Here is a 57,671-nt window from a genome sequence, read left to right as displayed (position 1 = left end):
TTCTTGTCATAGAGTGAGTTACTCGATAAGGAATGATGGCAATCGTTCCTCCTTTTTTCTTCTTTTCTTCAAACATGGTAAGATAGAGTAGAAGCCAAGGGTAGATGGGACGAATGGCAGTAAGGTGTTAAACTTGGACAACTCTAAGCAAATATGAAAATACATAATCTTATCTAAAAGAAAAGGAGAACGAAAGATGACCAATAAACTTATCCTTATTGACGGCAATAGCATCGCCTATCGGGCTTTTTTTGCCTTGCCGCTATTGAACAATGACAAAGGTGTTTATACCAACGCTATATATGGATTCACCAACATGCTGCTGAAAATACTGGAGACAGAAAAACCGACCCATATGCTGGTCGCTTTTGATGCGGGGAAAACCACCTTTCGTCATAAGACATACAAGGAGTACAAGGGTGGCAGACAAAAAACGCCGCCTGAGCTTTCCGAACAGTTTCCGCTTCTCCGCGACTTGCTGGATGCTTTCAGTATTCCTCATTACCAGTTGGACCAATACGAGGCGGACGATATCATCGGAACCCTCGCAAAACAGGGGGAAGGCAAGGAATGGGAAGTAAATGTGATTTCCGGGGATAAGGACCTTCTTCAGCTCGTTTCAGATAACGTTACGGTTAGCTTGACGAAGAAAGGACTTAGCGATATTGATGCTTATACTCCTTCCTTCATGCTTGAAAAGATGGAAGTGAGACCAGACCAAATCATTGACATGAAAGCCTTGATGGGAGACAGTTCTGACAACATTCCCGGGGTGCCGGGGATCGGTCAAAAAACGGCTGTCAAACTGTTGAAGCAATATGAAACAGTCGATAACCTTTTTAACCATTTGGATGAAGTGAGCGGGAAAAAGTTAAAAGAAAAACTCGAAAACCATAAACAGGATGCTTATATGAGCAAAGAACTGGTGACGATATCTTGTGACGCTCCGTTGAAAATCGGCTTGGAGGATCTTCCATATCCAGGGTATCAAGCACATAAGGTAAGTGCGATATTCAAGGAATTGGGTTTTCAATCCCTATTGAGCAGACTCGATGGGGAGGACGGAGAAGAGACGGAAGCAAAGGAGGAACTGCCGGAGTTGGATGTGACCATCCTCGAAGACATTACCGATGATTTGTTCACAGGTGAAGAAGCTTTGGTGGTAGAAATGTTGCAGGACAATTACCACTCAGCTCCGATAGAAGGATTCGGCATCGTAAATGCCGGACATAACTACTTTATTCCAACCGAAGCAGCTGTGGAGTCTCCTGCTTTCAAACGGTGGGCAGAAGACCCTGCCATGAAAAAGTATGTTTTCGATGCAAAGAAGACTACGGTCGCTTTGTTGAATAAGGGCATAGATGTAAAAGGGATCGATTTTGATTTGTTGCTCGCTTCCTATCTAATCAATCCTTCCGAGAATCATCACGATATCCCTGCAATTTGCCATCGGATGGGAGAAAAAGGGGTTTTGTATGACGAGGAAGTATATGGGAAAGGCGCGAAACTGAAGGTGCCAGGGCAGGAACAACTCGCAGACCATGTAACAAGAAAAACACGACTCATATATCAGCTGAAAAACAAAGTCGAGGAGCAACTGAAACAAAATCAGCAGTTCGAACTGTTTGATGAATTAGAAATGCCGCTTGCCATTATCCTGGGTGAAATGGAACACACCGGGGTGCGGGTAGATATAAACAAACTGGAAGAAATGGGTGCGGAACTGCAGCGCCGTCTAAAGGAAATCGAAGAAGAAGTGTTTAAGCTCGCTGGCGAGGAATTCAACTTGAATTCACCCAAACAGTTGGGGCCGATCTTATTTGAAAAACTCGGATTGCCTGTCATCAAAAAAACGAAAACCGGCTATTCCACTTCAGCGGATATTTTGGAACAGTTACAGGATCAGCATGATATCATCCCGAATTTGTTGTTGTACAGACAGTTAGGGAAACTGCAGTCTACCTATATAGAAGGATTATTAAAGGTGGTTCATCGAGACAACCAAAAAATCCACACACGTTTCAACCAGGCACTTACACAAACCGGCAGGTTGAGTTCGACTGATCCGAACTTGCAAAACATCCCGATTCGCCTGGAAGAAGGAAGGAAAATCAGACAAGCGTTCACAGCCTCCAAAGAGGATTGGATTGTATTCGCGGCCGATTATTCGCAAATCGAGCTGCGTGTCTTAGCACATATCGCCAACGATGAAAAACTGATTGAAGCTTTCAATGAGAACAAAGACATTCATACGCAAACCGCTATGCAGGTTTTTCATGTTGCTGAAGACGAAATAACCCCGAACATGCGAAGGCAGGCAAAAGCAGTCAACTTCGGTATTGTCTATGGAATAAGTGACTATGGTTTGTCGCAAAGTCTTGGGATTACCAGAAAAGAAGCAAAGAAATTTATCGACCGTTATTTGGATACGTATTTGGGTGTAAGAGATTATATGGAGGAAATCATTCAGGAGGCGAAGCAAACAGGCTATGTCTCTACGATGATGAATCGGAGAAGATACCTTCCTGACATCACCAGCCGAAATTTCAATAAACGGAGTTTCGCCGAGCGGACAGCCATGAATACACCGATTCAAGGAAGTGCTGCAGATATAATCAAGCTGGCGATGATAAATCTTCATCAAAAATTGAAGGAAGAACAAGTGGAAGCAAGAATGTTGCTTCAAGTACACGATGAGTTGATTTTGGAAGCGCCTAGCAGTGAAATCGATCAATTGAAAACCATCGTTCCTTCCGCGATGGAAGATGCGATTGAATTGAATGTACCGCTGAAAGTGGACTATGCTTATGGGAAGACTTGGTATGATGCAAAATAGCAGGGAGAGAATAGGTAATGCCAGAATTGCCTGAAGTGGAAACAATTAGAAAAACATTATTGGAGCTTGTACAAAATAAACAAATTGCCGATGTGAAGGTATTTTGGAATAAAATAATTAAACAGCCAACGGATATTCATGTATTTAAACAAATGCTTACCGGACAAAAAATCCTTGATATTGATAGGCGTGGGAAATTTTTACTCTTCGAGCTGGATGACTATACATTGATTTCCCATTTGCGTATGGAGGGAAATTATGGTGTCTATCAACAGGATGAGCCTGTACTGAACCATACACATGTTATTTTCACCTTCACTGATGGCAGCGAGCTTCGTTATAAAGATGTAAGGAAATTCGGTACGATGCATTTGGTGGAAAAGGGAACAGCATACCAGCAAAAACCTTTAAGTCAGCTCGGTCCTGACCCGTTCAGCCCAGCGTTTGATTTCGATGTTTTTTATCAAAAGGTCCATAAAAGCGAACGGACAATCAAGTCCATTTTGCTGGATCAGACGGTGATTGCAGGATTGGGGAACATTTACGTCGATGAGTCGCTGTTCAAAGCAGGCATCCACCCGGAGAGAAAGGGAACCAGTTTGTCTAAGCAAGATGTTTCCATCATCCATCAAAAGGCTGTGGAAACCCTGGAACAGGCGATTGAACAGGGAGGTACTACTATCCGATCGTACGTAAACAGCCAAGGCCAAATCGGCATGTTCCAGCAGGAATTGTTTGTTTATGGACAGGAAAACGAACCATGCAAAAGCTGTGGCGGACCGATAACCAAGATCAAGGTGGGAGGCAGAGGGACACATATTTGCTTAACCTGCCAAAAATAGGTTAAGCACAAGAGGGATGCCTCATCCATATACTAACTCGTAAAAGTATACGGATAAAGGAGTTAAGGATATGGCTGATGTCTCCACCTTTGTGCTGCTTGCTTTTGCTGTCAGCCTGGACAGTTTTATGGTCGGGTTCACCTATGGACTGAGGAAAATGGCGATAAGATCCCGGACTATCCTTCTGATCGCCTTCATAACGGCTGTTGTATTTTATCTTTCCATGCTGATCGGCACGGTGATCGCTTCTTTTCTAGAACCGTCAGTAGCTGAAATGATCGGTGGAACGGTGCTCATATTGATCGGCATTTGGGTCGTTTATCAGTTTTTTCGAACCGATAATACCCAGCGGGAGCAGCCGATCGTCTTGAAATTTGAAATAAAGTCGCTTGGTATTGTAATCGAAATATTAAAAAAACCGATGGCGGCTGACTTTGATAAGTCTGGAAATATAACCGGAATAGAAGCCTTGCTGCTTGGTCTGGCGTTGTCTGTCGATTCTTTTGGTGCGGGGATTGGTGCAGCCATGCTTGGATTCGCTCCATTGCTGGCAGCTGGCGGCATTGGTGCAACAACAGGAATTTTTTTGGCTGGAGGTTTGAAAAGCGGCTATTTATTTTCTTATTGGCGCTGGCTGCAGCGACTGACATTTCTTCCCGGTTTAATTCTCATCGTCATCGGAATCATAAAAATTACCTGAAGGTGTGGTAGACTTGGCACTTGTAATCGGACTTACTGGAGGCATTGCCAGCGGGAAAAGCACTATTGCTGGCTTTCTTGCCGAATGGAATATACCTATTATAGACGCAGACATTATTTCCAGGCAGGTAGTAGAAAAGGGAGAAACTGCATATGAGCGAATTGTGGATGTATTCGGAGAAGAAGTGCTTCTTTCTGATGGGAATTTAGATCGCGGGAAATTGGGAAAGCTAATCTTCAGAGACAAAGAGAAAAGAGAACAACTTAATGATATCGTCCACCCGGCAGTAAGGGAAAAAATGCTGGAACAACGTGATGCGTTTGCAGCCAAAGGGGAAGAGGCTGTCGTGTTGGATATCCCATTACTATATGAAAGCAGCCTTACTCATTTTGTTGATAAAGTACTGGTTGTTTATGTAGATGAAGAAACACAACGTCGGCGGTTGATGAATCGCAATGGGTTTTCTGAAGAAGAAGCAACGGAACGGATGACCGCACAGATGCCTTTAGATAAAAAAGCAAAGATGGCAGATGAAATAATCGATAATAATGGGACGATAGAGTCGTCACGTCAACAGCTTCTAAACATTTTGAAGAAATGGGCAATCCAGGTGTAAACAGGACTTCGGAAAAACTACAGTATTTAAAGATCCCGAATTCGCAAAAAGTAGTTGAATAAAAATTATGGAAGCAACAGCAAAAACCGAACGATATTCGAAACTGCTACGCATTCGGATTCGGTCGGTTTTTTTTGATTCCCCCAAAAAGCATGTTTGTTATGTAGCGACTTTTTCATTTGTTCCCTTTAAAAATGACACACTGTTGAAATAAATGTGCTATACTATTGTAGAAATGATGTTAAAAATGCACTTTAATAGGAGGTCGTTTTAATGACTACTCGTATAGCAATCAATGGATTCGGCCGGATAGGGCGGATGGTGTTCAGAAGGGCAATTGTCGACAAAGATATGGAAATAGTCGCCATCAATGCCAGTTACCCTGCGGAAACGATAGCACATTTGATCAATTATGACAGCGTTCATGGGAGATTTTCGACAGAAGTGAAAGCGCTTTCTGATGGTTTGCTCATTAATGGAAAAAAAGTTTTCCTTGTCTCCAATCGGACACCGAGCGAGCTTCCGTGGAGACAGTTGGGAATAGACCTTGTTATCGAAGCGACTGGAAAATTCAAAACAAAAGAAGCAGCCGGACAGCATTTAGATGCCGGGGCTAAGCAAGTGATCATAACTGCGCCGGGCAAAAATGTCGATGCCACTATTGTCATGGGAGTGAATCAAACGGATTTTCAGCCGGAAAAACATCAGGTGATATCTGCAGCTTCTTGTACAACAAATTGTCTAGCGCCATTGCTTAAAGTTCTTCATCATGAATTCGGTGTAGAACATGGTTTGCTGACCACGGTCCATGCTTTCACAAATGACCAGCAAAGCCTGGATAACCCACATAAAGATCTACGAAGAGCGCGTGGATGTACACAGTCGATTATCCCCACTTCAACAGGGGCGGCGGAAGCAATCAAGGAAGTAATGCCTTCCTTGGAGGGAAAGCTAAAGGGAATGGCTTTGCGTGTACCTACCCCAAATGTTTCGTTGGTCGATTTAACCGTCGAACTGAAAAAACCGGCTACACCAGATAAAGTAAACGAATGCTTTAGAAGAGCCAGCGAAAAAGAAATGAAAGGCATCATTCAATATAGTGATCAACCGCTAGTTTCCATCGATTATACAACTTCTGATTTCTCAGCAGTAGTCGATGGTTTATCCACAATGGTGGTTGCCGATAACAATCTGAAAATCATTGCATGGTATGATAATGAATGGGGATATGCCTGCCGCGTAGTGGATCTTGCCCGGTTTATATCCTACGGCTCGGTTAAACAGGAACAATATCAGTATTCCTGATACGGATAAGTGCCTGCTGATTGCCCAATAATAAGATGGAGGGACGATGCCCCCTTCTTCTCTCCGTGAAAAAAATGGTGAACATGCTTGCAAATCCAGGGTAAACCGTTTATACTTTTTTTGCACATCATCCGTTTCTCGACGGTTGACGTACGCAAGAAAGATTTCTGGTTTAATGCCTCGGCAAGGCGAGGTATACCAAATACTACAACGCTGTTTCAACATAACCGGTTTCCGGTAACTTTCTTCACCATGAGTATGGATATATACTGCTTTAAGGGTTAGGACCTCTTAGGACTAACTTTCCCCCATGGCGGTCCATGCTTTTATTGAGGAGATTTTTTCACTTTTAAAGGGGGATTAATTGAATGGATACAATGGGCAGGCACGTGATTGCAGAATTATGGGAATGTAATATAGATAAACTGAATGATATGGGGTTAATCGAAAAGATATTTGTCAATGCTGCTTTAAAAGCCGGAGCCGAAATTCGCGAGGTTGCTTTTCACAAATTTGCTCCTTATGGCGTGAGCGGTGTAGTGATTATCTCTGAATCCCATTTAACAATCCACAGCTTCCCGGAACATGGATACGCAAGCATTGATGTCTATACTTGCGGGGATATTATCGATCCGAACGTAGCTGCGGAATATATTGCTGAATCACTTGAATCGAATCGAAGCGAAAAAGTGGAAGTGCCGCGGGGGATGGGCCCTGTGGAAGTCAGCCAGTTTAAAGCTTTATAATGAATCGGGAAACCCTTGCCAGAGGAGACGGCAAGGGTTTTTTATGCGACATCCATTTTGTGACCGAAATTCCTGAGTATGGATTGCCGTGAAACAAAGAAAAGACTTTGGTCATCGTTTAATCATTGAAAACGTGTTAAAATAAAAAGAAAAAGACTTTGTCTAAAGTTGTGAGGTGCCTGTCATGAGTTTTCGACAAACAATAACAAAGTATTTCGGCAATCATGCAGAAACAAATGAAAATCATTGGGATGCAAATTTACAGACACATTATTTTAAAACAACAAAAGAAAAAGGTTTACAGGCTGTTGAGGAATACTTTAAACGATCAGATTCCTATGAGATAGTAGCTCAATCGAAAGAACATGGTGAAATCAGTGTCAATTATACCGGCGGAAGGAAAGCTTTTATTATTGCTACGGTCATTATGGTGAAACCATATCGAACTGCAATCGATTTTTCGGTGACGACTGAATCGATTTTGCCGTTTGATTTCGGATTCAGTCATAACTTGATACCCAAGTTGTACAGCCAGCTAAAAAAAGAACTCACTTTTTTGGAAACATCGATGACGAAAAATGCTGATTTATAATGGAAACTGCTATAAAAGTATGGGGTTGATACATAATGAGATGTCCTAACTGCCAATTTAAAAGTACAAAAGTGCTTGATTCGCGACCGATAGAAGAAGGCCGGTCTATCAGAAGAAGAAGAGAATGCGAAGAATGTTCTTTCCGTTTTACAACTTTCGAAAGGCTGGAAGAAGTGCCTTTGATTGTCGTCAAAAAAGAAGGGACAAGAGAGGAATACAGCCGTGAAAAGTTGATGAGAGGGCTGATCAAAGCATGCGAGAAACGGCCTGTGGCATTGGAGCAAATTGAGTCGATTGCTGTAGAGGTAGAGAAAGAACTGCGAAATAGAGGTACTTCCGAGGTACAAAGCAAAGAAATAGGTGAAATGGTCATGGATCGTCTCTCATCGGTTGATGAAGTAGCATATGTCCGGTTTGCTTCTGTGTACAGACAGTTTAAAGACATAAGTGTGTTTTTGGATGAATTGAAGGACTTAATCAGGTCAGACAATAAATAAATGGAGGCTTATTCAGCAAAAGGAAGGAGACAAAATCTTGAATCATCAACATATTGGTAAATTACTCCCGATCGACGGATTTGCTATAAAGACGACAGCGGCCTTATCGATGGAAAGTCTGCAATCTTTGACCCATCTGTATCAGCCGCTTGTCGGCAGCGATGCCATTTCTTTATATCAAACACTTATGAGTGAGTGCCAATTAAGAAATCACCATCAAGAGCTGCAAACCCATCACACTTTGATGAATTACTTGTCTCTGCCGCTTGATAAGTTATATCAGGCACGTCTGAAACTGGAAGGCATCGGGTTGATGAGCACATATAAAACTGAACATGAACAAAAAAATGTTTATACATATCAGTTGAACCCGCCATTTTTGCCAGTCGACTTTTTTAATGATGGAATGCTGTCGCAGCTGCTCTATCACCACTTGGGCGAAAAGAAACATGGGGAATTGGTTCATTTGTTTGACATAGAGGGGCAGGGTCAGTTAAAAGGCGAAGATGTCACCATGGGCTTCGCGGATGTGTTCGATACGCATATCTCCCATTTTGCTGCTCCTGCTTCTCCGGGAGAAGAAAGACAACAGGAAAGCCAGGCAGGCCCTGCTCACCTTGACAAGGAAGTTGACTTCGGCTGGATTGAACAAATGCTGCAAAAAAGAATGATTTCTTCCCGTTCCGTTTTGACAGCAGCTAACAAAAAATTGATTCGGCAAATGATTGTGTTGTACGATTTGCCTGTCCAAGATTTGGAAAGTGCCGTGATTTGGGCTATAAATGAAGATAATCAACTGGACGCAAAGGAATTTAAATCTGCCTGCCACGATTTATTTCAGGCTTCTGCAAGAAAGGCAGATATAAAACTGGTGGAAAAACAGACTGGCCGGGTGAAGGCTGAGAATACAGCAGAAGAACCGGTAAGCAAGGAAGAGCAGTTTGTGAAAATGCTGGAAGAAATTTCTCCCAAACAGCTGTTAGAGGACTTATCCGGTGGTAATCAAGCCTCTGCGCAAGATTTAAAAACAATCAGGGATGTGATGACCCAGCAGGGGCTCTCGCCAGGTGTCATGAATGTTTTGGTCCATTATGTTCTTTTAAAGACAGATATGAAACTTTCCAAAGCTTACTTGGAAAAAATCGCGAGTCACTGGGCCAGAAAAAATGTGAAAACAGTGAAGCAGGCAATGGCTCTTGCCAAATCTGAAAATCAAAAGTATCAACAGTGGGGTTCTGGTACTGCAAAGCAAAGTTATCGCAAACCTGCCAAAAAAGAGGTGATTCCTGACTGGTTTAAGGAAAGAAAAGCACAGCAGAATGGAAAAACAGTAAAAGAGGCAGAGGCTGCCATCGATAAAGAAGAAAACCAGGAAGACCTCGGCGAATTGATAAAAAGTTATTTGAATAATGGCAGCTAGGGCACTGTTTCTGTTTATGGAGCACAGAAGTATAAGAATAAGGATGATCGAAGATGGAACCTATTCAAGCTTCCTTGAAAAAATGGATGAAAGATAATAAGAACTTCCAAGAGAATTTCACTCACTTGCGAAACGCAATTTTAAATGATTCGCAGGTCAAGCAGCTGCTCTTAAGCAATCCGCAGCTGGATACAAATGACATCGACAGGAATTTGATGAAGCTCTATGAATTTATTTCACAATCTAAAAATTGTGCTGACTGTCCGGTTCTGGAAGAATGCCAAAACATCCTTCCAGGCTATACGCCATACTTGCAAGTAGACGGAAAGACTGTTCGTATAAGCTACGAAAAATGCTATAAAAAAATCCAACATGACGAGCAGGAGAAGCATAAAACACTAATTCAAAGCCTGTATATGCCTCGGGAAATACTCCATGCCACTTTTGCAGATTTGGATCACACCGACAAACGGCGTCAAGCCATTACAGAATCGGTTCGTTATCTTCAGTCGGTCGGGACCGATGAACAAGAAGCTAAAGGGATGTACTTTTATGGACCTTTCGGCGTGGGGAAAACCCATTTCTTAGGTGCTATCGCCAATGAACTGGCGAAAAAAAGGATTGCAAGCATGATTATTTATATGCCTGAATTTGTCAGGGAGATAAAGGCGTCCTTGAAGGATGACTCTCTGAATCAGAAAGTGGAACGCTTTAAAACGATTCCGGTACTGATGCTGGACGACATAGGAGCAGAGTCTCAATCAGCCTGGTTCAGAGACGAAATCTTAGGATCCATCCTGCAATACAGAATGATGGAAAAATTACCTGTTTTTTTCACCTCCAATTATAGTCTGGAACAATTGGAAAATCATTTAGCGACTACCACCAGGGGAGATGTTGAAAAAGTCAAAGCTGGAAGGATCATTGAGCGGATCAAACAGGTCAGCAGAGAAGTGCCTTTGTTCGGAACGAACCGCAGGGATTAAGAAGCTGGCTAACTTAGAGAATACTTGTTGAAAAAAAATATAGTGGTAAAAGCAATGGAAACGGACAGTTCGAGCTCGTCCGTTTTTTTGTTATTTTCATTGAAACAGCTGATCGAAGAAAGGGGGTTCTTCCAATTTTGATTATTTCATAAAGAACTATTCCATAATTTTGCCGCTGGTTATCGCTTGTCCTTTGTATGTGTGGGCTTATTCCGGTCGATTTTAAAAACTATCAGGATTCTTCCCATACATCACACATTTTTTGAAGCATTGATCCATATAATGTAACAGTTTGATCGTGATGAGGGTGATGAGTATTGCTTGAGGTTTATTTTGAGACAAAAGCAGAAACCATGACATTTTGTGATCGGATTGTTCAGTATGGCCTCGATGTAGAATTGAACTGGAAAACCAATGACAAGTGGGGAAACCATATCAAAATCCGGGAAAGCCGATCCATGGGGGAACAACTGGCTAACACTGCTGAGGCGATGGCATATGTGTTCACAAGACATAAAGAAAGCATCTGGGTCGCCGATATAATCAAGAATGTCTATTATTATAAAGACAAGGAGGAAGTACATCGAATTTCAGAACTTGCCCATTCTATTTTATCAGGCGATGATTCGGGGGATGTTCCAATACCGGTGGATATCGATTTGCGGAAAACATTGAAAAAATGTTTTCAGGAGAATATCCGTACCGAAGAAGCGGTTCATTTCGATTCATTGGTGAATTTTCGCCTGCAGCCCTACAAAGAGGAACTTATCGAAATCATCGGGATGGCGATCGATGAATTCAAGCGGGAAGAAGATCATCAATCGTTTGTCCAGTCGCTGCGGGAATATGTAGCCAAAAAGAAGTCAAAATTTCAAATTGTCCATGTGGTGCAAGGCAGGAACTTTAAATTTTATAAAGCGAACGGGAAGCCTTTTTCCAAGATGGAAATTAAAATGCTGATTCAACAGGAACCGCTCTACATAGTCGGTTTGGATGAAGCTGAGCTGAATATTACACCACTGCTTGCCATGGCGCCTGAACGTGTTGTTATTTACGGGGACCATCCCTCTGAGCCGAAAACGCTGACCGTGATCAATGTGTTCCAGGAGAAAGCGGTTTTCGAACCCTTCACTCGGTTCCCCTTCCCGAATTATTTAAGAAATCATTGAATATACTTGATTTTTGACTACTGTATCGCTATAATTACGTTCATAAAAGATTAACACATCGGTTTTGATGAGGACATGATCGAATCGGCCTGGAATACTTTAGAGAGGGGAGCCGCACGGCTGAAAGCTTCCTGTACTTCCGTGATTCTGATTACCGCCTTTGAACCCTGTTATTGAACGGAGATAGTAGGTAACAGCGTTTCATCTACGTTACAGATGCCAATGAGCCGTACATTATGTGCGGGAATTAGGGTGGAACCACGAGGCCGACGCTCGTCCCTTAGCTGTTAAGCTATTGGGACGGGCGTTTTTCACTTTTTTAGTTTACACGATAAACCAACTTTCAAAGGAGAGATCACTTATGGCAGAAATGATCCGCATTACATTCCCAGACGGAGCCCAAAAGGAATTCCCACAGGGAACGACTGGAGAGGATATAGCAGCTTCGATTTCACCTGGATTGAGGAAACAGGCGCTGGCAGTAAAACTGGATGGTATCCCTTATGATCTTCGCAGCGAGCTTCCGGGAGACGGCGAGATCGAAATCATCACGAATAAGCAGCAGGAAGGAATTGAAATTATGCGCCATTCTGCTGCCCATTTGATGGCGCAGGCGATCAAACGATTGTACGACAATGTTCAATTCGGGGTTGGACCAGTCATTGAAGATGGATTTTATTATGATTTTGATATGGAAGAATCTGTAACCCCGGAAGATTTACCTAGAATAGAAAAAGAAATGCAAAAAATCATCGACGAAAATTTAGAGATTGTCCGCAAAGAGGTTTCACGCGAAGAGGCAAAGCAAATGTTTCGGGAAATCGGCGATGAGTTAAAGCTTGAATTGATTGATGCCATCCCCGAAGGAGAAACGGTGTCCATTTATCAACAAGGTGAATTTTTTGATTTGTGCCGAGGCATCCATGTTCCGTCCACCAGTAAAATCAAAGTAGTCAAACTGTTGAGCATTTCCGGTGCCTATTGGCGGGGAGACAGCAACAACAAAATGCTTCAACGGATATACGGTACTGCGTTCGAGAAAAAGAGCAATCTTGATGAATATTTACGTATGCGTGAAGAAGCGAAGGAACGCGACCACCGAAAGTTAGGAAAAGAATTGGACTTGTTTACGGTATCTCAACAAGTAGGTCAGGGCTTGCCGCTTTGGCTGCCGAAAGGAGCCACTATCCGTCGGACAATCGAACGTTACATTGTCGATTTGGAGGAAAGACTTGGCTATGATCACGTATATACACCGGTTTTGGGAAGTGTAGATTTATATAAAACAAGCGGCCACTGGGATCATTACAAGGACGATATGTTCCCTACATTGGAAATGGATAACGAAGATCTTGTCCTGCGTCCAATGAATTGTCCGCATCACATGATGGTGTTTAAAAATGAACTGCACAGCTATCGCAATCTTCCTGTCCGCATTGCGGAACTTGGCACCATGCATCGTCATGAAATGTCGGGTGCACTTGCCGGTTTGCAGCGTGTACGGGCTATGACATTGAATGACGCCCACATATTTGCACGCCCAGATCAGCTGAAAGACGAATTTATCCGTGTTGTTCAATTGGTTCAGGCAGTTTATAAGGATTTTGGCATCGATGATTACTACTTCCGTCTATCCTATCGGGATCCAGCGGATACCGAAAAGTACGTCGATAACGATGAAATGTGGGAAAAAGCCCAGGCAATGTTGAAAGAGACGATGGAAGACATGGAGCTTGAATATGTGGAAGCAGAAGGTGAAGCGGCATTCTATGGTCCTAAGTTGGACGTGCAGGTCAAAACGGCCCTTGGAAAAGATGAAACATTGTCGACTGTTCAATTGGACTTTCATTTGCCGGAACGGTTCGATTTGACCTATATCGGTGAAGACGGCAAAGAACACCGTCCTGTCGTCATCCACCGCGGTGTTGTATCTACGATGGAACGTTTTGTCGCCTTCCTTATCGAGGAGTATAAAGGGGCATTTCCTACATGGCTTGCACCTGTCCAAGCCCGGATAATACCTGTTTCGCCCGGAATTCATTTGGATTATGTTAAAAAAGTGGAAGAGGATTTGCGATATCGTGGTGTCCGCGTAGAAGTGGATGAGCGGGATGAGAAAATCGGCTATAAGATACGGGAAGCGCAAACGCAAAAAATCCCTTACGCTCTTGTAGTGGGTGACAAAGAAATTGAAGACAATGCCGTCAATGTACGCCGTTATGGCGAGAAAAACTCGGAAACAAAGCCTTTAGATATGTTTATGGATCAAATCGAGGCGGAAATTCGTGAAAAAACATTGAAGTAAGGGATGGTCAAAGAAAGCCTCCCTCTTAACAGTGAAAATCATCAGTGTGGAAACGCTGGTGATTTTCCCTATCAAGATTGCTTTTCCCTTTCGCACCATTTTTTCAGATACAAATCAGGCCTTATCAAATGCTTGCAAAGTTTTAAAAAATCCCTCTTGTGTTTTCTCTTTGAGTTATGTATGATGGAATAGTCGTTTTCATAGAAACACAACCATGGTTGTTGACATCTTAGCATCCTTATGCTATTATTTTATAGGTGAAATTAAATAATGATCTGAGGCAAGCAGAAGCACCCGCTTCTCACCTGATTGACGCATGTTGCAGTTGGCAGGTTAAACATCCTTATTGTATTGGGAGACGTGTGGGTGCAGTATGTACCGACACTTTTTTTATGCTTTCATTCAAAACAACTTGTCGATAAGATCTTATATGGTTTTTCCAAACTCTATGGAGGTGGCTCATTATTAGCAAAGATATGAACGTCAATGAGAAAATTCGTGCTCGCGAAGTCAGGCTCATTGATTCAAATGGAGACCAACTTGGGGTTAAATCCCGCCAAGAAGCATTAGACATTGCTCAAACAAGAAATTTGGATCTTGTATTAGTAGCTCCAAATGCAAAACCACCGGTATGCCGGATCATGGATTACGGCAAATACCGTTTTGAGCAGCAAAAGAAAGAAAAAGAAGCACGTAAGAAACAAAAAGTTATCAATGTTAAAGAAGTTCGCTTAAGCCCTGGTATTGAAGAACATGACTTCAATACGAAGTTACGCAATGCCAGAAAGTTCCTTGAAAAAGGCGATAAAGTGAAAGCTTCTATTCGGTTCCGTGGTCGTGCAATCACGCATAAAGAGTTAGGGCAGGAAGTCCTTGAAAAATTGGCAGCGGAATGCAAAGATATTTCCACTGTAGAAACGAAGCCGAAAATGGAAGGCCGCAGCATGTTCCTGATGCTTGCGCCAACCAACGAAAAATAAGTTTTGTAAGAGCACATTGCAGTTCATACGAGGAAGAAAAGAACCAAGTAGATCAAGGAAGCGTGGCACCGAGGAACACAGCGTATGAAAAGATACGTGCGTACCGGAGGGGCAAGCTGACGCAGAGATACGCCGGAGATTTTCTCCCGCAAGTATGAACATTCATTACAAGGAGGAACATAACATGCCAAAAATGAAAACCCACAAAGGTTCTCAAAAACGTTTCCAAAAAACAGGTTCTGGGAAGCTTAAACGCTCTCATGCATACACTAGTCACTTGTTTGCCAACAAGTCTCAAAAGCAAAAACGCAAGTTGCGTAAAAGTGATATCGTTTCTGCTGGAGACTACAAACGTATCAAGCAAATGCTGCCAAACAAATAAACTGAGATCCGAATTTATCGGTTATATATATTAGGAGGGAATTATTATGCCACGTGTAAAAGGTGGAACAGTTACTCGCAGACGTCGTAAGCGCGTATTAAAGCTTGCTAAAGGATATTATGGCTCGAAACACGCCCTATTCAAAACAGCTAAACAACAAGTAATGAAGTCAGGTCAATATGCATACCGTGACCGCAGACAGAAAAAGCGTGAATTCCGTAAGCTTTGGATTGCACGTATCAACGCTGCAGCACGTTTGAACGACCTGTCTTACAGCCGTTTGATGCACGGTCTGAAACAAGCGGGTATCGAAGTAAACCGTAAAATGCTTTCTGATTTGGCTATCAATGATGAAAAAGCATTCGCTCAACTAGCTGACAAAGCCAAAGATGCATTGAAATAATGAAACACTACCATCCTCGTTCAGCGGGGGTGGTTTTTCTTTTATACTCTGCATTATTCGGATTCTATATTGAATGAGCTCTACAAAGCTAGTTTTAAACTCATCTTTTGGCCCGGTATGGCAATCTTGGTGATTCATTTAATTAAGTAAGTCGAATTGTATACACAAGTCTGAAAATACCAATCATCTAGGAAGCAGGCTTTTTAGATGATTAAACGGATTGGAGTAGGAACATGACAAATGGATTTTTACTTTTATACATAATAGGAATAAATATCGCAGAGTGGGTCCTTATGGGAATTGATAAGCAGAGGGCTGTCAAACATCAATGGAGGATACCGGAAAAAACGCTTTGGATAGGGGCTTTGATTGGTGGGGCGGCTGGAGGTTTGGCAGGGATGTACATCTTCAGGCACAAAACACGGCACTTCAGCTTTAAATTGGGAATGCCTCTGCTATTTTTCATTCATCTTTATTTAATCATTCAGTGGAAAGGGTAGACGTTACCGTGCAGTAATCGGCTAAATAGGACAACTCCGGTGGAAGCTTCTTGTCATAACAGCTCGTCTCTTGTCATAGAATGAGCTGAAAGAAAAAAGGGGGCAAAGAAGATGGGGGATGTCAGCAGCTATCTGTTGACCGCAGCCGAGACAGGGGGATTTTTGGCGCCTCTGATGTTCATAGGTTTTCATTTACTTCGTCCATTGTTTTTCCTTCCTGTTATCTTGATTTGTATCACCGGCGGGATATTATTCGGAGCGATAGCCGGAACCTTTTACTCTGTCATCGGTATTACTTTATCAAGCATGACGTTCTACAAACTGGTGCAGTGGATGCCAGGCATGTCGTCTAAACTGGTGCAAGTAAAGCAAAAATTGATGGGGAAAAGTTCAACGTTCACTACCTCCCAAATCGCAGTTTTACGCCTTGTCCCTTTTATTCATTTTCATTTATTGTCATTATGTATTTTAGAGATTTCTACCAGTTTCAAAGAGTATGCTCGATCTTCTTTTTACTCCAATATCCCTCTGGCCGTCCTTTATACATCGTTCGGGAAATGGATATCGAGTTTATCACCGGTGGTCATGTTCGCACTGATTCTTACATTGCTTCCGGTTCTATATTTGTTCCGGAAGAAACAGATGACGATAAAATGGACGGAATTCTTTGCGGAAAAAACTCCAACAGTCAAACAGTAAGAAAAACACAGGTGACTTATACAAAAAGGCTGCCTTCGTCTTTAGTGAAATGGTTTAAAATCCCTGTTCAGGAAAGGTGCTTTGCATTCTAAGGCCCTGATAAATCAAAAAACCGAACGAATCCAAAGCGGATTCATTCGGTTTTTGTTCTGGCGGCCATTTTTTGTCCCGGTCACTTCGTTTGTCTTATCATTTTTTGACCTGCAGTTTATCAATCGGATGTTTCCATTCAATTGTCGCATAGGGATATCTTATCAAAACTTCTTCTTCCATGAAGTACAAATCTTTTCTTTCCAGTCCTTTTAATTCTCCTGGGTAGTGCGCATGGATACTGATATTCACGACGTCAAACGAATCCTCAATCGTCCCTAAGTACTTCTCTCCTTCGAAAATGAATCCTTTGTAGGTCATCAAAAAATTTTTTTTGATATTGTCAGGCTCATCAAGAAAGTAGAAATCTTTCTTTTCCCGGGCTACTTCCAGTTTTCTGTTGGGGTTGATCAAATATTTATATATCGTATAAAGCAGCATCACCATTGCGATAAAAATCAGCAAGCGAAATAGTAGGACAATCATACACACCGTCTCCTGTTTTAGAGTCTTCTCTCCTTTACGAATAGAACCAGGGCAAGGTTTCAACAATTTGCGATCAAGCATGTTATAATCGAGAAAAAGTTCAAAAAGGAGAAACATAAAGATGCATTGGGAGCAATTATTTGAAACACAACGATTATTGGATGAGCATATTCAAACGAATAACCAAGTGAAAGCAGAGGAATTGTTCGAAAGAAAAGTGTTAGCCCTATTAGTGGAAACCGGAGAATTAGCGAATGAAACACGCTGTTTCAAGTTTTGGAGCAAAAAGGCGAAAAGCGAATCGAGCGTGATCCTTGAAGAATACGTGGATGGCTTGCATTTCATTCTTTCTTTAGGGCTTGATACCGGCTACCGCTATGATTCTGAGATAGTAAGGTCCACTGGTTTAGATGACACGCAGTTGTTTCTCCTAGTCTATGAACAAATCATAGCATTCAAGCAAGATCCCAGTAAAGAAAACTACACACAGTTATTTACCACGTACCTGCAATTGGGTGCACAGCTTGGTTTTCCGGAAGTAGCTATTCAGGAAGCATATAACAAAAAAAACGAGGTGAATCATGAACGTCAACTGCGAGGATACTAATTCGGTGTAAAGACGAAGGGTATGTTTTGTCTATCCTGGAAAAAACCGCTATAATTCAAGGTGAACCCTAAAAAGGAGGAAATTACATATGGCAGAGTACAATGAAACAGTGACCATGCTGAAGGAATTAACGGATGCAAGAGGGATATCCGGCAACGAAAAAGAAGCAAGAGAAGTGATGGAAAAGTATATAGCTCCTTATGCGGATGAAGTGTTCACCGATAATATCGGAAGCTTGATTGCAAAGAAAACCGGCAAAGAAAACGGACCTAAAGTGATGGTAGCTGGACACTTGGATGAAGTGGGCTTTATGGTCACCCGCATTGATGACAAAGGGTTTGTTTATTTCCAAACAATCGGTGGCTGGTGGAGTCAGGTAATGCTTGCACAGCGTGTGACGCTTATGACGAGAAAGGGAGATGTTACCGGAATCATCGGTTCGAAACCTCCTCACATTTTGCCGGCAGAAGCACGTAAAAAGCCAGTGGAAATAAAGGATATGTTTATCGATATCGGTGCATCCAGCCGGGAAGAAGCCGAAGAGTTCGGTGTCCGCCCGGGAGATTCGATCGTTCCTTACTTCGAATTCACCCAAATGAACAATGAAAAGCTGCTTCTGGCTAAAGCATGGGATAACCGGATTGGCTGTGCAATCGCCATTGAAGTACTCAAGCGTTTAAAGGGTGAAAATCATCCGAATGTAGTTTACGGAGTCGGTACCGTACAGGAAGAGGTAGGACTCCGTGGTGCCCGCACCGCCACACATACAATCAAACCGGATATCGGATTTGGCGTCGATGTTGGTATTGCCGGCGACACACCTGGTATTTCCGACAAGGAAGCGGATAGTAAAATTGGAGAAGGCCCGCAAATCATTCTTTACGATGCTTCTGCCATCTCTCATAAAGGGTTGCGGGATTTCGTGCTGGACACAGCCGATGACAAGAAAATCCCTTACCAATATGCGACAATGGCTGCAGGTGGAACAGATACAGGTTCTATTCACTTAACGGCAAATGGTGTTCCTGCCTTATCCATCACTGTTGCCACACGCTATATCCACACTCATGCTGCAATTTTGCACCAAGATGATTTTGAAAATGCGGTCAAGTTAATCGTGGAAGTCATCAAAGGGTTGGATGAAGAGAAAGTGAAAGAGATTACATTTGGTTGAAATTTATATCGTAAACGCAAAAGGAGCTGTCCATTCAGAACAGCTCCTTTCTACTTTAAACTCGATAAGAATCCATAATTTTACCTACATAGTTTTGGGTTTCCTGGAAGGGTGGAATTCCATCATATTTATCCACATTACCCGGACCGGCATTGTAAGCAGCCAGTGCCAGCGAAGTGTTTCCACTGTAGCGGTCCAGCATTTGTTTTAAATACTTGGTTCCGCCCATGATGTTTTGCAAAGGATCAAAAGCATTTTGAACGCCGAGTCCACGGGCCGTGGAAGGCATTAGTTGCATCAAGCCCTGTGCACCTGCACCACTTTCCGCATTGGCGTTAAAGTTTGATTCCGCTTGAATGACGGAGCGGATCAATTTAGGGTCGACTCCAAATGTTTCTGCGGCTTGTTCGATATAATTATCAATCGCTCCGGAATGACTGGTTGATTTACTTTCTGTATAATCGATGTCTGGCGTATATACCGGCATAACCGGGGTACTGTTAGCCATAGAAGAAGCTTCAGGCTTGTAGGTACTAGTGGACGTCCGGGCAGTTCCCATTTGTTGCTGAAGTATTTGTTGAAAAGCGGTTTCTAGAAAGGCAGAATCACTAGATGAACCGTTCCCTCCACTTAAAATGGACATTGCTTGCATTTGGATGAGGTTTTGAAGTTGTCTGATTTCCATGCATGTTCCTCCGATAGGTAGTTCGTTACTATCATATTACCTGATTTTGCCTGGACAAGCAACGGCCAAAACGACAAAAACCGAGCGAAATGGATCGAACACGATACATTTCGCTCGGTTTTTGAGTTATAACAAGTAAACCGTTCTAACCCTTCCTTAAAAAGAGCAACATTCCACTCCGGCAAGCTACTACGCTTTCCGTGGAAGTGGAAGCCGTGCCCGTGGAAAGCATAGTAGCTTTCCGTAGTGATACGAAGCACGCATTACACAACAGGATAATAAGAAGTCTAACTAAGGAATACAAATAGTAAAAACGGAACGAAGTTGATTGATAGTTCAAATTCATTCCGTTTTTGTTTTGGTGGCCAAGCTTTTGTCCCGGCCACGTCTTCAAAGGATTCATGGGCTTTCATCCGGATCTGCAAGCCGTGCTTTAAACGGGTACATCCGCTTTTTGTTTACTGTGCTTGCTGGACTCCTTTTTCTAAAGCGGACAACATTTCTTCTTTATCGGACTCGTCCGATTGCTGCCAAATCAGCTCGAACAACACACCTAGACCAGGCAGCATTTTTTCTTCTCCGCTTTCAATCGCATCCAGTATGGTTGCCTCCAATTGTTCAGTATTGTTGTCTGCTACATTGGAAAGGATAGCTTTACGTAAATTCAAATCCATTTTTCCACCTCATATCTTATTTATTTCAGTATGTGATAGATAGTTTGACCATGATACATGGAAATATGTATGATAGATAAGAACTTCACCAAAAGGATGATGAACGTGATAACTTCAGTGCAAAACGGCAGGGTAAAAAACTGGCAAAAATTAAAAAAACGGAAAGAAAGAGTAAAAACAAACCTTTTTATAGTAGAAGGTTATCATATGATTGAAGAGGCTTGGAAAAGTGATTGGCATGTGAAAGAAGTCATTCTGGCTGATGGGGCGGAAATCCCAGACTGGCTGGAAAATCAGGAAACAATCATTGTTTCTGACCATATCTTAAAAACGATTACCGATACTAAAACTCCCCAGGGAATAGCTGCCGTGGTGGAAGCAAAGCAGCCGGAGGATCAGGATTTTGAGAAGCTGCTGCTCGTCGACAATGTCCAGGATCCAGGCAATCTTGGGACCATGATCCGGACGGCAGATGCCGCAGGATTCGATGCAATTTATGTAGGTTCCGGGTCTGCGGATATTTTTAATGACAAAGTCTTGCGATCCACTCAGGGATCCATTTTCCATTTGCCGATTTTTCAAACCGATCTACTGCCGGTAATTGACCGACTGCAAGATGCGGAATTTGCAGTTTGGGGTGCTGCATTGGCAAATGCGCGTCCATATACAGCTTTACCGGTGCCGGAAAAAGCGGCACTGGTAGTCGGAAACGAGGGTGCGGGGATTTCTCCGTCTATATTGGAAAAGATGGACACCCTCGTATACATTCCTATCTTCGGCAAGGCAGAATCGTTGAATGTCAGTGTGGCTGCCGGCATTTTGCTTTATCATCTTGCCACGCTTGAAAAGTAATGGCTGTTAAGGGTTGCAAGAAACGAACGCTTTTTCTATAATAATAAAATAACATTCATTATATTTACAGGCCGAGAAAGAGTCAGTAGATGATTACAAATCGATTTAAGGGAAGAAATGCCGTAGACTGGAAGCATTTCTATCGTGGTAATGATTGAATTTTCACTCTGGAGCCGACACCTGGACCTTGTTTTCCGGCAAGTAACGGTGTCCCGGATTTTTTCCGTTATCAAACTCGAGTGGATGCATATGCATCAACAAGGGTGGTACCGCGATACACAAGTCTCGTCCCTTCTTTATAAGTGGGGACGGGACTTTTTTATGTGATGAGCAGGTGCGGGGTCGAACTGTGGGAACGGGGGCTAGCACTTAGCATTTCATTGCATTGAAAACAAGACGGGCGAGGAATAGTTAATCGGCTAACTTATCATTTCACGACGAAAAGGAGGTTCCTGCACATGAGGGAACGATTACAAGAACTAAAAGAGGAAGCGCTGACCAAAGTAGAACAGGCAGACACCTTGAATGATCTTCAGGAGATAAGGGTGGCTTATCTTGGTAAAAAAGGTCCGATCACGGAAGTTTTACGTGGAATGGGCAAGCTGTCGAAAGAAGAGCGGCCTGTCATCGGTGAATTGGCAAACAAAGTAAGGGAAGCAATTGCAGGTGAACTTGATGCGAAAAAAGAGAGGCTCGAAACAAAAGAGCTGGAGGAAAAACTTGAAAAAGAAACAATCGATGTTACGTTGCCGGGCCGTCCAGTCACTGTAGGCGGACCGCACTTACTCACTTCCATTATCGAGGAAATCGAGGATTTGTTTATCGGAATGGGATTCGAAGTCCGGGAAGGTCCTGAAGTCGAAACGGATTACTACAATTTTGAGGCGCTTAATCTGCCGAAGGGGCATCCAGCCCGCGATATGCAAGATTCTTTTTATATCACGGAAGAACTGCTGTTGCGCACGCACACCTCTCCGGTACAGGCTAGGACGATGGGGAAATATCATGGAAGCAAACCAGTCAAAATGATATGTCCTGGAAAAGTGTATCGCCGGGATACGGACGACGCCACCCACTCCCACCAGTTCACACAGGTAGAAGGTTTGTATGTGGATCGGAATGTTCGAATGAGCGACTTGAAAGGTGTACTGAACCGCTTTGCCAAGCAAATGTTCGGCGAGGGAAGAGAAATCCGTCTGCGTCCGAGTTTCTTCCCCTTTACAGAGCCGTCTGTAGAGATGGACATATCCTGCAAAGTCTGTCATGGAGAAGGATGCTCCGTTTGTAAAGGAACAGGTTGGATCGAAATACTGGGTGGCGGCATGGTTCATCCCAGGGTGTTGGAAATGGCGGGCTATGACCCCAAGGAATATACAGGTTTTGCTTTCGGTATGGGTCCTGAACGAATCGCTATGCTGAAATACGGGGTAGATGATATCCGGCATTTCTATACGAATGATATCCGTTTCTTAAAGCAGTACCATAAAGCGTAAATCAGGAGGAAAAAACATGTTCGTATCTTTGAATTGGCTGAAAAATTATGTAGATATAGACAATATTTCGCCAGAACAGCTGGCCGAAAAAATAACAAAATCCGGAATAGAAGTGGAAGGCATAGAATATGTTGCCGAAACAAGTTCTGATGTAGTTGTCGGCTATGTACGGTCTTGCGAAAAGCATCCCAACGCTGACAAGCTGAATTTGTGTCAAGTGGATACAGGAGAAGAAGAACTGCAAATTATATGCGGAGCGCCCAACATTGCTCAAGGTCAAAAGGTTGCTGTTGCGAAACCGGGCGCCGTATTGCCCGGAAATGTAAAGATCAAGAAAGCGAAGCTGCGCGGTGTTGAATCCCATGGTATGATTTGCTCGCTGCAAGAATTAGGCATTGAGGAGAAATTTGTACCGAAGGAGTTTGCAGAAGGCATCTTCGTATTTCCGGAAGATGCGGAAGTAGGCTCCGATGCACTGAAGTTGCTGAACTTGGACGATGCCATTTTAGAATTGGGACTTACACCGAACCGTGCAGATGCTTTAAGTATGCTCGGGGTCGCTTACGAAACATCGGCCATTTTGGATACACCAGTCAAACTGCCGGATGAATCGATCGATTTTGCATCTCAAAAGGCGGTGGATTATGTTTCCGTCAAAGTGGAGGAACCGGAGCTCAATCCCTATTATGGAGCGTTTGTGATCGAGAATGTAAGAGTCAAAAACTCTCCTTTATGGATGAGAAATTACTTGATTGCGGCCGGCATCAGACCAATCAACAATGTGGTCGATATCACCAATTATGTCTTGTTGGAATACGGGCAGCCGTTACATGCTTTCGACTATGACCGTTTCGGATCGAAGGAAATTGTCGTGCGCAGAGCTCGCGACAAAGAGACCATTACGACGTTAGATGATCAAGAAAGAGAACTTTCATCCAATCACTTAGTCATCACCAATGGCCAGGAGCCAACAGCTATTGCAGGAGTGATGGGCGGAGCGGATTCCGAGGTTTCGGAACAAACGACAACAGTTTTACTGGAAGCTGCTTATTTTTCTCCTGCCGCAGTCAGACAAAGCTCGAAAGATCATGGGCTAAGGAGCGAATCCAGTACCCGGTTTGAAAAAGGCGTCGATCCTGACAGGGTGAGAAGGGCCGGATTGAGAGCGTGCCGGCTGTTGAGCAAATATGCGGAAGGTACTGTACTGGATGGTCCGGTAGAATTTGAGGAATTGGACAGGTCTGAAGCCACGGTAGAAGTAAGTACCGAAAAAGTCAATGAACGACTTGGAACTGACATCTCTACCCAGGAAATTTCTGATATATTACGGAAGCTTCACTTCGATTTCAAAGCAAATGATGGCATATTTGTTGTTTCGATTCCGACCAGGCGCGGGGATATCACATTGTTTGAGGACATGGTAGAAGAAATTGCACGTATATACGGCTATGATAATTTACCGTTCACCCTTCCTGGTGGGGCAGGGCAAGCAGGTGGTCTGACATCACGCCAATTGTTGAAACGTGAAATCAAGCGTTATATGGAAGGTGCTGGCTTAATGGAAGCAATCACCTATTCCCTGACAAGTAAGGAGCGGGCTGAAACACTCGTAAGCCCGGAAGTCCGGGAGCATGCAATGGAATCCATCCGCTTATCGATGCCGATGAGTGAAGAGCACAGCAATTTGCGGTTAAGCATTCTTCCGGAACTACTTGCGTCTTTTTCTTATAATGCAGCCAGAAAACAGGCCGACCTCGCTTATTACGAAGTAGGGACTGTTTTCGTGTCACCGACCCCGGGAAACCTGTCTGAACAGCCCGGCGAATTACTAAGAGTTTCCGGTGCCATTACAGGAGATTGGCTCCTCCATCCTTGGCAGCAGGAAAAGAAACAAGTTGACTTTTTCCTGGTGAAAGGTGTTGTCGAAGGCTTACTGGAGAAACTGGGAATAGCAGCTGCCTTTAAACAGGCTAAAATTGAAGGAATGCATCCTGGAAGGACGGCGCAGGTGTTTATCGAGGAGCGATCGATTGGTTTCATCGGCCAGCTTCATCCGTCTTTACAGCAATCCTATGATTTAAAGGATACCTATGTATTTGATCTGGATATGGATGCATTGTTGGAGCAGACAAAGAATGAACCGGATTTTTCAAAGATTCCGCGTTACCCTTCCGTTTCAAGGGATATCGCTTTGGTGGTCGATCAGGCAGTCGCGGCCGGAGATATTAAAAACACGATTGTAGAACAAGGAGGCACATTGTTGAAAGAAGTTCAAGTTTTCGATGTTTATCAAGGTGAACACTTGCAGCCTGGTAAAAAGTCGATAGCCTTCAGCTTGTTCTATCAGGATCCGGACAGAACATTGAAAGATGAGGAAGTAGAAGCATCCTACCAGACAATTCTGTCCGCAGTAGAGGAAAAACACCAGGCAGAGTTACGGGGTTAGAAAGAGGGAGCTGTGACAAAATCATAATGCCAAGTTTAAAACCGAACGATTCCAATTCGTTCGGTTTTTTCATTGTTGTATTGGAGAATATACATTTCATCGTCTGGAGATAATGATTGGCTGAAAAGCTCCAGCGCCTACCCCCTCGAGGTCTTAAGCCCACCCTCTGTGTGTCGGAAAGTGCAACGGCGAGGCTGTCTTAAGCTTGTCGGAGGCCCACGCGATGTGGCGATGTGGGTCATGCAGGCGTTGCCACAGGACGTGGCGGCCTAGCCTGTACTCCTTTATACAGGCTCTTGCGCTTTGTCCCTGGCTATGCTTTTATCATAGCCAGTTGTCATATAGTAAGCGTTGGGTAGTGGATAGGAATGTATCCTGGAGAACAATAATTATTGTAATTTTATGTTAAATTAGATATAGAGATTTATAAAGGAAGAAAAGGATGACGTATCTTCTTATCAATACAGGAGGTTCATGATTTAATAAAAGCTCCCCAAAAGGATTCCGTTTCAGTTACCATTGATAATGGTGCATTTCAATTGCAAGAACAGGAGGACTTCACCTCCCTAAACCAGTCAGGTTCTGTTTTTTGTATGTTTGACCAACAGATTCAGGAAAGTGTTTTGTAATATATGCCTGCGTAAAACCTATTGAATATACAGGGAATCCAGTGTTGCGGTGGAACAGCTGCTGCAAAAAGCTGTCCCAGTTTATCAAACATGAGAACTTATTAAACGAATTGATTCCTTCCCAACTAGTAAAGGGTTTGGATTATTATTTCGGTAGTTTGAAGGAGAATGTCTGCATGCTCGTTGGTTGCATGGAAGGTAAGGAAAAATATACCAACTCCAAGTCACCATTTTATGGTTTCAGGAAGGGGGGAAAATATGTATAGGGAACAGCCGGTCCCGGACTTTTCACCCCATCCGTTTGCGGTGTGGTTCTTCATCATTGTGTTCGGCATACCATTTGTCGCACTGTTGGTCTGGTCGATTATAAAACCTGATCAAAGCTATTTGTTTGGCAGACGTTGGATGTTCAATGGGGAACCAAAGGTTTCTGAATTAGGCGCCTTTTGGATTCGGCTTTTATCCATCATTATGTTGATTATTACATTGATATCTTTTATAGACTGGATAGTTCGTTGAGTTAATCGACTAAGTACGATGAAAGATACTTCCTGTAATGAAGAGGGGGGATCAACCGACAGCAGAAAATTATTCCTGTGCCACTCGTGTGCCACTCGGCAAAAAACGGGCAACAATTGCCAGCCAGGCGAAATTTGCTCAGGTAGTGTCAATATCCATAAATCGAAGACGACCCACGGAGGCAAGGTGCGCAGATTTCCGACGGGAATAGCGAGAGCTGAAGCCCTGCTCTGCGGAAAGCGACGTACCTTGCCGGTGTGGATATTTACCATCTATGCTATTTTTCGCTTATTAAAAGTGTCTCAGGTCTATCAGAAGTCCTTCTGTGTGTATGCTTCCGCTTTTTTTGTATTGGCGAAATGAAGCTTGGCAATTTCCCCCAATGCTTGCTTTCCATGTCTTTGAATGATTCTTGCTGCAGTCTGGTCGACTTTTTGGGATGCGCCTTTAGGTAATTCGATCCCCATTTTTTTAGATAGTTTATTCATCTCGTTCACAAAGCTGGCTCTGGCTAGTATCGATCCCGCCGCCACAGCAATAGAGTGACTTTCCGCCTTTGTCATAAAGTATACATTGTCTTGAAGAACAGATCTTTCTGATTTTAAATGATTGATATAGACGCCTGGCTCGGAAAATTGGTCAATCAAAATCCCGGAAGGCCGTTCGGGAGCGATTTTTTTAGAAACCTTTTCAAGGGCATGATGGTGCAGCATCGTTTTCATCTTTCCTTGAGACCAGCCTTTTGCCTGAAGTCGATTGTATTTCTCATTTCTAAGAACGACTAATGAATAAGGGATCGACTGGGCAATCAGCGCCTTGGCAATTGCCGAGATTTTTTCGTCCGTCAGATTTTTGGAATCTTTTACTCCCAGTTCTTTCAACAATGGTATTTGCTCAGCAGTAACATAGACTGCCGCAACCGTAATCGGACCGAAAAAGTCTCCAGTACCTGCTTCGTCTGATCCGATATGGGAGCTTGTGAACAGTCCCTCCGGCGGGGCATAAGCATGTTTTTTTCTCGCTGTCTGTTTCGTTTTTAAAGGACTCTTTCCGTTTTTGTCCCCCCACTTACTTGCTTCCTTATCAGAACCCTTGCCTTGAAAAAGGACTTTTCCGGACTTATATGCAGTTATGGAACAATCTGGGGTTTTGGCAGCAAAGACAGAACCTGGTGGAGCGGTTTTCATTCGATCCTGATAAAAAGCTTTCATTTTTTCAATTATTTCATTATTCAATTTCAAAACTACTTGCGGCAATTCGATCTCCCCATTTCCTTTCGGATATATAAATTATAACAGTTTCCTGATGGATGGAATAATCACGTCACATTAGTTTCCTAAATGACAATCTTCGTGTTAATATTAACTTTAGGATTTTATCACAATCATGCTTCAACGGTAAAATGGTTCCGGTTTCCGAAAAACCATGTTAAAGCGAAAGTTAGACGCAGTTGGTGAAAACAAACTAATAGCGGACGACGCTGATTGAACATATGGTAGCTATGAGAACAAGGGGGGAAAAACGTGTCCCAATCTGACAAAACACGTACTACAGTAGAGATACACAATCGTTCCTATACAATTGTAGGAGATGAGCCTGCTCACCATGTCAGGATGGTGGCGAGTCTTGTCGATCAGCAAATGAGGGAAATACAGGAAACAAATCGAAGCCTGGATACGACAAGGCTTGCGGTGTTGACAGCTGTCAACACGATGAACGATTATTTAAAATTGAAGGAAGAGTATACCGAACTGTTAGGTTCAATTAAACAGAAAAAGGAACAAGATAACAATGATTGATTTAATTTTGATTGTCATTCTCATTTTTGGCTTTTTTACAGGCCTTAAACGAGGTTTTATTTTGCAATTATTCCATTTGATTGGTTTTATTGCCGCCTTTATCATAGCGGCGGCTTATTATGACGATTTAGCACCGAAGCTGAAACTTTGGATTCCCTACCCGGATATGCCGGATGATGCTTCGTGGGGAATCTTTCTTGATTCCCTCCCGTTGGAGACAGCTTTTTATAACGCCATAGCGTTTGCTATCATCTTTTTTGCGGTGCGGATTGCGCTTCAAATCATCGCTTCCATGCTGGATTTTGTAGCAGCTTTGCCGATTTTGAGTTCCATCAATGGTTTACTGGGTGGTATCCTCGGGTTTGTTGAGGTATACCTGCTGGTTTTCCTGCTATTATACATCGGAGCTCTGCTTCCGATTCAATTCGTCCAGACTATTCTGGAGCGATCAATGATTGCCTCCTTCATGATCGAACATACCCCTTTTATCTCGGGACAGCTAAAAGCTCTATGGTTCGAACATGTAGCTGGATTATTTCAGGCTAAATAATAGAATGCCGGTATTTACGCTCCGGCTGAAGAGGCTGTTCCAACAGGCAGTTATCTCCTAACACTGCACTGCATGGCGCGTGGCTGGATGAAACCAGTTACTGTGCACTCCGTGGAGCGGAGATATCAAACTGTCAATGGGGGTAGTCTCTTTTTACTCGCTGGGACTGGTAATGAGATATCATCTATATAGGAACCCTTCTAGAATGAAAGCAAATAAAAGGACGGTGCCAAGGATGGAAATAAATAAAAAAGATGTCATTAAACTGTTGGAAAAAATAGCTGTTTACCTGGAGTTGAAAGGGGAGAATCCTTTCAAAATATCTGCCTACCGAAAAGCAGCCCAAGCTTTGGAAACAGACGACCGCTCGCTGAATGAAATCGATGATTTCACGAAAATAACTGGAATAGGAAAAGGTACAGCCACTGTCATCGACTCTTTTATCGCCAATGGAGAATCGGACACCTTGAGACAACTGCAAGAAGAAGTACCGGAGGGCTTGGTGCCGCTTCTGAATTTGCCTGGCTTGGGTGGAAAAAAACTCGCCAGGCTTTATCAAGAACTGGGTGTAGTGGATGCAGCCAGTTTAAAAGAAGCATGTGAAACAGGCAAGGTCGAGGCATTGAGCGGTTTCGGGAAAAAATCAGCCGAAAAGATAGTCAAAGCGCTGGACGAGGCAACCAACCGGCCTGAACGTCTCCCGATTGCATTCATGCTGCCAATCGCAGAAAAAATTGAAGGGTATTTGCAGCAAATAGAACCGATCCTCCGTTTTTCCCGGGCCGGAAGTATCCGCCGTATGAGTGAAACAATCAAGGATCTCGATTTTATCATTGCAGCCGACCGACCGGAAGAGGTAAGGGATGCCTTGTTACAGCTGGAAAACATAAAAGAAGAAATAGCTACCGGAGATACAAAGGTTTCTGTCGTCCTTGAAGAAGGATATGATGTAAATGTGGATTTTCGGATTGTAGCTCCTGAAGAATTCGCAACGACGCTCCATCACTTTACAGGCTCGAAGGACCATAACGTCGCCATGCGGCAGCTTGCGAAAGCTCAAGGAGAAAAGATCAACGAGTATGGCATTGAAAACAGTGAATCTGGAAAAATCATCACTTTTGAAACAGAACAGCAATTTTTCGAACATTTCGGCCTTCACTTTATCCCGCCCGAAGTCAGGGAAAACCTGGGCGAACTAGAGGAATTCCGTTCTTCTGTACGATTGGTGGAACCGGCTGATATACGCGGAGATTTGCATATGCACACAACTTGGAGCGATGGTGCCCAGTCCGTCGAGGAGATGGTGGGAAAAGCAAGAGAACGCGGCTATGAGTACATTGCCATTACGGATCATTCCAAATATCTTAGGGTTGCCAACGGATTAGATGAAGATCGGTTGAAAAAACAGGCAGAAGAAATAGCGCGGTTGAATGATAAATATTCGGATATCCATATTTTTGCGGGAGTGGAAATGGATATCCTGCCAGATGGTTCACTCGACTTCAGTGATGATTTTCTTAAGGAGATGGACTACGTCATCGGTGCAATTCACTCCAGCTTTTCGCAATCTCAGGAAAAAATCATGAACCGATTGCTGGCAGCTGTTGAAAATCCTTATGTCAATGTCATTGCCCACCCTACAGGAAGGTTGATTGGACGGCGTAAAGGTTATGCGGCAGATGTGGACATGCTGATTGACAAAGCCAGGGAAACAGGAACAGTTTTAGAGCTGAATGCCAATCCGAATCGCCTCGATTTGTCATGGAAGTGGCTGCAGAAGGCCCAGGAGAAGGGAGTAAACATTGCAATCAATACAGATGCGCACAGCTACCATACTTTAGAGTTTATGGATGTGGGGGTCGGCTCTGCAAGGAAAGGCTGGTTGAGACCTGAATCTGTGATTAACACGTGGACGAAGGATGAATTAGTGACTTTGTTTAACCGTAACAAATAAAAGGCTTGAGGGAAAAGCCTTTCGAATAAAAGGAGTTTATATTCATGAACGAAAGAATTTACCAGGTACTTGAATATAAGAAAATCATTGACATGCTTACAGATCAAGCAGCCTCTTCATTAGGAAAGGAACGGGCTGCATCCTTGAAGCCCTCCCACGAATTGGAGAGAGTCAATCGGCTGCAAGCGGAAACGGATGAAGCGGCTCAAGTACTGAGATTGAAAGGTTATGTTCCGCTGGGCGGTATTTTTGATATTAAACCAAGCATCCAGCGCACGATTATCGGGGGCGTTTTGAATCCTGGCGAATGTCTTGATATTGCCAGCACCATTTATGGCGGAAAGCAAATGAAATCTTTTATCGCCGAGATGGAAGAACCGGAACTGCCGATTATCCGGGAGTTTACCGATCAAATTGTCCCCCTGAATGAATTGGAGCGACAAATCAAGAGCTGTATTGATGATCATGGCCATGTGATGGACGGTGCTTCTGATAAATTGCGGACCATCAGGTCGAAAATCCGGACGAATGAAAGCCGTGTACGTGACCGCTTGGAAAATTACACAAGAACCAAATCGAAAATGCTGTCCGATGCGATAGTCACGATACGGAATGAGCGCTATGTTTTACCGGTAAAACAAGAATACCGAGGAGCCATTGGAGGTATTGTGCATGATCAGTCTTCTTCCGGTGCCACTTTGTTTATTGAACCGCAGGCAGTGGTTGATTTAAACAATCAGTTGTCGGAGGCAAGGGCTGAGGAGAAAAATGAAATAGAACGTATCCTGCGCGGCTTGTCGGAACGAATTGCAGAAGATCAGGAATTTTTGTATCAAAATGTGGAATCCCTCGGTCAAATTGATTTCATGTTTGCACGGGCAAAACTCGGTAAACAAATGCGTGCCGCTATGCCGACCATGAATGATCAAGGTATTATCAGGATGAAGCAGGCCCGGCATCCATTGATTCCAGAAGATGAAGTGGTTGCGAACGATGTGGAACTTGGGGAGACCTATACCTCCATTGTTATTACAGGACCGAATACAGGTGGAAAAACAGTCACATTGAAAATGATCGGGCTTTGTACGTTGATGGCTCAATCAGGATTACAGATACCGGCGATGGACGGTTGTGAGCTTGCCGTATTTTCCAATGTGTTTGCCGATATCGGAGATGAACAATCGATAGAACAAAGCTTGAGTACTTTTTCTTCTCATATGACAAACATCGTCGAGATTCTGAAACATGTCGATAGTCAAACGCTTGTATTGTTTGATGAATTAGGAGCGGGCACAGACCCGCAAGAGGGTGCTGCCCTCGCTATGGCGATCCTTGACGAAGTAATCAGGAAAGATGCTCGGATTGTTGCCACGACACATTATCCGGAATTGAAAGCTTATGGGTATAACAGGGAAAATGTCATCAATGCATCTGTTGAATTTGATGTTCAAACCCTTAAACCGACATACCGGTTGCTTATAGGCGTGCCGGGTCGAAGCAATGCCTTTGAAATTTCCCGGAGACTTGGACTTGATGAGGAAATCATCAGCATTGCCAGGAACCATATAGGAACAGATTCGAAAAGTGTTGAAAACATGATTGCTTCTTTAGAAGAATCAAGGCGTGGCGCAGAACAAGACTATGAAGCTGCCAGCAGGACCCTCGATGAAGCAGAGCGTTTAAAACAGGATCTCGAAAAACAATGGCGGGACCTTGAAGAAAAACGGGAATCGGTATATAGAAAAGCTGAAGAAAAAGCAGAAAAAGCCTTGCAAAAAGCTCGCGAAGAGGCGGAGACAATTGTCTCCGAGCTTCGGTCTATGAAGCAAAGCGGTTTGAAAGAACATGAGTGGATCGAAGCGAGGAAAATGCTGGACGAAGCACAGCCACAATTAGCGAAAAAGCGACAGACGACGTCAAAGGAAGAGAAACAGGAACACCAGGAATTGCATCCAGGTGATGAAGTCAAACTTTTAACCATCAATCAGCAAGGGACGATTTTAGAGAAAGTGAATGACAAGGAATTTCTCGTCCAAATTGGTATAATGAAAATGAAAGCAAAGCAAAAGGACTTACAATTTGTTAAACGGGAACAACCTTTGGTCGAAAAACCAATGGCAACGGTGAAAGGTTCCAGCTATCGTGTCAAGACAGAACTGGATCTCCGGGGAGAAAGGTATGAAGATGCCTTACAGCAACTGGAGAAATATGTCGATGATGCCCTGTTAGCCGGGTATCCACGAGTGTCGATCATCCACGGGAAAGGAACCGGTGCCTTGAGAAACGGGGTACAGGAATTCGCCAAAAGACACCCGCGTATCACCAATTATCGTGCAGGTGGTATGAATGAAGGAGGGAGCGGTGTCACGGTTTTAGAATTTTAATTTTTAGCGATCAATCAGGTCCCGGGTGAGAAAATGCCCGGGAGCGAATCGCTTGAGATTGGATAAAGACTCACAGCATTCAAAAAGGGAGTTGTAACCATGACCGGGTTTTGGGAAAATACGCTCGTCGAAACTGCAGCAAGATACAGTGTTTCTATTTTATGTCTGGTTTTGTTTCTTGCTGTTTTCGAAATCGTCACTTCTTATAAAAATTGGGAAGAAATCAAAAATGGAAACATGTCAGTAGCGATGGCTACCGGCGGGAAAATATTCGGTATAGCCAATATCTTCAGGTATTCCATCGAACATAATGATACACTTTTACAAAGTATCGGTTGGGGGATGTTCGGATTCTTTTTGTTATTGATCGGATACTTCATCTTTGAATTTTTGACACCTACATATAAAATTGATGATGAAATTGCCAGTGATAACCGGGCGGTGGGGTTTGTGTCAATGGTTATCTCGGTCGGTCTATCTTTTGTCATCGGAGCAAGTATCGGATAAATAGAGGGGGAGTTACTGCATGGAAACATTGGCAAAGGTCCTGGCGGTGGTTGCTGTCGTATTTCTCATTGTCGGAATCATCTACATGGTGAATGTGTCTTGAGGAGCGGACCTCACAGGAGTTCCGGGAATGGTGGAAAAATAAAAAACATTTCAAAAAACAGCTGAAAAAGTTATAATGAACTTAATACAAAAAAGGAGGTAGTTGGATGGGCAATGAAAAACCGTGGTTGAAACAGTATCCTGCCGATATCCCAACGAGCATTCGCTATGACGAGAAACCTCTGCATGAATACTTGGAGGAAAGCGCTCTGAACAACCCAAAAATGAAAGCGCTTTATTTCATGGGCAGGGAAATGACGTATGAAGAAGTCTATGAGCAGGCTTTGAAATTGGCAGGATTCCTCCAATCTCTTGGTATCAAAAAAGGGGACCGCGTTGCGATTATGCTGCCAAATACTCCCCAGGCTGTCATCGGCTATTATGCGGTACTGATGGCAGGAGGGATTGTCGTTCAAACCAATCCCCTTTACCAGGAACGTGAATTGGAATATCAACTCCAGGATTCCGGGGCAAAAGTTATCATATGCCTTGACATTTTGCTTCCTCGTGTCTCCAAAGTAAAGAAAAATACGGCGTTGGATCACATAGTAGTGACCCAAATCAAGGAATACCTGCCTTTCCCTAAGAATTTGATCTACCCTTTTATCCAAAAAAAGCAGTACAATATGGTTGTAAAACTGGAGGCGTCCGCCGATACGCATCTCTGGAGCCAGGTGATTTCCGAAACGGGTCGGAGATTGGAAGCTTGTGCCATTGATCCGAAAGAGGACCTTGCTTTATTGCAATACACAGGAGGGACAACCGGATATCCGAAAGGCGTCATGCTGACCCATTATAACCTTGTCTCCAACGGGTTGATGTCCAAAGCCTGGCTTGGAAGCAAACAGAAAAGGGATATCGTAATGGGAGTACTTCCTTTTTTTCATGTTTATGGGATGACAACCGTGATGAACTATTCTATTATGACTGGTTCGAAAATGATCCTTATGCCGAAATTTGAACCGGAGGATGTCTTGAAAACAATTGAAAAACAAAAACCAACTGTTTTTCCGGGTGCTCCGACTATTTATATCGCCCTGCTTCATCATCCACGGCTCAAGCAGTACGATCTATCATCCATCGAAGCATGTTTAAGTGGGTCGGCACCACTTCCGGCAGAAGTGCAGCAACAATTTCAAAAAGTGACGAAAGGAAATCTAGTGGAGGGCTATGGATTGACCGAATCATCTCCCGTCACCCATTCCAATTTCTTGAACGGTAACAATGTCAGTGGCAGTATCGGTGTGCCTTGGCCTGACACGGATGTTAAGATAGTCGACATGGAGTCGCTTCAGGAGTTGCCATACGGGGACATAGGAGAAATTGCCGTAAAGGGGCCCCAAGTGATGAAAGGGTATTGGAACAGAGAAGAAGAAACGGAACAGGTATTGAAAGACGGCTGGCTCCTTACAGGGGATATCGGCTATATGGATGAACGAGGATACTTTTATGTGGTCGATAGAAAAAAAGATATGATCATTGCCGGCGGATATAACATTTATCCGAGAGAAGTGGAAGAGGTGCTTTATGAGTTTAATGGAGTGCAGGAGGTAGTCATTGCAGGGATACCTGACGAATATCGCGGTGAAACGGTAAAGGCCTATATTGTTCCGAAGCTTGGGGTGCAGCTGGATGAAGAAGAGTTGGACCGATTTTGCCGCAAACATTTAGCCGCTTACAAGGTTCCGCGTATTTATGAATTCATGGATGAACTGCCGAAAACAGCCGTTGGGAAAATATTGCGCAGGAAGCTGGTCGAGGAAGATAAGAAGAAATTGGTGCGGGAAGCAACCAAAACGGTTTGATACTTATGAGAGTTCCAGACTTGGCGAAAGCCAGGTTGCAATTTTAATAGACAAGCTCAACATGGTTGACAGAAGAAGTGGGCACTTGTAAAATAAAGGTGAATGATTATTCATTCATTATAAGAATTTCCACTAGGAGAATGTAACAATGAAAAACACCAAACCAAAGTTCAACCAGATTATTGATGCAGCAGTAGAGGTCATAGCCAAGAATGGATATCATTCATCACAAGTGTCCAAGATTGCAAAAAAAGCAGGGGTGGCAGACGGAACCATTTATTTATATTTCAAAAATAAAGAGGATATCCTCGTCTCCTTGTTTCAAGAAAAAATGGGCCAATTCATCGAAAGAATCGAACAGGAAATAGCGGAAAAGAGCAATGCCGAAGAAAAATTGCTTGAATTAATCCGGCTGCATTTCAGTCAGCTTGGAGCCAACCTTCCCTTGGCTATTGTAACCCAGTTGGAGCTGCGCCAATCCAATCCCGAACTGCGAAAAAAAATCAATGAAGTATTGAAGCGTTATTTAACCGTCATTGACAGTATCATCGAAGAAGGGGTGGAAGAGAAACTGTTTCAGGAAGATTTGAATAAAAAGTTGGTCAGGCAGATGATTTTCGGAACCATTGATGAGACAGTCACCAACTGGGTGATGAAGGATCATAAATACAGTTTGGCGGATCAGGCTGAGGAAGTTCACGAGCTTCTGATCAACGGAATCTCAAAAAGATAACCTTTAAGGGTGGCAAGGAGGAGAAAGAATGGGTACTATTCACTATCAAAAGTCGGGACAGGTGGCCAGTCTCACGATCAGTAGTCCGCCTGCCAATGCTTTGTCCCGTTCCATTTTGGAGAAACTAGAATCCATATTAGACGAGATGGAACAAGCACAAGACATCAAAGCGATTATTTTAAAAGGGGAAGGGAAATTTTTCTCGGCGGGAGCTGACATAAAGGAGTTCACTTCCCTTCAACAGGCGGAAGATTATAAAGCACTGGCCAAACAAGGGCAAGTACTGTTTAACCGGATGGAGGGGTTCAAGATTCCTATTATTGCCGCTATTCATGGAGCGGCTTTAGGTGGCGGGCTTGAATTGGCAATGGCCTGTCACATCCGGCTCGTCAGTGAACAAGCAAAACTTGGCCTTCCAGAACTGACAATCGGAATTATTCCCGGATTTGCCGGAACGCAGCGTTTGCCTGCTTATGTAGGAGCCGCGAAAGCATATGAAATGATTTTGACTGGTGAACCGATCAGCGGGAGCAAAGCTGCCGAATATGGACTTGCCAATCATAGCTATCCCGAAGAAGTATTGTTTGAAAAGGCTGAGGAACTTGCTGCAAAAGTGGCAGCGAAAAGCGGGCCGACCATCCATCGTGTGATGAAGCTGATTCCTTACACGAAAAACAGTAATTTTCAGGAAGGGATTGAAGCAGAGGCGGAAGCGTTTGGGGAGATTTTCGGAAATGAAGATGCCAACGAAGGAATACGTGCTTTCATAGAAAAGAGAAAGCCGAATTTTCGAGACAAATAGAAAGGATGATAAGATGAATATCTATGTGCTTTTAAAAAGAACGTTTGATACGGAAGAAAAAATCAACATTCAACAAGGCAAGATCGATGAGGACGGAGCGGAGTTCATTATCAATCCGTATGATGAATATGCCGTAGAGGAAGCGATAAACCAGCGCGATCAACATGGCGGTGAAGTAACTGTAGTGACCATTGGGGAAGAGGATTCCGAAAAACAATTGAGGACTGCGTTGGCGATGGGAGCGGACAAGGCCGTTCTGATCAATACGGAAGACGATTTGGAGGCAGGAGATCAGTTCACTACCGCAAGAATACTGGAAGCTTACTTTGAGGGTAAACAGCCTGATCTAATATTGGCTGGAAATGTTGCCATTGATGAAGCTAGCGGTCAGGTGGGCCCAAGACTTGCAGAAAGACTGGGGATGCCTTATGTAACAACAATCACCAATCTGGAGATCAAAGGAGAAAGCGCTGACATAGAGAGGGATGTCGAGGGGGACGTGGAAAAAGTCCAAACAAGTCTGCCGCTTCTGGTAACTTGTCAACAAGGATTGAATGAGCCGCGGTACCCATCCCTTCCAGGCATAATGAAAGCAAAGAAAAAACCTTTGGAAGAGCTGGAACTAGATGATCTTGACTTGGATGAGGACGACGTGGAACCGAAAACGAAAACAATCGAAGTATTCCTTCCACCAGAAAAAGCGGCGGGCAGAGTGCTGGAAGGAGAAGTCAATGACCAGGTAAAAGAACTGGTGTCATTGCTTAAAACAGAAGCCAAGGTATTATAAACAAGCAGAAGGGAAGGAGCATGGACATGAGCAGAAAAGTACTGGTAATAGGTGAAACGCGGGACGGAGTCTTAAGAAACGTAACCTTTGAGGCAATAGCGGCAGCTGAAACCATAAGCGATGGAGGAGAGATAGTCGGCCTTGTATGCGGGAGGGCTGGTTTGAAGTCACTTGCTGAAGAAATGATCCATTACGGAGCAGATCGAGCATTAGTGGTAGAACATTCAAAATTGGAAACGTATACATCGGAAGGATTTGCCCAGGCCGTTGGGCGGATTATTGAAAAGGAGGAGCCCGATGCCATCGTAATGGGCCATACGGCGATAGGAAAAGACTTGACGCCGAAATTGGCCGCCCGTTTTGAAACCGGCTTAGTATCCGATGTGACGGAGTTGGAAGAAGCCGGTGACAATGTTGTCTTTACCAGACCTATATACTCAGGGAAAGCATTTGAAAAGAAGATCATTACCGATGGAATTCTTTTTGTGACAATCCGGCCTAACAATGTCGCGGCATTGGAAAAGGATACATCTCGTACTGGAGATATAACGGCAATGGAAGTGGAAATTGACGACTTGCGTACGGTTATTTCCGATGTCATAAAGAAAACTGCTGACGGAGTGGACTTGTCGGAAGCGAAGGTAATCGTCGCTGGTGGCAGAGGTGTGAAAAGCAAGGAAGGGTTCGATCCCTTGTACGAACTGGCAGAAGTATTGGGAGGTGCTGTTGGTGCATCAAGGGGTGCATGTGATGCAGACTATTGCGACTATTCCCTGCAAATCGGCCAGACAGGGAAAGTGGTTACACCGGATTTATATATTGCCTGTGGCATTTCCGGGGCGATCCAGCATCTTGCAGGTATGTCTAACTCTAAGGTGATTGTCGCCATCAACAAAGATCCGGAAGCAAATATTTTCAACATTGCTGATTACGGAATTGTAGGAGATTTATTTGAAATCATTCCTCAATTGATAGAAGAAATCAAACAGGCAAAAGTGAATGCCTGATGACAAATAGGCGGCAGAGGGCTTACGGGGCACTGTCGCCGCTTTTTTTGCACTTTTTCATGATGGTGGAAATACGATGAATCAAGAATAAATAAAATAAGAAAAATTGAATGGAAGAAACGACCTTGGAAATGATACATTGTAAGCAAACTATTAGCGTTAAAGGAAAAAAGGATGCTATACTCTAAGACGAATTAACATTTATCCTGACAAAAATGTCTGCTATACTAATGAATCATATCCGGAATCGGATGATAATTAGTAAAGCTTCCATCCATGGATGGAAAAAAGGACTCAAGAGGAGGAAATATAAATGGCAATTGTAACTGCAACCGATCAAAACTTCTCAACAGAAACAGGAGACGGTGTCGTTCTGGCCGATTTTTGGGCACCTTGGTGCGGGCCGTGTAAAATGATCGCTCCAGTTTTGGAAGAAATCGATGATGAGATGAGCGACAAAGTCAAAATCGTCAAACTTGATGTCGATGAAAACCAGGAAACAGCCGGGAAGTTCGGAGTTATGAGCATTCCTACACTTCTTTTATTCAAAGATGGAGAAGTAGTGGATCAAGTAATCGGCTTCCAACCGAAAGAAGCATTGGTAGATTTAATTAATAAGCACTCCTAAAAGTGCTGCCAACTGCAGTTGTACTGATAAATGCTCAAACAGTCCCTTGTTGCCATGATTGTGACAAGGGACTGTTTTAATGTCACCGATAACTTTTCAGAAGCCCGCAGGATGTGGGCCATGCAGACGTTGAGAGAGAAAGTGAGAACATAACCTGTATTTCTTTAAACAGGTAGTTGTGCTTTTTCTTTATTGGCATTAGACTCAATATCGCATTTGGGGGAAGTAACACATGAACGAACGTATAAAAGAGAAGCTTGCAGTACTGCCCGCTCAACCAGGCTGTTATCTGATGAAAGATAAACAAGGCACCATTATCTATGTGGGAAAGTCGAAAGTATTGAAAAACCGTGTCCGCTCCTATTTCACCGGGGCAAACGATCAAAAAACACAAAGATTGGTGCAGGAGATTGTGGAATTTGAATATATTGTCACCTCTTCTGAAATTGAAGCGCTTATTCTTGAAATGAATTTAATCAAAAAATATGATCCTAAATATAATGTCTTGTTGAAGGACGATAAAACATATCCCTATTTAAAAATAACAGCGGAAGAGCATCCCCGGCTGATCGTGACAAGAAAAGTAAAAAAAGACAAGGGGAAATATTTCGGTCCGTACCCGAATGTGATTGCAGCCAGAGAGACGAAAAAACTGCTGGACAGGCTGTATCCTCTGCGAAAATGCGATAAAATGCCGGACCGGGTTTGTTTATATTACCATATGAACCAGTGTTTAGGTCCTTGCCAGTTTCCAGTATCCCAAGAAACGAACAAGCAAATCGTTCAAAGCATCAGTTCTTTTCTGGGTGGCGGTCATAAGGAAATCAAAAAAGAACTTAAAACAAAAATGTATAAGGCATCTGAGGACCTCGATTTCGAACGGGCCAAAGAGCTGCGCGACCAAATCCAGCACATCGATGCAGTGATGGAACAGCAAAAAATGACGCTTAAAGATACAGTGGACAGAGATGTGTTCGGCTATTCCTTTGACAAAGGCTGGATGTGTGTCCAGGTGTTTTTTGTAAGACAAGGCAAATTGATTGAGCGGGATGTCTCGATTTTTCCTTTTTTTGACGATCCGGCTGATACCTTTTTAAGTTTTATCGGGAGGTTTTATCTTCATCAAAATCACCCGAAGCCGAAGCAGGTGTTGGTTCCCGCCCCGACTGACAAAGACTTGCTGAAAGAACTGCTTGAAGTGGATGTTACGGTTCCATACAGAGGAAGAAAAAAAGAGCTGGTGGAATTGGCAGAAAAAAATGCGGAAATTGCTTTGGAAGAAAAATTCTCTATCATAGAAAAGAATGAAGAACGGACAATCCTTGCAGTAGAAAACTTAGGAGAAAAGCTTCACATTGAAACCCCGCATCGGATCGAGGCTTTTGACAATTCGAATATCCAGGGAACCGATCCTGTGTCGGCGATGATTGTTTTCATAGACGGGAAACCGGACAAGAAACAATATCGGAAGTATAAAATCCGCAGTGTGGAAGGGCCGGATGATTACGAGACGATGCGTGAAGTAGTGAGGCGGCGTTACTCAAGAGTGTTGAAAGAGGGGCTTCCACTTCCAGATTTGATTGTAATCGACGGAGGAAAAGGGCAAATGAAGGCTGCTTCCGATGTCTTGGAAAACGAACTCGGCCTCGATATTCCTTTGTGCGGACTTGCCAAGGACGATAAGCACAGGACAAGCGAGTTACTTTATGGAGTTCCCCCTGCCGTTGTGGATTTGGACCGGAACTCGAAAGAATTTTATTTGATTCAGCGGATACAGGATGAAGTTCATCGGTTTGCAATCACATTCCATCGTCAGCTTCGGGGGAAAAGCGTGTTCAAATCAGAACTTGATAACATCCCGGGAGTAGGGGAAAAACGTCGAAGATTGCTGCTGAGGCATTTTAAATCGGTTACCGAGATAAAAAATGCCAGTCAAGAGGACTTGGTCCGTTTGGGGCTCCCTGCTCCTACTGCAGATGCGATTCTTCAACACTTGAATGAGAATGAGAATAAAGCAGAGGAATAAGTGAAACCGGATCGGCGCAATTGAATTGATTGCTCGCCAATCCGGTTTTTTTGTTGAAGTGACAAATATGAGTTTTTTGCCATGGACATGGAAGTATCCGCTTGGCAATAGATTTTCATTACAGTGTGTCAGGAAATATAGTAAGCGAAGACAGAATACAATGGAATTCCCGCCTGAAAGGCTGGTTTAAAGGAGAGTGAGTCAACTCAAAAGAACATGGTCCTTTTTCAATGAGGGCAGGCCTTACCCGTACAAAAAATGTTCTGACGAAAATGGGGCCGCACCTTCCTATCGAGATGAGGGTAGACTCATCCGCTTGTGTTTCAGTCATTTCGTGTAGACGATACTCAAATGGACACTACTGTTTTTTGGTTTGACCTCTTCAATACCCTCGCAGGGAAGTCCTTTTATTTGTTGAATTGCCTCTGCAAGAAACCCGGCTTCCAAACGATAGTCGACTTCTGGCAGATGTACTTGCTGACGGGCATTGATTTGTTCAGCAGTTAATTCCCAAATCATCTCTCGCCGCTTTTCTTTTATCAATTGCAATTTTCCCCAGCCCATTTTTTCAAAGAAATGGATGATTTCGTCCACGCTGCCGATTTCCATCTTTCTTGCCAGGTTCTTACCCATTATGTATAGAATGGGCGGAGCTTCTTTTCCGAGCAATTCCGGCAGGCAAACGTAACGCAGTATATCATATCCGGCTCCGGATGTATGTAAAATATCAAGGGTGGTTCCGTCGGTAAGCTGTCTGTTTTTCCCCATGTCATTCATTCCTTTCCTACCAAACTATTATTACCCGATTTTGTTATTCATGCAACCCGTACTAGAAAAAACAGGCTATAATTCCTTACCCGCTGGAGGATTTTGTGAATCGTTTTCTTGACGCTCCACTAGGATAGAAGTACAATAAGTGTGTCACAAAAATGTGCATTTTTCGAGAAATCTCACGCGGTTGGTTTTCTATTTATTGGAAAGTAAAGCGCTTTATCCGGAAAGATGCACAGATCATATCATAAGGAATTTTTGGTGAGGGGGGTACACATGGCGGAGAATCGCGATTTTTTCTATCGCAGACTACATTCACTTTTAGGGGTAATTCCAATCGGTGTGTTTTTGATACAGCACCTGCTGGTCAATCATTTTGCCGTGTATGGGAGAGAAAGCTTTGAACAAGCGGCCGGTTTCATTCATGACTTGCCGTTCAGGATTGTGCTCGAGTTCGTGGTGATTTACATTCCAATTCTTTTCCATGCAATTTTAGGTGTTTATATTGTTTTTACGGTCAAGTACAACAATAGGCGTTACAGCTTTTTCCGGAATATCATGTTCACGCTGCAAAGGGTTTCCGGCATCATCACGCTTATCTTTATCGCTTGGCACGTATGGGAAACACGGATTGCCATTGGCCTTGGGGATGCAGAACTTAATTACAGCTTAATGGAGAACATCCTGACACAGCCGTTTATGTTCTGGTTCTACATTGTCGGAGTCGTTTCTACAACGTTCCATTTTGCGAACGGTTTATGGAGCTTCCTGGTTACATGGGGATTCACGATCACACCACGCTCTCAAAGAGTGGCTACATACGCAACGCTGGTCGTTTTCTTAATAGTAACCTATATAGGTGTAAGGGCGATCTTTGCTTTTGCCTACGGAGCATAAATTTAAACAGAAAATAAAGAGTATTAAGTGAAATAGGGGAGTGAGCAAAAAATGAGTAATCTTAACGTCGTCGTCGTTGGTGGCGGTCTGGCCGGCTTAATGGCGACAATAAAGGCAGCAGAAGCAGGAGTTCACGTCGATTTGCTGTCTCTCGTACCAGTAAAACGTTCTCACTCTGTTTGTGCGCAAGGTGGTATTAACGGGGCGGTTAATACAAAAGGAGAAGGAGACTCTCCATGGGAACATTTTGACGACACAGTCTACGGAGGCGATTTCCTTGCCAACCAGCCTCCTGTTAAAGCTATGTGTGACGCAGCGCCAAGCATCATCCATATGCTCGATCGGATGGGGGTAATGTTCAACAGAACACCGGAAGGCTTATTGGATTTCCGTCGTTTCGGCGGAACCCAGCATCATCGGACAGCATATGCCGGTGCTACAACCGGACAACAGCTCCTATATGCACTGGATGAACAAGTCCGTCGTTACGAAGTGGAAGGGTTGGTTACCAAATATGAAAACTGGGAGTTTCTTTCTGCGGTAATCGATGAAGAAGGCGTAGGTCGTGGAATAGTGGCCCAGCATATTCAAAATCATGAGATCAAGGTTTACAAAGCGGATGCAGTAATCCTGGCAACCGGAGGTCCGGGGATCATTTTCGGAAAATCGACTAACTCGGTCATCAATACCGGTTCTGCTGCAGGTGCCCTTTATCAGCAAGGTGCCATTTATGCAAACGGGGAATTTATCCAAATCCATCCGACAGCCATTCCCGGAGATGACAAACTCCGCTTGATGAGTGAGTCTGCCCGCGGCGAGGGTGGAAGGGTCTGGACTTATAAGGATGGGGAACCGTGGTATTTCCTTGAAGAAAAATATCCGGCATATGGAAATCTTGTACCTCGCGATATCGCGACGCGTGAGATTTTCGATGTTTGTGTCAACCAGAAGCTTGGTATCAATGGAGAAAATATGGTTTACCTGGATCTTTCCCATAAAGATCCGAAAGAGCTGGATGTTAAACTGGGCGGAATTATCGAAATCTACGAAAAGTTTGTCGGTGAAGATCCGCGTAAAGTACCGATGAAAATTTTCCCTGCGGTCCATTATTCGATGGGCGGTCTTTGGGTCGATTATGATCAGATGACCAATATCCCGGGTGTTTTTGCTGCCGGCGAGTGCGATTATTCCCAGCACGGTGGAAACCGCTTGGGGGCTAATTCACTTCTGTCTTCTATTTTTGGCGGCATGGTTGCCGGTCCGAATGCCATAAAATATATCGAAGGACTGGAAAAAACGACAGAAGACATCCCCTCCTCTCTTTATGATGAAAAGCTGAAAGAGGAGCAAGAAACCTTTGAAAAATTGATGAGCATGAACGGCGAAGAAAATGCCTATCAAATTCATCGTGAGCTTGGAGAATGGATGACCGACAACGTCACCGTGGTCCGGGACAATGAAAAACTATTGAAAACAGATGAAAAAATTAAAGAATTGATGGAGCGTTGGGAGAATATCAATATCAATGATACTTCCCGTTGGAGCAATCAGGGTGTCATGTTTACACGGCAGTTGAAGAACATGCTGCAACTAGCCAGGGTCATCACTATCGGTGCTTATAATCGAAACGAAAGCCGTGGTGCCCACTATAAACCTGCATTTCCGGAGCGAAACGACGAAGAATGGTTGAAGACGACCAAGGCGTCGTATGATGCGGTTAACAATGAACCGGTCTTTGAATATGAAGATGTCGATGTGTCATTGATTAAACCAAGAAAACGAGACTACAGTAAGAAAAAATAAGGGGGGCAAGGTAATCATGGCTGATAAAACGATAACTTTGATCATTACACGACAGGACAGTCCAGACTCTTCTCCCTATGAGGAAACCTTTAAAGTACCTTACAGAGAGAATATGAATGTCATATCTGCATTGATGGAAATCCGCAGAAATCCTGTCAATGCCAATGGGGAAAATACTACTCCTGTTTTTTGGGAAATGAATTGCTTGGAAGAAGTGTGTGGAGCATGTTCGATGGTAATCAACGGACAAGCAAAACAATCTTGTGCCACGCTTATCGACCAGCTCGAACAGCCTATCAGACTGGAACCGATGTCTACATTTCCTGTGGTCAGGGATTTGGCAGTGGACAGAAGCAGGATGTTTGATTCGCTTAAGAAAGTAAAGGCCTGGATTCCGATCGATGGAACGTATGACTTAGGACCAGGACCGCGTATGCCGGAAAAGAAACGGCAGTGGGCTTATGAATTGTCCAAGTGTATGACCTGTGGCGTTTGTTTGGAAGCTTGCCCGAACGTAAACAGCAATTCCGACTTTATCGGGCCGGCTGCGTTGTCCCAAGTCCGCTTGTTCAATGCGCATCCAACCGGGCAAATGAATAAAGGCGAACGCCTGGAAGCTTTAATGGAAGACGGAGGTATCCATGGATGTGGAAACTCCCAGAACTGTGTCCAGGTTTGTCCGAAAGGCATTCCATTGACTACTTCCATTGCCGCAATGAACAGAGATACCAATATTCAAGCATTTAAAAACTTCTTTGGCAGCGACCATGTTTATTGATTATAAGTGAAACTGTCAGGAAAAGACTGCCTTTACCCAGATGGGTAAAGGCTTCTTTATCCTCTATTTGAAAGCGGTTACTTTACTTTTGATGAAAGGCGGACAGAAAATGAAAGCAGTCAATTACATAGAGGATTTTGAGAGTTGGAAAAAAAGTTTTGCGTTTTTCATCCCTATCCAAATCCGTTTTTCGGAAACGGATATGTTCGGCCATGTGAACAATGTTTCACCATTCATCTACTTTGAAGAAGCTCGCATTGCTTTTTTAAAGGAAGTGGGTTTGTTCCGGGACGATATGCAAAATACAGATACCATTCCGATTGTGGCAGACTTGCAGTGTGACTATCATCGCCAAATGTATTTCAATGATCAAATGAAACTGTATGTCAAAGTGAACCAAATCGGTAATACATCCATTGACATACACTACTTAGGTGTTAATCAAAAGGAAGAATTATGTATCACAGGTAGGGGAAGACTGGTCCAGATAAACGTTCACACCGGCAAACCGGCGCCATTCTCCGAAGAGGAGAAGAAAAGGCTTGCTTCAGGACCGTGACACCTTCCCTCATTCGTAAAATATCCGCATAATTAAGCAAATCTAATTCACGGGTTATACAACTTTCACATAAAATACATTGACTAAATAAACACCCTTCACCATGTGGCTTTAAAGACAGCAAGGAGGGGTTAACACTTGAATGATAGTGACTACAAGCCGAAGCAACTATTGACCAAACGTGAGAAAGAAGTATTTGAACTTCTAGTACAGGACAAAACAACAAAAGAAATAGCCCAGGAACTGTTTATTTCACAAAAGACTGTTCGGAATCACATATCAAATGCTATGCAAAAATTAGGTGTCAAGGGGCGTTCACAAGCAGTCGTAGAGCTCCTTCGTATGGGGGAACTTAAGCTCTAGTAAGAAACCGACTTTCTTTTTGAAGGTCGGTTTTTTAAGTTGCATTCTCAAGGGATAGAGAATCTCTCCTTACGGCGGTTATGATTGCAAACGGCAGAAACCATGATACAAGCAAGGGAAAAACGGGTATGTGTTTAGGCATAACGTTATCAACGGTTGCTGCATTTTTCGTCGTGGGAGGGGACTTTGTGATACAAGAAGTCATAGAATCAGATAAAATCATTTTACTCACTTCACTATTGCTTTTATTCAGTATTTTGATAACCAAGTTGTCGGACCGCTTTGGCCTGCCATCGCTGGTACTGTTTATAGGAGCGGGAATGGTGGTCGGTTCAGACGGACTCGGATTGCTATATTTTAATAATGTACAAATAGCCGAGGCAATCGGTGTTTTTTCACTGGTTGTGATTTTGTATGAAGGTGGAATTCAAACGCACTGGAAGACCATCAAGCCGGTGGTGCTGCCTTCTGTTTCGCTTGCTACGATCGGTGTGCTGCTTACGACCACTATTGTAGCTGTCGGGGCCAAATTGGTATTCGGTTTCAGCTGGCTGGAATCATTTCTTTTAGGTTCGCTTGTCGGTTCAACCGATGCTGCAGCAGTTTTTGCCGTCTTAAAGGATAAGAACATCGATGACAAAATTGAAGCAACACTTGAAGGGGAATCCGGGACGAATGATCCGATGGCTTTCTTTCTGACCATCTCCTTTATAGAATTGATTACGACAGATCGGTCGGGGATATGGTCACTGGCACTGCAATTTTTTTGGCAAATGGCAGGGGGATTGCTGTTAGGACTTTTTACCGGAAAAATGGCAAGTGTTTCTCTTAACAAAATAAAACTGTCATCCGGTGGGTTATATCCGTTGTTTGGATTGGCTTTTGCCTTTTTTTCGTATAGTGTTACCTCCCTGGTGAATGCCAGCGGGTTTTTAGCGGTATATATAACGGCGCTTGTGGTCGGAAACCTGGATTTATCGTTCCGGGAATCGATTCACAAGTTTAACGAGGGTTTCAGTTGGATGGCGCAAATATTGATGTTCATCATTCTAGGTCTATTTGTATTCCCTTCGCGTCTGTTTTCTGATTGGATTATCCTCCACGGCCTTTTGTTATCAGGGATTTTGATTTTGGTTGCAAGGCCGATCGCGACCTGGATTTCCCTTCTTCCCTGGCAGTACAGCTTGAAGGAAAAGGCATTTTTATCGTGGGCCGGCTTAAGAGGTGCCGTTCCGATTATACTGGCTTTATTTCCCATGCTTGCCGAAATGGAGAATAGTCAGTTGTTTTTCAATGCCGTGTTCTTTATTGTGTTGACTTCTGCACTGATCCAAGGGGCGTCCATTCCGTATGCGGCAACAAAGCTTGGATTGGTCAATCCGCCCCCACCTCACGATCTCGAACAACTCCAAGTGCTCACTGTTGGTCAAAAGAATCTTGACATAGTACAATATAAAGTTGAAAAACAGGATTGGGTAAATGGCAAAAAAATCAAAAACATCCGTCTTCCCAAAAATACATTGATCAACGCAATCGTCCGCCATGGCAAGGTAATCACTCCGGATGGAGATGCATTGATCCAGGAAGGGGATTCACTCTATATATTGGCAGAGCAACATTTACAGGGATCAATAGCTGACGATTTAAAAACAGGATCCGTTACGGAAGCGGACGCAGATTAAACAGCTGCTCTTGCACTTTTAGGATTTTATGATTACATTTTATATAAGTGTCCTGCCGAAAGGGGGCTAGCAGTTGCATAACACTTCAGAAGAAACAACGATCGCAGAAATCGAAAAAAAGTTACGGTATATAGCAGCAATCATTAAACAAAAAGGTAGAGAAATCTTGACCAATTACCCGATTACCGCTCCACAGTTTGTCGCCTTGCAATGGTTGAACGAAAGTGGGGACTTGACCATTGGCGAACTGTCCAATAAAATTAATCTGGCTTTTAGCACCACTACCGACTTAGTAGACAGGATGGAAAAAAACCAACTAGTCGAGAGACGGAAAGATTCCAAAGACCGTCGGGTTGTACGGATCCATTTACTTGATAAAGGGAAAAGGATCATAAAAGAAGTCATTAAAAAACGCCAGGAGTACTTGGGAGAGGTATTAGAAAATGTTTCGGATATAGAGGTTGATACACTGGAACGTATATTGAACCTGCTCCACTTACAGATGGAAAAAGTCAGCACAAAATAAGAAAAGGAGCGAGAACGGTGGATCAGCCAATTGGTGTAATAGATTCCGGTGTCGGAGGGTTGACAGTTGCCCGCGAATTGATGCGTCAGCTGCCGCGAGAGGAATTGATTTATTTAGGAGATACCCTTCGTTGTCCATATGGACCGCGTCCAGAACAGGAAGTCATTCAGTTCACGAAAGAGTTGGTGAACTTTTTAATGAGAAAAAGAATAAAAATGCTGGTGATTGCCTGCAATACAGCAACAGCCTTCACACTTGAACTGCTACAAAAAGAATTGCCCATCCCGGTTATTGGGGTGATCCAACCAGGAGCAAGGGCGGCGATAAAATCGACAGAAAATCTTCACATAGGAGTCATAGGTACGGAAGGGACCATTAAAAGCCAGGCATATCCTACTGCTTTGAAAAGCATCAATGAGGAAATCCATATCAATGCCCTGGCCTGTCCTCGTTTTGTTCCAATGGTCGAACAGGGAATACTAGCGGGCGAAGAAACATACCGGATTGTTTCCGAAACCCTGATTCCTATGAAAAAGAGCAATCATATCGATACGTTGATATTGGGCTGTACCCATTATCCCCTTCTTCGTGAAGTGATACAGGAAGTGATCGGTGACAAGGTGACCATCATATCTTCAGGCGAAGAAACAGCGAGAGAAGTAAGCACGATCCTGGAATATCAAAACAAGCTGTTCAATGGGGATCGCAGGCCGCAGCATAAGTTGTATACTACCGGAAAACTCACGGTGTTTGAACGAATTGCTGAATCGTGGCTTGATCAGCCTGTAGCGGAAATAGCGAATATATCACTAACTGTTTGAAAAAAGGGTCGTACAAAAGATAGACTGAAACCAAGAATCGATTGGTGCTTCGAAACTTTACGTTTCGAACTCGATTGATTCTTGTTTTTTTACATAAAGAATCAATTTCATCATTGCTCTTTTTTTGCAGAGTTGTGCAGAATTTATAAACATGTTTTTGAAAATGCAGCCTTCTAGCGTTTTGTCATTAGCCCGTAGCCCGAATACCCTCCGCTTTCCGCGGGGGAGTGGCAAGCCTCAACGGGCAGAGCCCTGTGGGGTCTTGCCGATCTCCCACTTCCCGCAGGAGTCTACGGGTATTCGGGCTACTCAGTCATTATCTTGTTGTTCCTATTTTTAATCAAAAGGTAGATCTATAAGAAAAACCACTTTTAAATAACTTATGCAACATGACTTTTCTTAACTGAGCATTAATACGATCTGCAGCTAATTTTGATGCATGAAAAACAAGCGTCACCAGGTCAAAGTGAACCTTGGCACGTTTTCCAGTACGATAACGAACATTATTAAGCTGAAAAAACTCTTTAAAGCATTTTTTCCTTCACTGTTTTTCTTGACACGCAACAAGAATCCACAATCAAGTTTAAAGATAAAGTCATGGCATGTCCGATTTTTCTTATAAACCTCGTTTCCCCGGGAGAATTTGCGGCCAAGTTTACGATACTAGAAGATTTGTCCAGACAAAATTTCTGATGCTTGGTCTAATTTTTCATACAGACCGTATATATAGTAGTACAAACCATCGTAGGAGGGGAAAACATGAGGAAGCGGTCATTGATCATTACTGTGGGCATTGTAAGTGCAGCCTTCGGGTTAACAGGTTGCGGGGTATTTCAGGGAGAGCAAACTCTGAAGGAAATGGATACTCCTCCGGAAGAAGCATCCCTTACAGATAACTTGGATGAGGTGACAGAAGAAGAGGGACAACAAGCAGAAGAGGATAGCCAGGAGACGGAAGGGGCAGAGGCTGGAACAGATACAGAAGAAGCGGAGCCGACAACTGTTGAAAGGCAATTGTATTTACTTGATGCTAATGGAATGGTAGTTCCGCAAACATTGGAGTTACCGCAACTGGAATCGAAAGAGGTGGCAAAACAGGCGCTGGAATATTTGGTGAAGGACGGCCCTGTCACAGAGCTTCTTCCGGATGGCTTCGAAGCAGTATTACCAGCCGGAACGACCATCAATAGCCTGAATCTTAAGGAAGGCACATTGACAGTGGACGTTTCAGAGGAATTTGCCGAATATCAAGCAGAAGATGAACAGAAGATTCTTCAATCCATGACCTATACCCTCACTCAATTTGAAAATGTAGACAAGGTAAAACTGCAAATAAACGGGAAAGCGAAAGAGGAGATGCCGGTTAGTGGCACTCCGATCGGCAAAGGCGTTTCCAGAGCAAATGGCATCAATATTTATAATGGCGACAATATCGATTTGATGGATAGTAAAGCAGTGACGCTTTACTATCCGGCCCAGCAAGGAGAGCAGGTTTACCACGTGCCGGTCACCCAACATGTCGAGGCTGAAGATGCGGAGGATTTTGCTTCGATCGTACAAGCATTGGTAGATGGTCCGTCACTCGATTTGAACTTGCTGAATGTGTTCAATGCGGGAACAAGTCTCACTGCAGAGCCTACCATCAAAGATGGGGTGCTGACACTTGATTTTAACGAAAATATATTGAACAGTGTAGAGAACGCCTCTATTGCGGATGAAGTCATGGAAACGTTGGTATTGACTTTGACTGATCAACCCGGAGTGGAAGCTGTTGACGTGAATGTAGCAGATATGGAGGAAATTTACAACGAAGCAGGCACGGCTTACACAGAACCTGTCACGAAAAGCATGTTTGTGCCTACGGGCAATTTGTAATCAATGAAGGGAGCCGGTACGACTGGCTCCCTTTGGCATGTTCTCTTATTTTATTTGCACGGGATGAGTTTTTAAGCGTTCATCATGAGATACGACGATCTGCCTGGTTTTACAGTATGAACTTATATAAATTGGCAAAAATATGTTACGATTAATAAGTGATTAGAAGGAGGATTCTTACAATGAGAAATAACGATAGAAAAGTTAATGAATTAAGACCAATACATATGGAAGTAGATTATGTCAAACATCCAGAAGGATCGGTCCTCATAACAGTAGGCGACACGAAAGTGATATGCAATGCAAGCATCGAGGAGCGTGTACCTCCATTCATGCGTGGCTCTGGAAAAGGCTGGATCACAGCAGAGTATGCGATGCTTCCGCGGGCGACCGAGCAACGTAACATCCGGGAATCCTCAAAAGGCAAAGTGGCGGGAAGAACGATGGAAATTCAACGGTTAATCGGCCGCTCGCTTCGCTCTGTTGTAGATTTGGAGAAAATAGGTGAGCGGACGGTCTGGGTCGATTGTGATGTGATCCAGGCAGATGGCGGAACGAGGACGGCTTCTATAACCGGTGCTTTTGTCGCCGTGGTGCTTGCTTTCGGAAGCCTTGTGGAAAAAAACATTCTCAAACAAATACCGGTAATTGACTACCTTGGAGCTACCTCGGTCGGGGTCCTTCCAGATGGAACAGAAATTCTTGATTTGCAATATGAAGAAGATTCCCAGGCACACGTAGATATGAACATCGTCATGACTGGATCTGGTGAATTTGTGGAGATACAAGGAACAGGAGAAGAAGCGACCTTTTCGATGGAACAGTTGCAAACGATGCTCGGGCTTGCCGATGAAGGGCTGCAGGAGATCTTTGCCATACAAAAACAAGCCCTTGGGAAATGGGCGGATTTTATCGGTGAGCATACGGCTAAATAAAAACTGTGGGGAGAATCGTCATGGAGCAATTAATCATAGCTACTAAAAACAAAGGGAAAGTTGAAGATTTTCGAAATTTGTTTTTAAAATATAATATTACGATTAAATCTTTGCTGGACTTTGACGAAAGCATTCCGGATATTGAAGAAACCGGTGAAACGTTTGAAGAAAATGCGGCTTTAAAAGCTGAGACGATTGCAGAAAGGTTTTCACTTCCGGTATTGGCAGACGACTCCGGCCTGGAAGTAGATGCGCTGGACGGCAGGCCGGGGATTTATTCAGCCCGTTACGCTGGTTTGGAAAAAAGCGATCAGGCAAATATCGACAAGCTGTTGGAAGAATTGAAAACCATCCCGGAAGAAGAACGCACTGCGAGATTTGTTTGTGTATTGGCGGTTGCAAGGCCGGGAAAACCGACCCTTTTCAAGCGTGGCACGTGTGAGGGAAGGGTTGCCGATCAGCCGACAGGAGAAAATGGATTTGGTTATGATCCCGTATTCTACCCTAAGGGATCAACGAAAACAATGGCTGAGATGACTCCAGAAGAAAAGAATCAAATCAGTCATCGAAAAAACGCGATGAAACAGCTGGAAGAGTGGCTGCAAAAGCTTTAAAGGGGGTGAAGCCGTCATGCCGAAAGTACTAATCATGAGCGACAGTCATGGATGGACAGAAGAAGTGGCAAAAATCCGTGATCGACATAGAGAAGAAGTAGACCAGTTCATCCATTGTGGTGATTCTGAATTGGATGCTGATGCGCCCGAGTTAGAGCACTTCATGAAAGTGGCCGGAAATTGTGATATGGACAGCCGAATGCCTGATGAGATTCATTTTTCTGTAGAGGATTTGCATTTCTATGTGACGCATGGCCATCTGCATCAAGTAAAAAGCACGTTGATGCCTTTATCCTACCGCGCAGAAGAAGTAGGCGCGCAGGTGGTATGCTTTGGCCATACCCATATGGCTGGAACGGAGCGGGTAGGTAATCAATTGTTTATTAATCCTGGCAGCATCAGATTGCCGCGCGGCCGAATTGAGCATACGTATGCTATATTGAGCTGGGGAGACAAACTTGAAATAACGGTCGAATTCAAAGACTTGAACGGGAAAACAGTCGAGGATATGGTTTTTCATACATCGTTGAATTGAAGGAAGATTGTAAACGGCCGAAAGCCAAGGCAAGGCCGTTTACAGTCAATCCCTCCAAATTTTAATGGGAAAGTTTTAAAATCGGTTGACAAGTGGGTCGATAGTTAATATAATGAATCTTGTCCGTTAAAGACGAAGCAAATTAACCGCAGCACACACTCTGTTGAATAAGTGCTAAGTGATTGTGCGGGTGTAGTTTAGTGGTAAAACCTCAGCCTTCCAAGCTGATGATGAGGGTTCGATTCCCTTCACCCGCTCCATACATAATCTTCGTTTAATTTAATACTCTATTTTCATGTCCCAGTAGCTCAGCAGGATAGAGCAACAGCCTTCTAAGCTGTGGGTCGGGAGTTCGAATCTCTCCTGGGACGTTATCATTGAGGGTTCAACTGTCCAGTTGAACCCTTTTTCACAAGATAAGATAGTATTAATTTCAGAGATGTCCAGCTCCAGCGCCTGGCTGGCTCCCGAGACCTCAAGCAAATTTTTCGGGCAAAAGAATGTCCACCGGGGCCTTGCCATAGAAGTGATAAAATTAGCTTGTATTCATTTGAACAGGTGTGCGCTTTTTTTAATTTTACGGAACAGATGAAATGGACTTAATCGGCATTCGCTTCTGACAAGCGGATGCTGAATTTCTATTTAGTGAATAATTTTTTTCTAACGGTTTTCGATCCACAGATTTAGGGTACAGATAAGATAATGATTATACATATACAACAGGTGAGGAAGGATGCGGATGAATACAAAGCAAGATAAGGTGATTATTTTTCCGAAGTGGAAGGAAGCCTTGGAAGAAGAGAGCTTGCAGGCACTAAAGGAAAAACGGTATGAGGACGCTTTACATAAGTTGAATAAACTCATTGACCATGAAATTTATTCACACGAGATTTACGCAGGGAAAATCATTTGTTTGATGGAGCTAGGAGACACAGATGAAGCGGAAGCATTGTGCCGCGACCTTGTTTCCCTTGAAGATGAGTACTTCTTTGAGTACTTGCATATATACGCCACGTTGTTGTTTCAAATGAGCGAGTATGAGCAACTGATAGAAATCATTGACGATGTGTTTGCCCGTAAAACGGTGCCCGAACCGATGAATGCCCAGCTGGAACAACTTGCGGAAATGAGCGGGAAGCTGTTGCAGGATAAAATGCAAGAAGAGGCGAATGATCACATTAATGAACTGAGCAAAGCGGTGAAACAGGGGGATCCGTTGCGTCAGTGGCGCATCATCGTACAAAGCAGTAATTTGAAGCCGGCTCCTTACTTGCGTTACTTGAAACAATTGCTGAAAGACGACAGGATTGACCCGGTGGTAAAAACAGCAATAGTGGAATGGCTTGTTTCACAGGAGGTCGATTCGGAAGTAGTAGTTGAAAAAGCAGGATCCGAGCTATCTGTAAACCCTGCAGATTTTAAAAGTGTGGAAGACCACCCTGTTACCAAGCAAATAAAGGTGCTTTTAAGGGAAGTAGAGCAGGATAATCCAACTTTGTATCAGCTTTTGGAAAAACTGCTGTATCGCTATTTATATGTAAGATACCCATCCATGCCTTTAGAAGAAGAACTAATCGCTGTCAGCCATGCCATCAAAATAATGGGGGCGAAATATTTGCAGCTGGAAGGTCTTTATCATACATATAAAAAACAAGCAGGAGAATTGGACGTTCATACATATATGGAGGAAATAGCCCGTAATGAAAAAAGTTATTTCTCCATCATCGAGGAATAGGTTCATAGATGAAATGTGTTTTATCACAAATTCCCAGTCTGTTCTAATTGTTGAAAGCAGGTCTGTTTATGTTATAATAAGGTGGTTGCAATTGCGTTCCGCCTTCGTATGATTTAATTATACACCGAATGAACGTCAAACAAGACATACTGAATTTATAGATGTTGGAGGGAATTACATGTCAGCAAAATGGGAAAAACAAGAAGGAAATCAAGGGACTTTAACCATTGAAGTTGATGCGGATAAGTTCGACAAAGCATTAGATCAAGCTTTCAAAAAAGTGGTTAAGCAAGTACAGGTTCCTGGATTCCGTAAAGGGAAAATGCCAAGAGGACTATTTGAACAGCGTTTTGGTGTAGAATCATTATACCAGGATGCGGTCGATATCATTCTTCCTGAGGCTTATACAAATGCTGTTGAAGAAACAGGCATTGAGCCGGTAGATCAACCGGAAGTGGATGTGACTCAAATCGAGAAAGGCAAGCCGCTTGTATTTACGGCACAAGTTACTGTTAAACCTGAAGTAAAACTAGGAGAGTACAAAGGCCTGGAAGTAGAAAAGGAAGATACGGAAGTAACAGATGAAGACGTTGAGCATGAGCTTTCTCATATGCAGGAACATCAAGCGGAGTTAGTCGTCAAAGAAGAAGGAACAGTCGAAGAAGGCGACACGGTCGTTATCGATTTCGAAGGTTTCGTTGATGGGGAAGCATTTGAAGGCGGACAGGCGGAAAACCATCAATTGGAAATCGGTTCAGGTTCCTTCATTCCTGGGTTTGAAGAACAGTTGATTGGAAAAGAAACTGGAGCTGACACAGAAGTACAGGTGACTTTCCCTGAAGAATACCATGCAGAAGAGCTTGCTGGTAAGGAAGCTACCTTTAAAGTCAAGATCCATGAAATCAAAGGAAAAGAATTGCCGGAACTTGACGACGAGTTCGCAAAAGATGTCGATGAAGATGTCGAAACACTGGAAGAACTTCGCAACAAAACAAAAGAGCGCCTGAAAGAACAAAAAGAGACGGATGCTGACAATAAAATGCGTGAATCTCTGATCGAACAGGCATCTGAGAATGCAGAGGTTGATATTCCGGAAGCAATGGTAGAAACAGAACTTGACAGAATGGTGAAAGAGTTCGAGCAGCGCTTGCAAATGCAAGGGATGACCATGGACATGTACTACCAATTCTCCGGTACGGATGAAACAGGCTTGAAAGAGCAAATGAAAGATGATGCTGAAAAGCGTGTCAAAACCAACTTGACTCTTGACGCAATTGCCAATCAAGAAGAGGTCGAAGTTACGGACGAAGATGTCGATAAAGAACTTGAATCGATGGCTTCGATGTATCAAACAGAGGTCGATCAGTTGAAACAAATGCTCGGTGGTAACACAGACGCCATCAAAGAAGATCTTAAATTCAAAAAAGCAATTGACTTCCTGGCAGAGCATAGCAAAACAAAATAATATAAAATTGGAAAACAAGGTGCGATTCTGGTTCGTGCCTTGTTTTCTCTATAAAAACATGTTGATTAAAATGCACTGAGCGGGTTATAGTAAAAAAACTGTCAGTCATAACATAAAATCGGCGGCTTGAATATAAAATAAAAGACAAACTTACATAACATATCAGTTGACATTTTAGAATCTTCTTACATAATAAGATTTACACTGTTTGTTCAAACTGTTCTGCTGATATTTACTGCTATCGGTTTATTCAGACGGTTTGATGGCAAGACTTTTGATGGGACTGTTTACAGCTGGCACGTAGATGGGATGTGGCCATTTGAGGTATTTTACTTTTTTCAAAACGGTATATCTGATATTATGAGCTAAAGAAAGGAATACTTGTTTGAAACTCAAATGATCTCATATCATAATAGATACTTATTACTTGAGGGGTGAATTAGATGTACAAATTTAATGAAGAAAAGGGCCAATTAAAATGTTCTTTTTGCGGAAAAAGCCAAGATCAAGTACGTAAATTAGTAGCCGGCCCTGGCGTTTATATATGCGATGAATGTATTGAACTTTGCACAGAAATAGTGGAAGAAGAATTAGG

General features: G+C 43.4%; 55 protein-coding genes, 2 tRNA genes, 1 pseudogene and 2 other annotated features (1 of these 60 running past the window's edge). Of the genes and pseudogenes, 52 read left to right on the top strand and 6 right to left on the bottom strand.

Annotation, left to right across the window (positions count from 1 at the left end):
- Nucleotides 1–196 precede the first annotated feature (196 nt).
- From polA to ABVF09_RS05805, 17 genes are all read left to right on the top strand, one after another.
- Nucleotides 197–2,836: a DNA polymerase I gene (polA, locus tag ABVF09_RS05885; protein ID WP_371068761.1), complete on the top strand. Its 2,640-nt coding sequence runs from the start codon at nt 197–199 to the stop codon at nt 2,834–2,836.
- Nucleotides 2,837–2,853: 17 nt separating this feature from the next.
- Nucleotides 2,854–3,678, top strand: coding sequence for a DNA-formamidopyrimidine glycosylase (gene mutM / locus ABVF09_RS05880; RefSeq protein ID WP_026569735.1), 825 nt, complete (start codon nt 2,854–2,856; stop codon nt 3,676–3,678).
- A gap of 70 nt (nt 3,679–3,748) precedes the next feature.
- Nucleotides 3,749–4,378: a sporulation membrane protein YtaF gene (ytaF, locus tag ABVF09_RS05875; RefSeq protein WP_026569736.1), complete on the top strand. Its 630-nt coding sequence runs from the start codon at nt 3,749–3,751 to the stop codon at nt 4,376–4,378.
- Between the two features lie 13 nt (nt 4,379–4,391).
- Entirely contained in the window at nt 4,392–4,994 is a 603-nt protein-coding gene (gene coaE, locus ABVF09_RS05870) for a dephospho-CoA kinase (protein ID WP_371068760.1), read from the top strand.
- Between the two features lie 273 nt (nt 4,995–5,267).
- The gene (locus ABVF09_RS05865) at nt 5,268–6,299 is read left to right on the top strand and encodes a glyceraldehyde-3-phosphate dehydrogenase (protein WP_371068759.1); all 1,032 of its coding nucleotides are present in this window, start codon (nt 5,268–5,270) and stop codon (nt 6,297–6,299) included.
- Nucleotides 6,300–6,667: 368 nt separating this feature from the next.
- Nucleotides 6,668–7,045: an adenosylmethionine decarboxylase gene (gene speD / locus ABVF09_RS05860; protein ID WP_026569738.1), complete on the top strand. Its 378-nt coding sequence runs from the start codon at nt 6,668–6,670 to the stop codon at nt 7,043–7,045.
- A gap of 184 nt (nt 7,046–7,229) precedes the next feature.
- Nucleotides 7,230–7,637 carry a hypothetical protein gene (locus ABVF09_RS05855; protein WP_026771085.1) on the top strand — a complete coding sequence of 136 codons (408 nt, stop codon included), beginning with the start codon at nt 7,230–7,232 and terminating at the stop codon, nt 7,635–7,637.
- A gap of 35 nt (nt 7,638–7,672) precedes the next feature.
- Nucleotides 7,673–8,134 (top strand): transcriptional regulator NrdR, encoded by a 462-nt coding sequence (gene nrdR, locus ABVF09_RS05850; protein ID WP_026569739.1) that lies wholly within the window; start codon nt 7,673–7,675, stop codon nt 8,132–8,134.
- Between the two features lie 37 nt (nt 8,135–8,171).
- Nucleotides 8,172–9,554, top strand: a complete 1,383-nt coding sequence (locus ABVF09_RS05845) for a replication initiation and membrane attachment family protein (RefSeq protein WP_371068758.1) — start codon at nt 8,172–8,174, stop codon at nt 9,552–9,554.
- A 53-nt stretch (nt 9,555–9,607) separates the two neighbouring features.
- On the top strand, nt 9,608–10,540 hold the full coding sequence (gene dnaI / locus ABVF09_RS05840; protein WP_371068757.1) for a primosomal protein DnaI: 933 nt from the start codon (nt 9,608–9,610) through the stop codon (nt 10,538–10,540).
- A gap of 317 nt (nt 10,541–10,857) precedes the next feature.
- Complete coding sequence (ytxC, locus tag ABVF09_RS05835; protein WP_153464740.1) at nt 10,858–11,709, top strand: putative sporulation protein YtxC; 852 nt, start codon at nt 10,858–10,860, stop codon at nt 11,707–11,709.
- A 361-nt stretch (nt 11,710–12,070) separates the two neighbouring features.
- Complete coding sequence (gene thrS / locus ABVF09_RS05830) at nt 12,071–14,014, top strand: threonine--tRNA ligase (protein ID WP_371068756.1); 1,944 nt, start codon at nt 12,071–12,073, stop codon at nt 14,012–14,014.
- Nucleotides 14,015–14,290: 276 nt separating this feature from the next.
- Nucleotides 14,291–14,411 (top strand) — a sequence feature (ribosomal protein L20 leader region).
- Between the two features lie 79 nt (nt 14,412–14,490).
- On the top strand, nt 14,491–14,994 hold the full coding sequence (gene infC, locus ABVF09_RS05825) for a translation initiation factor IF-3 (protein ID WP_026569743.1): 504 nt from the start codon (nt 14,491–14,493) through the stop codon (nt 14,992–14,994).
- 184 nt (nt 14,995–15,178) lie between these two features.
- Entirely contained in the window at nt 15,179–15,376 is a 198-nt protein-coding gene (gene rpmI / locus ABVF09_RS05820; protein WP_026771086.1) for a 50S ribosomal protein L35, read from the top strand.
- A gap of 46 nt (nt 15,377–15,422) precedes the next feature.
- Nucleotides 15,423–15,779: a 50S ribosomal protein L20 gene (rplT, locus tag ABVF09_RS05815; protein ID WP_026569744.1), complete on the top strand. Its 357-nt coding sequence runs from the start codon at nt 15,423–15,425 to the stop codon at nt 15,777–15,779.
- A gap of 233 nt (nt 15,780–16,012) precedes the next feature.
- Nucleotides 16,013–16,279 carry a DUF1294 domain-containing protein gene (locus tag ABVF09_RS05810; RefSeq protein ID WP_026569745.1) on the top strand — a complete coding sequence of 89 codons (267 nt, stop codon included), beginning with the start codon at nt 16,013–16,015 and terminating at the stop codon, nt 16,277–16,279.
- Between the two features lie 111 nt (nt 16,280–16,390).
- Entirely contained in the window at nt 16,391–16,978 is a 588-nt protein-coding gene (locus tag ABVF09_RS05805) for a TVP38/TMEM64 family protein (RefSeq protein ID WP_371068755.1), read from the top strand.
- A 189-nt stretch (nt 16,979–17,167) separates the two neighbouring features.
- On the opposite strand, the gene ABVF09_RS05800 is transcribed toward ABVF09_RS05805, so the two are convergent.
- Complete coding sequence (locus ABVF09_RS05800; RefSeq protein WP_026569747.1) at nt 17,168–17,554, bottom strand: sigma-w pathway protein; 387 nt, start codon at nt 17,552–17,554, stop codon at nt 17,168–17,170.
- A gap of 121 nt (nt 17,555–17,675) precedes the next feature.
- Here ABVF09_RS05800 and ABVF09_RS05795 point away from each other — a divergent pair, with 121 nt between their 5' ends.
- Complete coding sequence (locus tag ABVF09_RS05795; protein WP_026569748.1) at nt 17,676–18,161, top strand: dUTP diphosphatase; 486 nt, start codon at nt 17,676–17,678, stop codon at nt 18,159–18,161.
- An 88-nt stretch (nt 18,162–18,249) separates the two neighbouring features.
- Entirely contained in the window at nt 18,250–19,335 is a 1,086-nt protein-coding gene (locus ABVF09_RS05790; RefSeq protein WP_371068754.1) for a M42 family metallopeptidase, read from the top strand.
- Nucleotides 19,336–19,390: 55 nt separating this feature from the next.
- Here ABVF09_RS05790 and ABVF09_RS05785 read toward each other — a convergent pair whose 3' ends face one another.
- Together ABVF09_RS05785 and sspI are read right to left on the bottom strand one after the other, a co-directional pair.
- On the bottom strand, nt 19,391–20,020 hold the full coding sequence (locus ABVF09_RS05785) for a lytic transglycosylase domain-containing protein (protein ID WP_026569750.1): 630 nt from the start codon (nt 20,018–20,020) through the stop codon (nt 19,391–19,393).
- Nucleotides 20,021–20,478: 458 nt separating this feature from the next.
- Nucleotides 20,479–20,694, bottom strand: a complete 216-nt coding sequence (sspI, locus tag ABVF09_RS05780; protein WP_026569751.1) for a small acid-soluble spore protein SspI — start codon at nt 20,692–20,694, stop codon at nt 20,479–20,481.
- Between the two features lie 99 nt (nt 20,695–20,793).
- On the opposite strand from sspI, the gene ABVF09_RS05775 reads away from it, so the two are divergent.
- From ABVF09_RS05775 to ABVF09_RS05760, 4 genes are all read left to right on the top strand, one after another.
- A complete protein-coding gene (locus tag ABVF09_RS05775) occupies nt 20,794–21,546 on the top strand; it encodes a TrmH family RNA methyltransferase (RefSeq protein WP_371068790.1) in 753 nt (250 codons plus the stop codon).
- Nucleotides 21,547–21,610: 64 nt separating this feature from the next.
- Nucleotides 21,611–21,842 (top strand) — a binding site (T-box leader).
- A gap of 162 nt (nt 21,843–22,004) precedes the next feature.
- Nucleotides 22,005–23,039 carry a phenylalanine--tRNA ligase subunit alpha gene (gene pheS, locus ABVF09_RS05770; protein ID WP_153464731.1) on the top strand — a complete coding sequence of 345 codons (1,035 nt, stop codon included), beginning with the start codon at nt 22,005–22,007 and terminating at the stop codon, nt 23,037–23,039.
- Nucleotides 23,040–23,055: 16 nt separating this feature from the next.
- Nucleotides 23,056–25,485 carry a phenylalanine--tRNA ligase subunit beta gene (pheT, locus tag ABVF09_RS05765; RefSeq protein WP_026569753.1) on the top strand — a complete coding sequence of 810 codons (2,430 nt, stop codon included), beginning with the start codon at nt 23,056–23,058 and terminating at the stop codon, nt 25,483–25,485.
- Between the two features lie 887 nt (nt 25,486–26,372).
- Nucleotides 26,373–26,633: a DUF6199 family natural product biosynthesis protein gene (locus ABVF09_RS05760; RefSeq protein ID WP_051382004.1), complete on the top strand. Its 261-nt coding sequence runs from the start codon at nt 26,373–26,375 to the stop codon at nt 26,631–26,633.
- Between the two features lie 311 nt (nt 26,634–26,944).
- Here the strand turns inward: ABVF09_RS05760 and rnhC are convergent, their stop codons facing one another.
- Nucleotides 26,945–27,889 (bottom strand): ribonuclease HIII, encoded by a 945-nt coding sequence (rnhC, locus tag ABVF09_RS05755; protein ID WP_026771089.1) that lies wholly within the window; start codon nt 27,887–27,889, stop codon nt 26,945–26,947.
- A gap of 267 nt (nt 27,890–28,156) precedes the next feature.
- On the opposite strand from rnhC, the gene zapA reads away from it, so the two are divergent.
- The 12 genes from zapA to uvrC all read left to right on the top strand — a co-directional run bounded on the left by zapA (nt 28,157) and on the right by uvrC (nt 41,717).
- Nucleotides 28,157–28,432, top strand: coding sequence for a cell division protein ZapA (gene zapA / locus ABVF09_RS05750; protein ID WP_026771090.1), 276 nt, complete (start codon nt 28,157–28,159; stop codon nt 28,430–28,432).
- Nucleotides 28,425–28,982 carry a CvpA family protein gene (locus ABVF09_RS05745; protein WP_026569756.1) on the top strand — a complete coding sequence of 186 codons (558 nt, stop codon included), beginning with the start codon at nt 28,425–28,427 and terminating at the stop codon, nt 28,980–28,982. The genes zapA and ABVF09_RS05745 overlap by 8 nt, the downstream gene beginning before the upstream one ends.
- 235 nt (nt 28,983–29,217) lie before the next feature.
- Nucleotides 29,218–30,936: a DNA polymerase/3'-5' exonuclease PolX gene (gene polX / locus ABVF09_RS05740; protein WP_026569757.1), complete on the top strand. Its 1,719-nt coding sequence runs from the start codon at nt 29,218–29,220 to the stop codon at nt 30,934–30,936.
- A gap of 44 nt (nt 30,937–30,980) precedes the next feature.
- Nucleotides 30,981–33,320 (top strand): endonuclease MutS2, encoded by a 2,340-nt coding sequence (locus ABVF09_RS05735; protein ID WP_371068753.1) that lies wholly within the window; start codon nt 30,981–30,983, stop codon nt 33,318–33,320.
- Nucleotides 33,321–33,419: 99 nt separating this feature from the next.
- Nucleotides 33,420–33,827: a DUF350 domain-containing protein gene (locus ABVF09_RS05730; protein WP_026569759.1), complete on the top strand. Its 408-nt coding sequence runs from the start codon at nt 33,420–33,422 to the stop codon at nt 33,825–33,827.
- 209 nt (nt 33,828–34,036) lie between these two features.
- Entirely contained in the window at nt 34,037–35,734 is a 1,698-nt protein-coding gene (locus ABVF09_RS05725; RefSeq protein ID WP_371068752.1) for a long-chain-fatty-acid--CoA ligase, read from the top strand.
- A gap of 148 nt (nt 35,735–35,882) precedes the next feature.
- The gene (locus tag ABVF09_RS05720) at nt 35,883–36,467 is read left to right on the top strand and encodes a fatty acid metabolism transcriptional regulator FadR (protein WP_026569761.1); all 585 of its coding nucleotides are present in this window, start codon (nt 35,883–35,885) and stop codon (nt 36,465–36,467) included.
- A gap of 28 nt (nt 36,468–36,495) precedes the next feature.
- Nucleotides 36,496–37,269 (top strand): enoyl-CoA hydratase, encoded by a 774-nt coding sequence (locus ABVF09_RS05715; RefSeq protein ID WP_371068751.1) that lies wholly within the window; start codon nt 36,496–36,498, stop codon nt 37,267–37,269.
- A gap of 13 nt (nt 37,270–37,282) precedes the next feature.
- Entirely contained in the window at nt 37,283–38,056 is a 774-nt protein-coding gene (locus ABVF09_RS05710; RefSeq protein ID WP_026569763.1) for an electron transfer flavoprotein subunit beta/FixA family protein, read from the top strand.
- 26 nt (nt 38,057–38,082) lie between these two features.
- Entirely contained in the window at nt 38,083–39,063 is a 981-nt protein-coding gene (locus ABVF09_RS05705) for an electron transfer flavoprotein subunit alpha/FixB family protein (RefSeq protein WP_371068750.1), read from the top strand.
- 313 nt (nt 39,064–39,376) lie between these two features.
- A complete protein-coding gene (gene trxA, locus ABVF09_RS05700) occupies nt 39,377–39,691 on the top strand; it encodes a thioredoxin (protein WP_026771093.1) in 315 nt (104 codons plus the stop codon).
- Nucleotides 39,692–39,923: 232 nt separating this feature from the next.
- Nucleotides 39,924–41,717 (top strand): excinuclease ABC subunit UvrC, encoded by a 1,794-nt coding sequence (gene uvrC / locus ABVF09_RS05695; RefSeq protein ID WP_026569765.1) that lies wholly within the window; start codon nt 39,924–39,926, stop codon nt 41,715–41,717.
- 327 nt (nt 41,718–42,044) lie between these two features.
- Here the strand turns inward: uvrC and ABVF09_RS05690 are convergent, their stop codons facing one another.
- Nucleotides 42,045–42,485 (bottom strand): YslB family protein, encoded by a 441-nt coding sequence (locus tag ABVF09_RS05690; RefSeq protein WP_026569766.1) that lies wholly within the window; start codon nt 42,483–42,485, stop codon nt 42,045–42,047.
- Between the two features lie 279 nt (nt 42,486–42,764).
- Here ABVF09_RS05690 and ABVF09_RS05685 point away from each other — a divergent pair, with 279 nt between their 5' ends.
- The 8 genes from ABVF09_RS05685 to racE all read left to right on the top strand — a co-directional run bounded on the left by ABVF09_RS05685 (nt 42,765) and on the right by racE (nt 49,917).
- Entirely contained in the window at nt 42,765–43,385 is a 621-nt protein-coding gene (locus ABVF09_RS05685) for a succinate dehydrogenase cytochrome b558 subunit (protein WP_026569767.1), read from the top strand.
- Nucleotides 43,386–43,436: 51 nt separating this feature from the next.
- Complete coding sequence (sdhA, locus tag ABVF09_RS05680) at nt 43,437–45,188, top strand: succinate dehydrogenase flavoprotein subunit (protein ID WP_026569768.1); 1,752 nt, start codon at nt 43,437–43,439, stop codon at nt 45,186–45,188.
- Nucleotides 45,189–45,204: 16 nt separating this feature from the next.
- A complete protein-coding gene (sdhB, locus tag ABVF09_RS05675; RefSeq protein ID WP_026569769.1) occupies nt 45,205–45,966 on the top strand; it encodes a succinate dehydrogenase iron-sulfur subunit in 762 nt (253 codons plus the stop codon).
- Between the two features lie 109 nt (nt 45,967–46,075).
- Nucleotides 46,076–46,525, top strand: a complete 450-nt coding sequence (locus ABVF09_RS05670; RefSeq protein WP_026569770.1) for an acyl-CoA thioesterase — start codon at nt 46,076–46,078, stop codon at nt 46,523–46,525.
- A gap of 138 nt (nt 46,526–46,663) precedes the next feature.
- Entirely contained in the window at nt 46,664–46,888 is a 225-nt protein-coding gene (locus ABVF09_RS05665) for a helix-turn-helix domain-containing protein (protein ID WP_026569771.1), read from the top strand.
- Between the two features lie 188 nt (nt 46,889–47,076).
- Nucleotides 47,077–48,570 carry a potassium/proton antiporter gene (locus ABVF09_RS05660; protein ID WP_371068749.1) on the top strand — a complete coding sequence of 498 codons (1,494 nt, stop codon included), beginning with the start codon at nt 47,077–47,079 and terminating at the stop codon, nt 48,568–48,570.
- A 73-nt stretch (nt 48,571–48,643) separates the two neighbouring features.
- Nucleotides 48,644–49,096, top strand: a complete 453-nt coding sequence (locus ABVF09_RS05655; RefSeq protein ID WP_026569772.1) for a MarR family winged helix-turn-helix transcriptional regulator — start codon at nt 48,644–48,646, stop codon at nt 49,094–49,096.
- Nucleotides 49,097–49,113: 17 nt separating this feature from the next.
- On the top strand, nt 49,114–49,917 hold the full coding sequence (gene racE, locus ABVF09_RS05650; RefSeq protein ID WP_026569773.1) for a glutamate racemase: 804 nt from the start codon (nt 49,114–49,116) through the stop codon (nt 49,915–49,917).
- Nucleotides 49,918–50,257: 340 nt separating this feature from the next.
- Here racE and ABVF09_RS05645 read toward each other — a convergent pair.
- Nucleotides 50,258–50,443, bottom strand: a pseudogene (locus tag ABVF09_RS05645) (hypothetical protein); the annotation flags it as partial.
- Between the two features lie 233 nt (nt 50,444–50,676).
- Between ABVF09_RS05645 and ABVF09_RS05640 the strand changes: the two are divergent.
- The 9 genes from ABVF09_RS05640 to clpX all read left to right on the top strand — a co-directional run.
- A complete protein-coding gene (locus ABVF09_RS05640) occupies nt 50,677–51,792 on the top strand; it encodes a GerMN domain-containing protein (protein WP_026569774.1) in 1,116 nt (371 codons plus the stop codon).
- 182 nt (nt 51,793–51,974) lie between these two features.
- Nucleotides 51,975–52,727: a ribonuclease PH gene (gene rph, locus ABVF09_RS05635; protein WP_026569775.1), complete on the top strand. Its 753-nt coding sequence runs from the start codon at nt 51,975–51,977 to the stop codon at nt 52,725–52,727.
- Between the two features lie 20 nt (nt 52,728–52,747).
- Nucleotides 52,748–53,341, top strand: coding sequence for an XTP/dITP diphosphatase (locus ABVF09_RS05630; protein ID WP_371068748.1), 594 nt, complete (start codon nt 52,748–52,750; stop codon nt 53,339–53,341).
- Nucleotides 53,342–53,357: 16 nt separating this feature from the next.
- Nucleotides 53,358–53,876 (top strand): metallophosphoesterase family protein, encoded by a 519-nt coding sequence (locus ABVF09_RS05625; RefSeq protein ID WP_026771097.1) that lies wholly within the window; start codon nt 53,358–53,360, stop codon nt 53,874–53,876.
- Nucleotides 53,877–54,062: 186 nt separating this feature from the next.
- Nucleotides 54,063–54,136: transfer RNA gene (locus tag ABVF09_RS05620), tRNA-Gly, on the top strand.
- A 37-nt stretch (nt 54,137–54,173) separates the two neighbouring features.
- Nucleotides 54,174–54,247, top strand: a tRNA-Arg gene (locus ABVF09_RS05615).
- Between the two features lie 368 nt (nt 54,248–54,615).
- Nucleotides 54,616–55,611 carry a tetratricopeptide repeat protein gene (locus tag ABVF09_RS05610; RefSeq protein WP_026569777.1) on the top strand — a complete coding sequence of 332 codons (996 nt, stop codon included), beginning with the start codon at nt 54,616–54,618 and terminating at the stop codon, nt 55,609–55,611.
- Between the two features lie 178 nt (nt 55,612–55,789).
- Nucleotides 55,790–57,076: a trigger factor gene (tig, locus tag ABVF09_RS05605; RefSeq protein WP_026771098.1), complete on the top strand. Its 1,287-nt coding sequence runs from the start codon at nt 55,790–55,792 to the stop codon at nt 57,074–57,076.
- Between the two features lie 443 nt (nt 57,077–57,519).
- Nucleotides 57,520–57,671, top strand: the beginning of a protein-coding gene (gene clpX / locus ABVF09_RS05600; RefSeq protein WP_026569779.1) for an ATP-dependent protease ATP-binding subunit ClpX. It continues 1,129 nt past the right edge of the window; the window shows 152 of its 1,281 coding nt (coding positions 1–152); the start codon lies at nt 57,520–57,522; its stop codon lies off the right edge, out of view.

Source organism: Sediminibacillus sp. JSM 1682029 (genome assembly GCF_041366435.1).
Classification (GTDB): domain Bacteria; phylum Bacillota; class Bacilli; order Bacillales; family Amphibacillaceae; genus Sediminibacillus; species Sediminibacillus terrae.
The sequence above is the reverse complement of the archived record's forward strand: the minus strand, read 5'-3'. Positions and strand labels throughout refer to the sequence as shown.

What these genes read in the sequence shown, in the direction of transcription:
- sspI (WP_026569751.1), bottom strand. Translation starts at nt 20,694, where the DNA reads ATGGATTTGAATTTACGTAAAGCTATCCTTTCCAATGTAGCAGACAAC.
- ABVF09_RS05705 (WP_371068750.1), top strand. Translation starts at nt 38,083, where the DNA reads ATGAGCAGAAAAGTACTGGTAATAGGTGAAACGCGGGACGGAGTCTTA.
- ABVF09_RS05865 (WP_371068759.1), top strand. Translation starts at nt 5,268, where the DNA reads ATGACTACTCGTATAGCAATCAATGGATTCGGCCGGATAGGGCGGATG.
- ABVF09_RS05625 (WP_026771097.1), top strand. Translation starts at nt 53,358, where the DNA reads ATGCCGAAAGTACTAATCATGAGCGACAGTCATGGATGGACAGAAGAA.
- ABVF09_RS05785 (WP_026569750.1), bottom strand. Translation starts at nt 20,020, where the DNA reads ATGGAAATCAGACAACTTCAAAACCTCATCCAAATGCAAGCAATGTCC.
- ABVF09_RS05640 (WP_026569774.1), top strand. Translation starts at nt 50,677, where the DNA reads ATGAGGAAGCGGTCATTGATCATTACTGTGGGCATTGTAAGTGCAGCC.
- rplT (WP_026569744.1), top strand. Translation starts at nt 15,423, where the DNA reads ATGCCACGTGTAAAAGGTGGAACAGTTACTCGCAGACGTCGTAAGCGC.
- ABVF09_RS05800 (WP_026569747.1), bottom strand. Translation starts at nt 17,554, where the DNA reads ATGATTGTCCTACTATTTCGCTTGCTGATTTTTATCGCAATGGTGATG.
- ABVF09_RS05715 (WP_371068751.1), top strand. Translation starts at nt 36,496, where the DNA reads ATGGGTACTATTCACTATCAAAAGTCGGGACAGGTGGCCAGTCTCACG.
- ABVF09_RS05745 (WP_026569756.1), top strand. Translation starts at nt 28,425, where the DNA reads ATGATTGATTTAATTTTGATTGTCATTCTCATTTTTGGCTTTTTTACA.
- ytaF (WP_026569736.1), top strand. Translation starts at nt 3,749, where the DNA reads ATGGCTGATGTCTCCACCTTTGTGCTGCTTGCTTTTGCTGTCAGCCTG.
- ABVF09_RS05775 (WP_371068790.1), top strand. Translation starts at nt 20,794, where the DNA reads ATGAACGTGATAACTTCAGTGCAAAACGGCAGGGTAAAAAACTGGCAA.
- ABVF09_RS05610 (WP_026569777.1), top strand. Translation starts at nt 54,616, where the DNA reads ATGAATACAAAGCAAGATAAGGTGATTATTTTTCCGAAGTGGAAGGAA.
- polX (WP_026569757.1), top strand. Translation starts at nt 29,218, where the DNA reads ATGGAAATAAATAAAAAAGATGTCATTAAACTGTTGGAAAAAATAGCT.
- ABVF09_RS05760 (WP_051382004.1), top strand. Translation starts at nt 26,373, where the DNA reads ATGTATAGGGAACAGCCGGTCCCGGACTTTTCACCCCATCCGTTTGCG.
- dnaI (WP_371068757.1), top strand. Translation starts at nt 9,608, where the DNA reads ATGGAACCTATTCAAGCTTCCTTGAAAAAATGGATGAAAGATAATAAG.
- pheT (WP_026569753.1), top strand. Translation starts at nt 23,056, where the DNA reads ATGTTCGTATCTTTGAATTGGCTGAAAAATTATGTAGATATAGACAAT.
- ABVF09_RS05810 (WP_026569745.1), top strand. Translation starts at nt 16,013, where the DNA reads ATGACAAATGGATTTTTACTTTTATACATAATAGGAATAAATATCGCA.
- ABVF09_RS05805 (WP_371068755.1), top strand. Translation starts at nt 16,391, where the DNA reads ATGGGGGATGTCAGCAGCTATCTGTTGACCGCAGCCGAGACAGGGGGA.
- mutM (WP_026569735.1), top strand. Translation starts at nt 2,854, where the DNA reads ATGCCAGAATTGCCTGAAGTGGAAACAATTAGAAAAACATTATTGGAG.
- infC (WP_026569743.1), top strand. Translation starts at nt 14,491, where the DNA reads ATGAACGTCAATGAGAAAATTCGTGCTCGCGAAGTCAGGCTCATTGAT.
- uvrC (WP_026569765.1), top strand. Translation starts at nt 39,924, where the DNA reads ATGAACGAACGTATAAAAGAGAAGCTTGCAGTACTGCCCGCTCAACCA.
- ABVF09_RS05790 (WP_371068754.1), top strand. Translation starts at nt 18,250, where the DNA reads ATGGCAGAGTACAATGAAACAGTGACCATGCTGAAGGAATTAACGGAT.
- ABVF09_RS05730 (WP_026569759.1), top strand. Translation starts at nt 33,420, where the DNA reads ATGACCGGGTTTTGGGAAAATACGCTCGTCGAAACTGCAGCAAGATAC.
- ABVF09_RS05735 (WP_371068753.1), top strand. Translation starts at nt 30,981, where the DNA reads ATGAACGAAAGAATTTACCAGGTACTTGAATATAAGAAAATCATTGAC.
- ABVF09_RS05685 (WP_026569767.1), top strand. Translation starts at nt 42,765, where the DNA reads ATGGCGGAGAATCGCGATTTTTTCTATCGCAGACTACATTCACTTTTA.
- rpmI (WP_026771086.1), top strand. Translation starts at nt 15,179, where the DNA reads ATGCCAAAAATGAAAACCCACAAAGGTTCTCAAAAACGTTTCCAAAAA.
- ABVF09_RS05720 (WP_026569761.1), top strand. Translation starts at nt 35,883, where the DNA reads ATGAAAAACACCAAACCAAAGTTCAACCAGATTATTGATGCAGCAGTA.
- ABVF09_RS05690 (WP_026569766.1), bottom strand. Translation starts at nt 42,485, where the DNA reads ATGGGGAAAAACAGACAGCTTACCGACGGAACCACCCTTGATATTTTA.
- trxA (WP_026771093.1), top strand. Translation starts at nt 39,377, where the DNA reads ATGGCAATTGTAACTGCAACCGATCAAAACTTCTCAACAGAAACAGGA.
- ABVF09_RS05725 (WP_371068752.1), top strand. Translation starts at nt 34,037, where the DNA reads ATGGGCAATGAAAAACCGTGGTTGAAACAGTATCCTGCCGATATCCCA.
- thrS (WP_371068756.1), top strand. Translation starts at nt 12,071, where the DNA reads ATGGCAGAAATGATCCGCATTACATTCCCAGACGGAGCCCAAAAGGAA.
- rph (WP_026569775.1), top strand. Translation starts at nt 51,975, where the DNA reads ATGAGAAATAACGATAGAAAAGTTAATGAATTAAGACCAATACATATG.
- polA (WP_371068761.1), top strand. Translation starts at nt 197, where the DNA reads ATGACCAATAAACTTATCCTTATTGACGGCAATAGCATCGCCTATCGG.
- ABVF09_RS05710 (WP_026569763.1), top strand. Translation starts at nt 37,283, where the DNA reads ATGAATATCTATGTGCTTTTAAAAAGAACGTTTGATACGGAAGAAAAA.
- sdhB (WP_026569769.1), top strand. Translation starts at nt 45,205, where the DNA reads ATGGCTGATAAAACGATAACTTTGATCATTACACGACAGGACAGTCCA.
- speD (WP_026569738.1), top strand. Translation starts at nt 6,668, where the DNA reads ATGGATACAATGGGCAGGCACGTGATTGCAGAATTATGGGAATGTAAT.
- tig (WP_026771098.1), top strand. Translation starts at nt 55,790, where the DNA reads ATGTCAGCAAAATGGGAAAAACAAGAAGGAAATCAAGGGACTTTAACC.
- ABVF09_RS05670 (WP_026569770.1), top strand. Translation starts at nt 46,076, where the DNA reads ATGAAAGCAGTCAATTACATAGAGGATTTTGAGAGTTGGAAAAAAAGT.
- ABVF09_RS05795 (WP_026569748.1), top strand. Translation starts at nt 17,676, where the DNA reads ATGCATTGGGAGCAATTATTTGAAACACAACGATTATTGGATGAGCAT.
- ABVF09_RS05630 (WP_371068748.1), top strand. Translation starts at nt 52,748, where the DNA reads ATGGAGCAATTAATCATAGCTACTAAAAACAAAGGGAAAGTTGAAGAT.
- sdhA (WP_026569768.1), top strand. Translation starts at nt 43,437, where the DNA reads ATGAGTAATCTTAACGTCGTCGTCGTTGGTGGCGGTCTGGCCGGCTTA.
- ABVF09_RS05855 (WP_026771085.1), top strand. Translation starts at nt 7,230, where the DNA reads ATGAGTTTTCGACAAACAATAACAAAGTATTTCGGCAATCATGCAGAA.
- nrdR (WP_026569739.1), top strand. Translation starts at nt 7,673, where the DNA reads ATGAGATGTCCTAACTGCCAATTTAAAAGTACAAAAGTGCTTGATTCG.
- pheS (WP_153464731.1), top strand. Translation starts at nt 22,005, where the DNA reads ATGAGGGAACGATTACAAGAACTAAAAGAGGAAGCGCTGACCAAAGTA.